This is a genomic window from Paramagnetospirillum marisnigri, from assembly GCF_001650715.1.
GTDB classification, from domain to species: Bacteria; Pseudomonadota; Alphaproteobacteria; order Rhodospirillales; family Magnetospirillaceae; genus Phaeospirillum; species Phaeospirillum marisnigri.
Genome location: NZ_LWQT01000038.1, coordinates 1 through 51,149, shown reverse-complemented (window position 1 = coordinate 51,149; position 51,149 = coordinate 1). Strand labels below are relative to the sequence as shown.

Annotated in this window: 76 protein-coding genes and 1 tRNA gene (1 of these 77 running past the window's edge); 28 read left to right on the top strand and 49 right to left on the bottom strand. The window is 64.0% G+C overall.

What is annotated here, in order from left to right; all coding sequences use genetic code 11:
* The 7 genes from A6A04_RS03350 to A6A04_RS22640 form a co-directional block, all read right to left on the bottom strand.
* Positions 1–503 carry the 5' portion of a RuvC family protein gene (locus tag A6A04_RS03350; protein ID WP_068489901.1) on the bottom strand. The gene continues 37 nt to the left of window position 1, outside the view, so 503 of the gene's 540 nt are visible here — the first part of the coding sequence; it begins with the start codon at positions 501–503; the stop codon falls past the left edge of the window.
* A gap of 9 nt (positions 504–512) precedes the next feature.
* Positions 513–1,307, bottom strand: coding sequence for a hypothetical protein (locus A6A04_RS03345; RefSeq protein ID WP_156612450.1), 795 nt, complete (start codon positions 1,305–1,307; stop codon positions 513–515).
* Positions 1,308–1,429: 122 nt separating this feature from the next.
* Complete coding sequence (locus A6A04_RS03340) at positions 1,430–1,906, bottom strand: helix-turn-helix domain-containing protein (protein WP_068489897.1); 477 nt, start codon at positions 1,904–1,906, stop codon at positions 1,430–1,432.
* On the bottom strand, positions 1,903–2,055 hold the full coding sequence (locus tag A6A04_RS22145; protein WP_156612449.1) for a hypothetical protein: 153 nt from the start codon (positions 2,053–2,055) through the stop codon (positions 1,903–1,905). The genes A6A04_RS03340 and A6A04_RS22145 overlap by 4 nt, the downstream gene beginning before the upstream one ends.
* A gap of 181 nt (positions 2,056–2,236) precedes the next feature.
* Positions 2,237–2,716 carry a phage regulatory CII family protein gene (locus A6A04_RS03330; RefSeq protein ID WP_068489894.1) on the bottom strand — a complete coding sequence of 160 codons (480 nt, stop codon included), beginning with the start codon at positions 2,714–2,716 and terminating at the stop codon, positions 2,237–2,239.
* Positions 2,717–2,791: 75 nt separating this feature from the next.
* Positions 2,792–3,217 (bottom strand): hypothetical protein, encoded by a 426-nt coding sequence (locus A6A04_RS03325; RefSeq protein ID WP_068489892.1) that lies wholly within the window; start codon positions 3,215–3,217, stop codon positions 2,792–2,794.
* Positions 3,217–3,468 (bottom strand): carph-isopro domain-containing protein, encoded by a 252-nt coding sequence (locus tag A6A04_RS22640; protein ID WP_172822725.1) that lies wholly within the window; start codon positions 3,466–3,468, stop codon positions 3,217–3,219. The genes A6A04_RS03325 and A6A04_RS22640 overlap by 1 nt, the downstream gene beginning before the upstream one ends.
* A 370-nt stretch (positions 3,469–3,838) precedes the next feature.
* On the opposite strand from A6A04_RS22640, the gene A6A04_RS22635 reads away from it, so the two are divergent.
* From A6A04_RS22635 to A6A04_RS03300, 5 genes are all read left to right on the top strand, one after another.
* Positions 3,839–4,285, top strand: coding sequence for a S24 family peptidase (locus A6A04_RS22635; protein ID WP_172822724.1), 447 nt, complete (start codon positions 3,839–3,841; stop codon positions 4,283–4,285).
* A 172-nt stretch (positions 4,286–4,457) separates the two neighbouring features.
* Positions 4,458–4,844, top strand: coding sequence for a hypothetical protein (locus tag A6A04_RS03310; protein WP_068489887.1), 387 nt, complete (start codon positions 4,458–4,460; stop codon positions 4,842–4,844).
* On the top strand, positions 4,828–5,229 hold the full coding sequence (locus A6A04_RS03305) for a helix-turn-helix domain-containing protein (protein ID WP_082914658.1): 402 nt from the start codon (positions 4,828–4,830) through the stop codon (positions 5,227–5,229). The genes A6A04_RS03310 and A6A04_RS03305 overlap by 17 nt, the downstream gene beginning before the upstream one ends.
* A gap of 2 nt (positions 5,230–5,231) precedes the next feature.
* Complete coding sequence (locus A6A04_RS22140; RefSeq protein WP_156612448.1) at positions 5,232–5,648, top strand: DUF6941 family protein; 417 nt, start codon at positions 5,232–5,234, stop codon at positions 5,646–5,648.
* Positions 5,649–5,655: 7 nt separating this feature from the next.
* Positions 5,656–5,877: a hypothetical protein gene (locus tag A6A04_RS03300; protein WP_068489883.1), complete on the top strand. Its 222-nt coding sequence runs from the start codon at positions 5,656–5,658 to the stop codon at positions 5,875–5,877.
* Between the two features lie 5 nt (positions 5,878–5,882).
* Here the strand turns inward: A6A04_RS03300 and A6A04_RS03295 are convergent, their stop codons facing one another.
* Both A6A04_RS03295 and A6A04_RS03290 read right to left on the bottom strand, forming a co-directional pair.
* Positions 5,883–6,161, bottom strand: coding sequence for a hypothetical protein (locus A6A04_RS03295; protein WP_068489881.1), 279 nt, complete (start codon positions 6,159–6,161; stop codon positions 5,883–5,885).
* Positions 6,162–6,173: 12 nt separating this feature from the next.
* Positions 6,174–6,476 carry a hypothetical protein gene (locus tag A6A04_RS03290; protein ID WP_156612447.1) on the bottom strand — a complete coding sequence of 101 codons (303 nt, stop codon included), beginning with the start codon at positions 6,474–6,476 and terminating at the stop codon, positions 6,174–6,176.
* Between the two features lie 214 nt (positions 6,477–6,690).
* On the opposite strand from A6A04_RS03290, the gene A6A04_RS22135 reads away from it, so the two are divergent.
* The 13 genes from A6A04_RS22135 (at position 6,691) to A6A04_RS03240 (ending at position 14,558) form a co-directional block, all read left to right on the top strand.
* Entirely contained in the window at positions 6,691–6,855 is a 165-nt protein-coding gene (locus A6A04_RS22135) for a hypothetical protein (RefSeq protein ID WP_156612446.1), read from the top strand.
* A 3-nt stretch (positions 6,856–6,858) separates the two neighbouring features.
* Complete coding sequence (locus A6A04_RS03285) at positions 6,859–7,047, top strand: ribosome modulation factor (protein WP_068489877.1); 189 nt, start codon at positions 6,859–6,861, stop codon at positions 7,045–7,047.
* Positions 7,044–7,181 (top strand): hypothetical protein, encoded by a 138-nt coding sequence (locus tag A6A04_RS22130; protein WP_156612445.1) that lies wholly within the window; start codon positions 7,044–7,046, stop codon positions 7,179–7,181. Before A6A04_RS03285 ends, A6A04_RS22130 begins: the two co-directional genes overlap by 4 nt.
* Positions 7,178–7,390: a hypothetical protein gene (locus A6A04_RS03280; protein ID WP_068489875.1), complete on the top strand. Its 213-nt coding sequence runs from the start codon at positions 7,178–7,180 to the stop codon at positions 7,388–7,390. The genes A6A04_RS22130 and A6A04_RS03280 overlap by 4 nt, the downstream gene beginning before the upstream one ends.
* Positions 7,390–7,563: a hypothetical protein gene (locus A6A04_RS22125; protein ID WP_156612444.1), complete on the top strand. Its 174-nt coding sequence runs from the start codon at positions 7,390–7,392 to the stop codon at positions 7,561–7,563. Before A6A04_RS03280 ends, A6A04_RS22125 begins: the two co-directional genes overlap by 1 nt.
* Entirely contained in the window at positions 7,563–7,901 is a 339-nt protein-coding gene (locus A6A04_RS03275; protein WP_068489873.1) for a hypothetical protein, read from the top strand. The genes A6A04_RS22125 and A6A04_RS03275 overlap by 1 nt, the downstream gene beginning before the upstream one ends.
* 10 nt (positions 7,902–7,911) lie before the next feature.
* On the top strand, positions 7,912–8,688 hold the full coding sequence (locus A6A04_RS03270) for a hypothetical protein (RefSeq protein ID WP_068489871.1): 777 nt from the start codon (positions 7,912–7,914) through the stop codon (positions 8,686–8,688).
* 11 nt (positions 8,689–8,699) lie between these two features.
* Positions 8,700–9,869, top strand: coding sequence for a recombinase RecT (locus tag A6A04_RS03265; RefSeq protein WP_068489869.1), 1,170 nt, complete (start codon positions 8,700–8,702; stop codon positions 9,867–9,869).
* Between the two features lie 2 nt (positions 9,870–9,871).
* Positions 9,872–10,369 carry an ASCH domain-containing protein gene (locus A6A04_RS03260; RefSeq protein ID WP_068489867.1) on the top strand — a complete coding sequence of 166 codons (498 nt, stop codon included), beginning with the start codon at positions 9,872–9,874 and terminating at the stop codon, positions 10,367–10,369.
* Between the two features lie 66 nt (positions 10,370–10,435).
* Positions 10,436–10,978, top strand: a complete 543-nt coding sequence (locus tag A6A04_RS03255; RefSeq protein WP_068489865.1) for a hypothetical protein — start codon at positions 10,436–10,438, stop codon at positions 10,976–10,978.
* A 49-nt stretch (positions 10,979–11,027) separates the two neighbouring features.
* Positions 11,028–11,363: a DUF1653 domain-containing protein gene (locus A6A04_RS03250; RefSeq protein WP_245651064.1), complete on the top strand. Its 336-nt coding sequence runs from the start codon at positions 11,028–11,030 to the stop codon at positions 11,361–11,363.
* 24 nt (positions 11,364–11,387) lie between these two features.
* On the top strand, positions 11,388–13,055 hold the full coding sequence (locus A6A04_RS03245) for a DNA cytosine methyltransferase (protein WP_068489863.1): 1,668 nt from the start codon (positions 11,388–11,390) through the stop codon (positions 13,053–13,055).
* 531 nt (positions 13,056–13,586) lie between these two features.
* Positions 13,587–14,558: a tyrosine-type recombinase/integrase gene (locus A6A04_RS03240; protein WP_068489861.1), complete on the top strand. Its 972-nt coding sequence runs from the start codon at positions 13,587–13,589 to the stop codon at positions 14,556–14,558.
* Here the strand turns inward: A6A04_RS03240 and A6A04_RS03235 are convergent.
* The 7 genes from A6A04_RS03235 to flgF form a co-directional block, all read right to left on the bottom strand.
* A tRNA-Val gene (locus tag A6A04_RS03235) sits at positions 14,546–14,621 on the bottom strand. The genes A6A04_RS03240 and A6A04_RS03235 overlap by 13 nt on opposite strands.
* 44 nt (positions 14,622–14,665) lie before the next feature.
* Entirely contained in the window at positions 14,666–15,958 is a 1,293-nt protein-coding gene (locus A6A04_RS03230) for a replication-associated recombination protein A (protein ID WP_068489859.1), read from the bottom strand.
* A complete protein-coding gene (locus A6A04_RS03225) occupies positions 15,955–17,349 on the bottom strand; it encodes a DegQ family serine endoprotease (RefSeq protein WP_068490073.1) in 1,395 nt (464 codons plus the stop codon). The genes A6A04_RS03230 and A6A04_RS03225 overlap by 4 nt, the downstream gene beginning before the upstream one ends.
* Before the next feature lie 149 nt (positions 17,350–17,498).
* Positions 17,499–18,281: a flagellar basal body L-ring protein FlgH gene (gene flgH / locus A6A04_RS03220; protein WP_068490071.1), complete on the bottom strand. Its 783-nt coding sequence runs from the start codon at positions 18,279–18,281 to the stop codon at positions 17,499–17,501.
* Between the two features lie 22 nt (positions 18,282–18,303).
* Positions 18,304–19,275, bottom strand: coding sequence for a flagellar basal body P-ring formation chaperone FlgA (gene flgA, locus A6A04_RS03215; protein ID WP_068489857.1), 972 nt, complete (start codon positions 19,273–19,275; stop codon positions 18,304–18,306).
* 10 nt (positions 19,276–19,285) lie between these two features.
* Positions 19,286–20,071: a flagellar basal-body rod protein FlgG gene (flgG, locus tag A6A04_RS03210; protein ID WP_068489854.1), complete on the bottom strand. Its 786-nt coding sequence runs from the start codon at positions 20,069–20,071 to the stop codon at positions 19,286–19,288.
* Between the two features lie 28 nt (positions 20,072–20,099).
* Positions 20,100–20,840: a flagellar basal-body rod protein FlgF gene (flgF, locus tag A6A04_RS03205; RefSeq protein WP_068489852.1), complete on the bottom strand. Its 741-nt coding sequence runs from the start codon at positions 20,838–20,840 to the stop codon at positions 20,100–20,102.
* Between the two features lie 310 nt (positions 20,841–21,150).
* Here flgF and A6A04_RS03200 point away from each other — a divergent pair, with 310 nt between their 5' ends.
* The 8 genes from A6A04_RS03200 to A6A04_RS03165 all read left to right on the top strand — a co-directional run bounded on the left by A6A04_RS03200 (position 21,151) and on the right by A6A04_RS03165 (position 29,522).
* Entirely contained in the window at positions 21,151–21,702 is a 552-nt protein-coding gene (locus tag A6A04_RS03200) for a flagellar basal body-associated FliL family protein (protein WP_068489850.1), read from the top strand.
* A 21-nt stretch (positions 21,703–21,723) separates the two neighbouring features.
* Positions 21,724–22,908 (top strand): flagellar motor switch protein FliM, encoded by a 1,185-nt coding sequence (fliM, locus tag A6A04_RS03195; protein WP_068489849.1) that lies wholly within the window; start codon positions 21,724–21,726, stop codon positions 22,906–22,908.
* 4 nt (positions 22,909–22,912) lie between these two features.
* Positions 22,913–23,437, top strand: coding sequence for a DUF6468 domain-containing protein (locus A6A04_RS03190; protein WP_068489847.1), 525 nt, complete (start codon positions 22,913–22,915; stop codon positions 23,435–23,437).
* Positions 23,438–23,446: 9 nt separating this feature from the next.
* A complete protein-coding gene (locus A6A04_RS03185; RefSeq protein ID WP_082914655.1) occupies positions 23,447–24,265 on the top strand; it encodes a MotE family protein in 819 nt (272 codons plus the stop codon).
* 118 nt (positions 24,266–24,383) lie between these two features.
* Positions 24,384–24,770, top strand: a complete 387-nt coding sequence (locus A6A04_RS03180; RefSeq protein WP_068489845.1) for a response regulator — start codon at positions 24,384–24,386, stop codon at positions 24,768–24,770.
* A gap of 19 nt (positions 24,771–24,789) precedes the next feature.
* Entirely contained in the window at positions 24,790–25,434 is a 645-nt protein-coding gene (locus A6A04_RS03175; protein WP_068489844.1) for a protein phosphatase CheZ, read from the top strand.
* Positions 25,435–25,486: 52 nt separating this feature from the next.
* Positions 25,487–28,834: a tetratricopeptide repeat protein gene (locus A6A04_RS03170; protein WP_068489842.1), complete on the top strand. Its 3,348-nt coding sequence runs from the start codon at positions 25,487–25,489 to the stop codon at positions 28,832–28,834.
* Between the two features lie 64 nt (positions 28,835–28,898).
* Positions 28,899–29,522 carry a hypothetical protein gene (locus tag A6A04_RS03165; protein WP_068489840.1) on the top strand — a complete coding sequence of 208 codons (624 nt, stop codon included), beginning with the start codon at positions 28,899–28,901 and terminating at the stop codon, positions 29,520–29,522.
* Here the strand turns inward: A6A04_RS03165 and A6A04_RS03160 are convergent.
* The 5 genes from A6A04_RS03160 to A6A04_RS03140 all read right to left on the bottom strand — a co-directional run bounded on the left by A6A04_RS03160 (position 29,515) and on the right by A6A04_RS03140 (position 35,245).
* Positions 29,515–30,222, bottom strand: coding sequence for an ATP12 family chaperone protein (locus A6A04_RS03160; protein WP_068489838.1), 708 nt, complete (start codon positions 30,220–30,222; stop codon positions 29,515–29,517). The genes A6A04_RS03165 and A6A04_RS03160 overlap by 8 nt on opposite strands.
* Positions 30,223–30,252: 30 nt before the next feature.
* Positions 30,253–32,271, bottom strand: a complete 2,019-nt coding sequence (locus tag A6A04_RS03155) for an AsmA family protein (RefSeq protein ID WP_068489836.1) — start codon at positions 32,269–32,271, stop codon at positions 30,253–30,255.
* Entirely contained in the window at positions 32,268–32,945 is a 678-nt protein-coding gene (locus tag A6A04_RS03150; protein WP_068489834.1) for an HAD family hydrolase, read from the bottom strand. The genes A6A04_RS03155 and A6A04_RS03150 overlap by 4 nt, the downstream gene beginning before the upstream one ends.
* A gap of 77 nt (positions 32,946–33,022) precedes the next feature.
* The gene (locus A6A04_RS03145) at positions 33,023–34,018 is read right to left on the bottom strand and encodes an RluA family pseudouridine synthase (protein WP_068489833.1); all 996 of its coding nucleotides are present in this window, start codon (positions 34,016–34,018) and stop codon (positions 33,023–33,025) included.
* 45 nt (positions 34,019–34,063) lie between these two features.
* Complete coding sequence (locus A6A04_RS03140) at positions 34,064–35,245, bottom strand: hypothetical protein (RefSeq protein WP_156612443.1); 1,182 nt, start codon at positions 35,243–35,245, stop codon at positions 34,064–34,066.
* Positions 35,246–35,481: 236 nt separating this feature from the next.
* Here A6A04_RS03140 and A6A04_RS03130 point away from each other — a divergent pair, with 236 nt between their 5' ends.
* On the top strand, positions 35,482–35,769 hold the full coding sequence (locus A6A04_RS03130) for a hypothetical protein (RefSeq protein ID WP_156612442.1): 288 nt from the start codon (positions 35,482–35,484) through the stop codon (positions 35,767–35,769).
* 66 nt (positions 35,770–35,835) lie between these two features.
* Here the strand turns inward: A6A04_RS03130 and rplQ are convergent, their stop codons facing one another.
* The 27 genes from rplQ to rpsJ form a co-directional block, all read right to left on the bottom strand.
* On the bottom strand, positions 35,836–36,255 hold the full coding sequence (gene rplQ / locus A6A04_RS03125; protein WP_068489825.1) for a 50S ribosomal protein L17: 420 nt from the start codon (positions 36,253–36,255) through the stop codon (positions 35,836–35,838).
* A 171-nt stretch (positions 36,256–36,426) separates the two neighbouring features.
* Entirely contained in the window at positions 36,427–37,443 is a 1,017-nt protein-coding gene (locus A6A04_RS03120; RefSeq protein ID WP_068489823.1) for a DNA-directed RNA polymerase subunit alpha, read from the bottom strand.
* 108 nt (positions 37,444–37,551) lie between these two features.
* Positions 37,552–37,947, bottom strand: a complete 396-nt coding sequence (gene rpsK / locus A6A04_RS03115) for a 30S ribosomal protein S11 (RefSeq protein ID WP_002725469.1) — start codon at positions 37,945–37,947, stop codon at positions 37,552–37,554.
* A gap of 12 nt (positions 37,948–37,959) precedes the next feature.
* Entirely contained in the window at positions 37,960–38,337 is a 378-nt protein-coding gene (rpsM, locus tag A6A04_RS03110) for a 30S ribosomal protein S13 (RefSeq protein WP_068489822.1), read from the bottom strand.
* Positions 38,338–38,506: 169 nt separating this feature from the next.
* Positions 38,507–39,160: an adenylate kinase gene (locus A6A04_RS03105; protein WP_068489820.1), complete on the bottom strand. Its 654-nt coding sequence runs from the start codon at positions 39,158–39,160 to the stop codon at positions 38,507–38,509.
* 27 nt (positions 39,161–39,187) lie between these two features.
* Positions 39,188–40,531 carry a preprotein translocase subunit SecY gene (secY, locus tag A6A04_RS03100; protein ID WP_068489818.1) on the bottom strand — a complete coding sequence of 448 codons (1,344 nt, stop codon included), beginning with the start codon at positions 40,529–40,531 and terminating at the stop codon, positions 39,188–39,190.
* A gap of 168 nt (positions 40,532–40,699) precedes the next feature.
* Positions 40,700–41,185, bottom strand: coding sequence for a 50S ribosomal protein L15 (gene rplO / locus A6A04_RS03095; protein ID WP_068489816.1), 486 nt, complete (start codon positions 41,183–41,185; stop codon positions 40,700–40,702).
* A 61-nt stretch (positions 41,186–41,246) separates the two neighbouring features.
* Positions 41,247–41,450 carry a 50S ribosomal protein L30 gene (gene rpmD, locus A6A04_RS03090; protein ID WP_068489814.1) on the bottom strand — a complete coding sequence of 68 codons (204 nt, stop codon included), beginning with the start codon at positions 41,448–41,450 and terminating at the stop codon, positions 41,247–41,249.
* Positions 41,451–41,464: 14 nt separating this feature from the next.
* Positions 41,465–42,103, bottom strand: coding sequence for a 30S ribosomal protein S5 (gene rpsE / locus A6A04_RS03085; protein WP_082914654.1), 639 nt, complete (start codon positions 42,101–42,103; stop codon positions 41,465–41,467).
* Between the two features lie 12 nt (positions 42,104–42,115).
* Positions 42,116–42,478 carry a 50S ribosomal protein L18 gene (gene rplR / locus A6A04_RS03080; protein ID WP_068489812.1) on the bottom strand — a complete coding sequence of 121 codons (363 nt, stop codon included), beginning with the start codon at positions 42,476–42,478 and terminating at the stop codon, positions 42,116–42,118.
* A gap of 11 nt (positions 42,479–42,489) precedes the next feature.
* Positions 42,490–43,023 (bottom strand): 50S ribosomal protein L6, encoded by a 534-nt coding sequence (rplF, locus tag A6A04_RS03075; RefSeq protein WP_068489810.1) that lies wholly within the window; start codon positions 43,021–43,023, stop codon positions 42,490–42,492.
* A 14-nt stretch (positions 43,024–43,037) separates the two neighbouring features.
* Positions 43,038–43,436 (bottom strand): 30S ribosomal protein S8, encoded by a 399-nt coding sequence (rpsH, locus tag A6A04_RS03070; protein WP_068489809.1) that lies wholly within the window; start codon positions 43,434–43,436, stop codon positions 43,038–43,040.
* A 14-nt stretch (positions 43,437–43,450) separates the two neighbouring features.
* Positions 43,451–43,756 carry a 30S ribosomal protein S14 gene (gene rpsN / locus A6A04_RS03065; RefSeq protein WP_068489807.1) on the bottom strand — a complete coding sequence of 102 codons (306 nt, stop codon included), beginning with the start codon at positions 43,754–43,756 and terminating at the stop codon, positions 43,451–43,453.
* 16 nt (positions 43,757–43,772) lie between these two features.
* Positions 43,773–44,312, bottom strand: coding sequence for a 50S ribosomal protein L5 (rplE, locus tag A6A04_RS03060; RefSeq protein ID WP_068489805.1), 540 nt, complete (start codon positions 44,310–44,312; stop codon positions 43,773–43,775).
* A gap of 18 nt (positions 44,313–44,330) precedes the next feature.
* Entirely contained in the window at positions 44,331–44,651 is a 321-nt protein-coding gene (gene rplX / locus A6A04_RS03055) for a 50S ribosomal protein L24 (RefSeq protein WP_068489804.1), read from the bottom strand.
* Complete coding sequence (gene rplN, locus A6A04_RS03050) at positions 44,652–45,020, bottom strand: 50S ribosomal protein L14 (protein WP_068489803.1); 369 nt, start codon at positions 45,018–45,020, stop codon at positions 44,652–44,654.
* Positions 45,021–45,052: 32 nt separating this feature from the next.
* Positions 45,053–45,292, bottom strand: coding sequence for a 30S ribosomal protein S17 (rpsQ, locus tag A6A04_RS03045; RefSeq protein ID WP_068489802.1), 240 nt, complete (start codon positions 45,290–45,292; stop codon positions 45,053–45,055).
* A 15-nt stretch (positions 45,293–45,307) separates the two neighbouring features.
* Positions 45,308–45,511 (bottom strand): 50S ribosomal protein L29, encoded by a 204-nt coding sequence (rpmC, locus tag A6A04_RS03040; protein WP_068489800.1) that lies wholly within the window; start codon positions 45,509–45,511, stop codon positions 45,308–45,310.
* 3 nt (positions 45,512–45,514) lie between these two features.
* Positions 45,515–45,931 carry a 50S ribosomal protein L16 gene (gene rplP, locus A6A04_RS03035; RefSeq protein ID WP_068489798.1) on the bottom strand — a complete coding sequence of 139 codons (417 nt, stop codon included), beginning with the start codon at positions 45,929–45,931 and terminating at the stop codon, positions 45,515–45,517.
* Positions 45,932–45,947: 16 nt separating this feature from the next.
* Entirely contained in the window at positions 45,948–46,631 is a 684-nt protein-coding gene (rpsC, locus tag A6A04_RS03030; RefSeq protein WP_068489797.1) for a 30S ribosomal protein S3, read from the bottom strand.
* A gap of 4 nt (positions 46,632–46,635) precedes the next feature.
* Positions 46,636–47,022, bottom strand: a complete 387-nt coding sequence (gene rplV / locus A6A04_RS03025; RefSeq protein WP_068489795.1) for a 50S ribosomal protein L22 — start codon at positions 47,020–47,022, stop codon at positions 46,636–46,638.
* Between the two features lie 2 nt (positions 47,023–47,024).
* On the bottom strand, positions 47,025–47,303 hold the full coding sequence (rpsS, locus tag A6A04_RS03020; RefSeq protein ID WP_068489794.1) for a 30S ribosomal protein S19: 279 nt from the start codon (positions 47,301–47,303) through the stop codon (positions 47,025–47,027).
* Between the two features lie 13 nt (positions 47,304–47,316).
* The gene (gene rplB / locus A6A04_RS03015; protein WP_068489792.1) at positions 47,317–48,144 is read right to left on the bottom strand and encodes a 50S ribosomal protein L2; all 828 of its coding nucleotides are present in this window, start codon (positions 48,142–48,144) and stop codon (positions 47,317–47,319) included.
* A 4-nt stretch (positions 48,145–48,148) separates the two neighbouring features.
* On the bottom strand, positions 48,149–48,457 hold the full coding sequence (locus tag A6A04_RS03010; RefSeq protein WP_068489790.1) for a 50S ribosomal protein L23: 309 nt from the start codon (positions 48,455–48,457) through the stop codon (positions 48,149–48,151).
* Entirely contained in the window at positions 48,454–49,071 is a 618-nt protein-coding gene (gene rplD / locus A6A04_RS03005) for a 50S ribosomal protein L4 (protein WP_068489788.1), read from the bottom strand. The genes A6A04_RS03010 and rplD overlap by 4 nt, the downstream gene beginning before the upstream one ends.
* A 13-nt stretch (positions 49,072–49,084) precedes the next feature.
* Positions 49,085–49,774, bottom strand: a complete 690-nt coding sequence (rplC, locus tag A6A04_RS03000; RefSeq protein WP_068489787.1) for a 50S ribosomal protein L3 — start codon at positions 49,772–49,774, stop codon at positions 49,085–49,087.
* A 12-nt stretch (positions 49,775–49,786) separates the two neighbouring features.
* On the bottom strand, positions 49,787–50,095 hold the full coding sequence (rpsJ, locus tag A6A04_RS02995; RefSeq protein WP_002725423.1) for a 30S ribosomal protein S10: 309 nt from the start codon (positions 50,093–50,095) through the stop codon (positions 49,787–49,789).
* Positions 50,096–50,405: 310 nt separating this feature from the next.
* Here rpsJ and A6A04_RS02990 point away from each other — a divergent pair, with 310 nt between their 5' ends.
* Positions 50,406–50,903 (top strand): DUF2059 domain-containing protein, encoded by a 498-nt coding sequence (locus A6A04_RS02990; protein WP_068489784.1) that lies wholly within the window; start codon positions 50,406–50,408, stop codon positions 50,901–50,903.
* 169 nt (positions 50,904–51,072) lie between these two features.
* Here A6A04_RS02990 and A6A04_RS21510 read toward each other — a convergent pair.
* On the bottom strand, positions 51,073–51,149 hold a 77-nt coding region (locus tag A6A04_RS21510; RefSeq protein WP_211104280.1), incomplete at its 5' end, for an EF-Tu C-terminal domain-related protein.

The window sequence follows — 51,149 nt, the reverse complement described above, 5'->3', positions numbered from 1 at the left end:
ACCAAGCCGCAGCCATGTTCCCAAAGGGCAAGCGCATCGCCGTGGTTGTCATCAATCGGCGTCCACCCACGGGCCTTGCAGGCGGCGATCATCTTGTCCTTGGTGGCGCGGCCATGCCCGGTGAATGTCAGCTTGACGCTGCTGGGCTGAGCGGTGCGCACCCATGGGATACGGCGGCGATGGCAGATCAGCTCCGTCACGGCGGCAAGGCCCATGAGCTTGATAGTGGTGGCGTGGTTGGCTTGTTCCGGGAGGATCGGGGCCTCATAGATGACACCGGCCGGATTGAGGTCGGCCAGGTGACGGGCCAGCCAATCGCCGTAGAGGGACAGGAAACGCCCGACACTGCACCCCGGCTCTCCCGAGCGGAATGTTCCGCCGAGGGGCTCGGGCGGCAGCGAAGCCGCCCGCTCCAGTTCAGTCGGAGGCGGCGCGGCCGGAATAGGCGCATAAGCCCATCCGGTCACGGTCGCAAGATCGAGTGCCAACAGCCCCCCCGACATGATCGCCCCCTACTGCGCGGCGGCGAGGGTAATGACGTTGGTTTCGGCCATGGCCTCCACCGCGACGTCTTCATGGTCCTGGTCGTCACCGTAGCCGTTCAGGGAGGTGTCATCGGAGGCGTGACCCTGAGCCCATGCCTTCGCCAGAGGAGACCCATCGGGATAGGGGTTTTCGTCCAGGCCATCGCCGGCAGCCAGCTTCCCGGCTTCGATGGCCTCATGATAGGCATGCCCGCTATTGTCGAAGGACTCGTCATCGGCGGCGGCGGCGGCGGCCCAATCGGCGTCCGGGGCCGTGGGCTCGGGCTCCTGGTCCGAGACGGCATCCCCATCCGAGGTGCTGGCGGTGATCTCGCTGGGGCCATCGACGCCCTCGTCATCGTGCTCGGAATCGCCCTCGTCCTGGGCAGCTTTCTCGAAAGCGTCGGCCTGGTCGGTTTCGACGGCGGCGGTGGCGTTGATCCAATCCAGCTGCTCACCAACGGTCAGGGCGTTGAACACCAGCTTGAGACCGGCCCGGATGCGCTCTCCATCGGTGTCGTCCATTTCGGCGGCGAGGCGGTCGCGCTTGTAGATCCGATAGCCGAGGTCGAGATCAGTGCGGGCGGTGTCGGTCCCCTTCTTGAGGCCGCGCCAGATGGCGGTGCGCTGCTTCTTCAGCGGCTCGACGTGCTCGGCCAGCAGGGCGGCGATCTTGTCCTCGACGCCGTAAAGCTGTTCATAGGCGGAGTTGATGGCGTCCAGCTTCTCGGCCGGCGAGAGTCCCGGTTCATTGCTGCTGGCCTTTTTGCGTCCTCGTGCCATGGTGGCGGCCTCCTGAATGGTGACTTGATTGACGGGGGTCTTCATTTTCTTCGCCGCGAGGCGATCATGCTTCCGCTTAAGCTCTGCGATCCGGTCGGCCTGGGAGGTGATCCTGGCCATGATCAGAAATCGTAGATGGAGGAGACCCCGCTGGACCGTAGCGGGGCAGGGCTTGAGATAACGCGGCGCAGGTGACGCAAGGCTTTGGCGGAGTCCTCAAAGCGATAGCCGCGCTCAACCATCAGGCGGCTGAAATCATCCGGGCTGAGGCGAGAAACCGACACTGTCGGGGCGCCGTCATTCTCCCGAGCCAGGAGAAGCGCATCCCCCCTCCGGTTGTCGAACAGCAGCATGGCGGTGGAATAGGCCCCGACCGTCACCACCCGGTAATGCTCTCCGCCCTTGATGGTGATCCGTCCGGCGGCGTGAAGGGCGCGAAGGTCATTGCTGGCCGTCTCCAGCGAGCATCCGCAGGCCGCGCCCAACTCTTTCAGGCTGGGGCAGACCCGTCCCTCGCGAGCGGCGGCGGTCAAGACGGACGCCATGACATCGCGGCGGGAATCAGCGGCTCTTTGCTGGGCATTGCGGAAAGTTGTCATTGCGCGATTCTCCAGAATATGGCCTTGCCCGCGAGCATGGTCAGGCTGATCAAAACCAGGGCGAAGGCCCCGGCCATCACCATCAGGCGGATATCATCGTCATCTGGGTCGGGCGGAAAGCCGGGATGGTCGTTGCTCCAGTCGGTCATGCGTCCCTCCATTCGGAACGATTGAGCATCATGGCGGTGCCAATGGCGGCCGTGACCTCCGCCAAAGCGGCGTCAACGCGGGGGCCGGGTACGCCGGCGGACATGGCCTCGGCGATCATCTCAGCAGCGTGGCGCCGGGTTCGGGCTGGGCTCTCGTCGAATTGGGCGGCGCGGTCGGGGGTCATTCCGAGGCCTCAACGTCTTTGGCCAGCCGGTCGAGGGTTGACCGCGCGATGCCGATGCTCCGCAGAATGTCGGCGCGCTCGGCGGCGGTGAGCATTGATCGTCCCTGGCTGTCAGGGTGGCGGGCGGCGCGAACCTCGCTGGAGATGTCTCCCAGATTGCTCAGGGCCTGGGCTAGCCGGTCGAACAGATCTATGGGCGTGTGGTTCGGGGCGCTGCCCAGCGCCTCAACCGCCCGGCTCAGCTCGGCGTCATAAGCCTCGCGAATGGGGGCGGGCTGCCCGGCGATGACGCAGGCGGCGTCCATGGCGATGGCCTGGTGCAGGGGGATGCGGTGCGCGTCGTCGTCGGGGTCGGACCATGACCGCGCCAGCCGAGCGCTCTTGCCCGTCGCGGCCTCGACGCCAGCGTCCAGCAACATGCCATGGGCGCGCTGAATGGCATCCTCAATGGACAGCGGGCGGCGGAGTTTGGTCATGTGCATTTTCCCCTGCAATCGGTACACGAAACTTGACGCGCTACCTGTCATGGTTGGGCGCATGGAAAAGCGAGATCACATTCGGATGGGTGAGGAGGTGGAGGGGCTGGGCTCGACGCCCTGCCCCTCCTGCTCTACCGTGGGAGTTGCAACACCGACCACGACAGGATTGATGCCATGAGCACTGATGACTTCCAGGCCGAGTGCCCGAAGTGCGGGCACAAGAACGGAATATCGTTCCGGAATCTCAGCCCCCATGACGAGATGGACTTGGTTTGCCGGGGCTGCGGCAACGAATTCCGAGCGGATACCGATGGAATCTGGGAACGCGTCTATGAACTCAGAAACTATGACGGCCCTATCGCCAGCCCCTTCCGCCGAAAGCAGGATATCTAAGGCCGCGAACAGTTCCTTGAAGCTGTTGATTCGAATCCAGGCGCAGCAGTCCGAAGACCGGAAGCCCTCGTTTACCGAAAACGGCATGTCCGGGCGTCTGATCATCACGCCGCCCTCCCGTCGTCAGCCGGGGGAGTCCAGTCGGTCGAGGGCCGGGCGGCGAGGCGGGCCAAAACGTCCAGGGTCACCCCCTCAATCCCCCGGCGCTTGGCGGCGGCGATCACGTCAAGCCAGCGGCTCGCAGGGATGCTGTTGCGGTTGCGCCAAGCCCTGACATTAAGCCCAGTCTCTCCGATGTCGGCGGCGAGGGCGGTTGCTGTGCCCCAGAGGGCGATGATGTCGGCGAAGGTTTTCATGGGCGGAACGATACGAAACATATCACGCGAGGTCAATATGATTTGTATCAATAAACCCGATACGATATGTCACATGGACACACCCGGAAACAGACTTCGCCACCTACGGGTTAAGGCCGGATACGATAGCGCCTCTGATTTTGCGCGGGCGCATGGCATCGAGGCCGTTACCTACAGAAAGCATGAGTCAGGTGACAATGGCGTCAGGCCAGACGTTGCCGCTCGATATGGGAAAATTCTTGGAGCCCCCGCGTCGTGGATACTTTATGGCGATGGGAATGAGCCTGACCCTATCTCTCGCGGCCTGTCCGATCCCACGCCCACCCATCCCTCTCCGCCGCCCCCTTCCGGCCTTTCCGAGGCCGCCGCCGTGTTTTCCCCCATTCCGCTCCCCCATCCGAGCGAAATGCGGGGGTCGCTCCCGGTCTACGGGGTCGCCGCCTGCCACAACGGCCACAGCGGCTTCGAAATGAACACCGGAGAGGTAGTGGACCGCGTGACCTGCCCTCCGGCCCTCGCTGCGGTCAAGGGCGCCTACGGCCTCTATGCCGTTGATGACTCCATGGAGCCTCGCTACTTCCACGGAGAGCTGCTGTACGTCAATCCGGCGAAACCGGCCCAGGCGGGCAGCTTCGTCGTGATCCAGTTTCGGCCCGAGCACGAGGGCGGCGCCATCCGCGCCATCGTCAAACGCCTAGTCAAGCGCACACCGACCAAGCTAACGGTCGAGCAGTACAACCCGCCTGGGACATTCGACGTTGACGCCGACGAAGTGATGTCGGTTCACCGCATCATGAATGGTGACGAGCTGTTCTGATGGCGATCCGGCGAACAGCCGGTGACCTAGCGGCATCGGAATGTGGGGGTAGAGATTGACAAATAAGTCAACTATAGCCACTCTTCTTGAGCAAGGTCGGATCATCCGGATACCGGTCGTCCTGGAGCCAGGGGAGATTCCTCATAGGCTGCTCTATGGAACGCCGGATTTCATGAAATGGTTTCGCTCCGTAGTTCCGTCCTTGCCGCGTGATCGCGACGTGGATCTGACGCCAAAGCGTGCGCTGGACAACCTGTTCTGCGATTTCGTAACCGGAGTTTCGTTGGAGACGCCAAAAAGCATCCGCGAGATCACCCCGCACAAGGCTGGGATTTGGGAATTCAAGACATTGGATCTCAGGGTCTTCGGATTTTTCGAGAAGATAGACCTATTCATCGCCACGCACGGGGCGACCTATGACGAGACCCATATCCCGCACCCTAAAACAGGGGAAACGCTTTTCACGCATTCTGAGTTTGGGGCGAAAAGCGCCAGCGTGGCGAAGGATCTTGGAACTACAATAATCTGTTCGGGGAAGTACGATGACGTCATCAGATGAATCCAAGGAAGATCGAGATTTCAGGAGGTCTCGCTTTATTGGTCGAGTGCGACGTGAGTTGAAATTGGCGCTGCAGGACGCGGCGAAGAAGGGCGTGACCCAGAAGCAGATTGCGGAAGCTTTGGGGGTCAATCCGTCAGTCATCACGCGTCGCCTGAATGGGTCTGCCAATCTGACGCTGGCCACTATTGGCGATCTTGCCTGGGCTCTTGATAAGTATCCGCGTCTCAGGCTGTTCAGTGCGGCGGAGCTTGAGAGCAATCCAGGGTCAAATTCTGCTGAGATGTATAAGACAAGAGTTTCTGGTGGTTACCTTGGCGCGTCTAAGTCGGAATTGCTCGTTGAGTCCGGAAAGAAGACTAAAATAACTGTAATAGAGGCGTGATCATGTCGCGTTTTGTGCACACAATTTTTTGTGATGACATCCGCCTTGAGGAAGGGAACAAGTTTAGCCTTATGGGGGTGCTTGGGTCTGATTTGCAGCTTCCATCGATTCCGATCATTGTTCCTAAGTTCTGTGCCGTCGTTTATATTTGCACGCCAGCTTCCAAGCCATTCAATAGCGTCAAAGTTAGAGCTATTTATGGCAAGGAAACAGTAGCTGAAATGGAACTCCCAAATCTTCCTGATGTGCAGTTCCTAGAGCCACCAGGAAAAGATAGTCTGATCATGGCTGCCGTTCACATGGTTATGTGCCCTTTTGTCGTTAACTCTTCTGATCATATCCGGATTCGTGTCAGTCTTGATGGTGGGCGCGAGATGAAGGGTGGGGGTTTGAAAATCCACGCTTCCAACGCCAGATAATTTTCTTTTGCTTCCCATCCTCAAATGGCTCGGCACCGGGGCCGGGATCGCGGGCGCCCTGCTCGTTGCCCTCAACATCCCCGCATCGGGCTGGGGCTTCGCCCTATTCCTGGTTTCCAGCTCGTCCTGGGTGGTCGCCGCTATCATCATGCGTGACCGGCCGTTGCTGGCGTTGAACGCCGCCTTCACGGCGATCAATGTGTTGGGGATAGTCAGGTGGCTTGGGTAGCCATATCAGCCCCCATAATTGCCAGCGATATAGACGAACCCTTTCGACCTCATGCATGACCTGAAAATACCGTCTTGGATTGCTGCAATTTCAAATCCGCTGCGACGTAAATCACCCATTGGAGCCGCCTTCTCTGCCTCAAACTGGCACTCGTAAAAGGCCTGATCCACCGCCATATTTGCCCTCGGACTAGGCTTCCATTCCCCCAGCTTCTGCTCAAGGGTCTTGCACCCAGCCAGCGCCGCCACCAGGGCGATAGCTACAGGCAATCGCTTTAGAGTCATTGCGCTCTCCCCTTATGACTTGGCGTTGAAGTTGTGGTCGCATGATCCGCACATTGGGGCCGTTATCGGACAGTTTGCCCCACAGGCCGGACATGGTTTGCTGTTCGCTGCCGTCCGTAGCTCCGACTCCGCGCCTGCCGTCTTGATCTTGCCCGCGATCACTCCCAGGCCGGTCACCACCATTCCCAACATCGCAATTACGAAGTCCAAGCGTTGCACTGCTTGTTGCGGCGCGGATATCGGATCACTTCCAAAGCCGCTGATCAGCGCGATCAACGTGACGATTTCCCCAACCACGATCAAAGCGACATTCATGATGGCCCCCAACATCTCCTTTTGATGGTAGATTGTCTCACGCCGAACTGCGATATGCGCGATACAAAAAATATTGACACGAAGCGATACGTTTCATATTGTCTCCCCATCAGCCACCGCTGATCCCGTCTCAGACGGGCGTTTCCTCCCCGCGACTCGGGGCCGGCGTCCAACCCGGCCCCACCTTTCGGGGGAGAGAGAAGGGGAGAAGACGATGATCGAGAAATACCAACCGCGCTATTTGGCGTATTGCGCCGAACACGGCATGACGCCTGAAGAAATGATGGCGCACGACCTCATCCGCTTTCCCGGCGGGAAAATGGCCGGATTTCTGATCTGGTCCCGCAAGGCGGCCAAGAGCGCGCGGGGGGAGGGCTGAGCCATGTCCATGGTCAGCGACGAGTGGAAGGACGGCATCGAGGCGGCCCGGTGCGGCCATAGCTCCGAAGCCTGCCCACACCCCTTCGGAACCCGCGCCGCGAACGATTGGTCGCGCGGCTGGCGGATGGATGCCAAGCCCTGCGTCACCACCTATCCCGGTCCTGACGCCCAGCAGGAAGCCCAGCCATGATCTTGTCCCCCGCCATGAACAGATGGGTCGAGGAACGTGTTGCCGAGGCCCGCGCCATCCTCGCCTCCCCCCGCAGCACCGACAGCCAGCGCAGTGTCGCGCGGTTCGTCCTCGTGACCTGGAGCGCGCCATGAACAATTCGCACGTTCACCCCGTGATGTCCGCCTTCCTGGGGCCGTTCCTCCGCACCGTCCACGACAACGCCCTGACCGACGCCGTCGATCATGGGCTGGTCGGGAGCGAGGCCGACGAATTCGCCGACCGCGTGACCTCGGTCACCGCCGAGACCATCGAGCATCTTGAACGCCAGCGGGATCAGATGCTTGACGCGGGGGACCGGTGATGGCCCGCCCGCCGCTGCGCTGGATCATTCCCGCCGTGATGGCTGCCGCCGGTCTGACCTATGTCGGCGCCTGCGCCATCGAGGCATGGGCCATCTTCTCGCCGACCCTCAAGGCGCTCTCGCGGTTCCTGCTCGGGGCATCCCTGATCTTCTCGACGGCGGTGGTGTGGTGATGGCTACCCCCCGCATCGACATCCCCGAGGAGGGGTACTACTTCACCCGTCACGTCAGGGGTGGGCCGCGCATCCCGGCGCGCATATGGCGCAGCATCGCCACCGATCCGGTGACCGGCGAGACGCTGGACCGCTCTCCGTTGCTGCAGGCCGAGATCGGCGGCAGCCCGTGCGATCCCAACGTCATCTGGCCCCGCGTCTGCGGCCAGGAAATCACCAAGGCCGAATTCGACTATCTGACCGCCGAGGCGGAATGGTGTGCCGAACACGCGCCCAACGACCCCGCCGCCAACCCCCGCCGGGCGATCAGCCCGCTCACGACCCCGACGCTTTTCTGAGGAGCCGACAATGAACCATATGACCGCCGATATCGGCCATAATCAGCCCCCGTCCGACATCGATATCCTTCGCGGACGCCTGGCCGAGGAAAACGCCGACGTTTTGGATCGACGCGACGCCCTGATCGCCGCCTGCGACCGCATCCCCCCCATCACCACCGACGAGATCGCCGGAAAGGTGGGCGACCACATCAAGCAAATGACCGCCTGCATCAAGGCCGCCGATGGTCGCCGGGTTGCCGCCAAGGAACCGTTCCTCGAGTCCGGGCGCGCCGTTGATGGATTTTTCAAGTCCATCACCGATCCGCTGGATCTGGCCAAGAAGGCCGTTGAGCGGAACCTGACCACCTTCCTCCGGGAGAAGGAGGCGGCCGAGCGTCGGCGGCGTGATGAGGAGGCCCGGATCGCCCGAGAGGCGGCCGAGCGCAAGGCTGCTGAAGCCCGCGCGGCTGCCGAGGCCCTGCGCTCGGAAACCGACCTGACCGACGCCCTGGCGTCAGAGGCCGCCGCCCAGCAGCAGGCCGCAGACGCGGCCAGGGCTGAGAAAGAGGCTTCGGCCAAGGCCGCCGACCTGTCCAGAACCCGTGGCGATTACGGCGCGGTCTCGTCGCTCCGCACGACCTGGGAATTTGATGGCCTGAACCGGGCCGAAATCGACCTGGAGGCCTTGCGCCCCTATCTGCCCCTCGATGGGCTGGAGAAGGCCGTTCGTGCCGCCATCAAGTCCGGTGTCCGCGAGCTGCGTGGCGTCAACATCTTCCAGGCCACCTCGGCCACCGTTCGCTAGGAGCCATCGACATGAGCAGCAACGCCGTTTCCCGCCCGTTCGACAAGGGTAATCTCGTCGCCACCATGCAGCCCGGCGGCGGTGGGGCACTGACCTTCGCTCCGGCCGACTTTTCCGGCCTGATGGAGGTAGCCAATCTGATGGCGGCGTCCGGCGTCGCCATCCCGAAGCACCTCCGCCAGTCGCCTGGAATGTGCCTGTCCGTCGCCATGGTGGCCTACCAGAACGGCTTCAACCCGTTCCTCCTGGCCTCCGACACCTATGTGGTCAACGACGTCCTGGCCTACGGCGCCAAGGCCATCTCGGCCATGGTCAACAACTCCAATAAGATGGAGGGGCGGTTGCACTATGACCTGTCCGGGTCTTGGCCAAATCGGGTCTGCACGGTGACCGGAAAGATCAAGGGCGACCCCAACCCCAAGGTGCTGCCGATCCAGGCGGCCACGATCACCACGCGGAACTCCCCGCTGTGGAAGCAGCAGCCCGATCAGCAGTTGATCTATTTCAGCACCCGCGCTTGGTCCCGCGTCTACATGCCCGAGGTGTTGCTCGGGATGTTGGCCGACGACGAGGCGTCGGAGCCGATGCATCAAGGCCCTGACCGGGCTCGCGACATCACTCCGCCGCGCCCGACCCGTGCCCACTTTGCCCAGGATGCCCAGGTGGTCGATGCCGAGCCCCAGCCCGAGGCGGTCGATCCGTACCAGTTCATCGATACCGATGGCGAGGTCCGCGAGTTCGACAGCCCGCATGACTTCGCCCAGGCGGCCATCTCGGCTTTCGGCATTGTCCAGTCCCGCGAAGGAGCTGATGACTTGTGGGACGGCGTGAGCCCCTATTTCGACCGCATGACGGCCGAGGGGGCTAATGATGCCGCCGAAGCCATCCGGACGGCCGGGGAGGATGCTTTTGCCCGGCTGGCCCCTCCGGTGGTGGATGAACCCGCCCCTGTCGCCCTGACTATCCCGGTCAAGGGCAATGGCCTTCCAGATCATGCCGCCTTCCTCGGAGCGCTTGCCGAGCGGCTGAAGCAGGCCAAGACCGTGGAAGCTTTCAATTGCTGGCAGGAGGCCAATTTCGCCGCTATGGCCGAGTCCGAGGGCGCGGTACCGAAAGCCTATGCGCGGCTGATGGAGATCATTGACGCCAAGAGCGCCGAGTTGCTGAGTGCCGGGGCCTGATCATGCGCGCCATCACTCTCCACCAGCCCTGGGCCTCGCTGATCGCCATCGGCGCGAAGAAGTTCGAGACGAGAAGCTTCCCTCCGCCGTCCAAGCTGATCGGCCAGCGGATCGCCATCCACGCGGCGGTGCGGAAATGCTGTCTTGACGACCTCGAACTTGACGTGGAATCCGCCGAGATGATCTCCGACGCACTGGGGAAATCTGCCTGGAACCACACTCTCCCCCACGGCGCCGTGGTCTGCACGGCGGTGCTGGCCGGTGCTTACAAGGTCGCCAGCCTGGTCGAGGACGAAGCGGGCGGAACCATCGCGCTGTTCGACCTCAATGCCACGCTCAAGGGCTCGCCGTTCTCGTCGAGCCTCGATGTCGATCCATTCGGAGATTATTCGGTCGGCCGCTGGTGCTGGCTGCTCAAGGACGTGCAGCGCCTGCCCGAGCCGGTGCCCGCCAAAGGCAAGCAAGGCTGGTGGGAATGGTCGCAGAACGGCCCTTTGTGACCTCGGTTCGAATGATTAAAAGTTGTGCAATTTGCCCCGATCTGACGGGGCGTCTGTGAGGGAAATATGGGCGTCATCTCTTCCGCCGAACTGCACCGAGTAAGGTCCGGGCACGAATGGGCTCTGATTGCCCTGGATGACCACACCGGCCTCGTGGCGATCCAAAGCAGCTATGGGGCGTTCAATCATATTTGGCCGCCGCAGCATCGAAGCCAGCCCTTAGGTGAATTCATCGCCACCCTGGATTTTGATTACTTCATGACCAAAACCCGTGGCACGGCGGCTAGGGAGTTCGACTTCGACGGCACCGTCGCCAACATCCGGGGCTGGATCAAGAGAGCACGCAGGGAGCGCGGCATCAGCAAGGATGTCGCACGAGATGCCATAAGCGCCCTAGATGCCATCGACCACACGACAAGTTCGGACTACTTCGCCACGCAGATTTGTGATGACGCGGACCTCATGCAGGCGCTGGGAAGCGAATGGTACGAGGCATTCCGAACGCGCTACACGCCAGAATGCGAATGGTTCTGGAAGACCATCTGGGCCGATTTCCGCTGGCAACTCCTGTGCCGCGACGGGCTTGAAAGCCCGTTCATCGGCCTGTGAATGACCTCGGCCAGTCAGCGCCGAAACGTAACCATGAGAGGAGCCGTCTATGAGCGAATGGCCTGAAGTGATCCACCTGGAGCGCGCCGACGGCGAGGTGCTGTGGATGGAAGGGCTCCACGACAGCGAGGAGGCCGAAACAGCGATCTATCGTCGTGATGACGGCTGGCAGCCCACCCACCGTCACTACAAAGGCAACCTGTACCGGCTCATCAGCAAGGCAACCCACTCCGAAACGGGCGAGGTCATGGCCGTCTACGACAACGCCGAGGGCCGGGTATGGGTGCGGCCTTTGGCGATGTTCGAGCAGCGGCTGGGTGACGGGTCGGCGCGGTTCGATCCGCTGCCTATCGCCCCGACTGACGGCACCGATCCGGCTCAGTGACACCTCGATTTGAGAGACCATGCCATGACCTTCATGTTTCCCGATGCCACCCCTTCTAAATCTCGCCAGGGCGAGATCATCGTGGTCGGATTCGCAGGCGGCGGAGGATCGTGCGAGGGCATCCGCGAAGCCCTGGGCTATTCTCCCCAGGAGGCGCTGAACCACGACCCCGAGGCCGTGGCGATGCACATGGTCAACCACCCCGACACCAACCACTGGTGCCAGAACATATGGCAGGCCAATCCCCATGACGTCGCCGCAGGCCGCCCCATAGGCGCGGCTTGGTTTTCGCCCGACTGCAAGCATTTCAGCAAGGCCAAGGGCGGAAAGCCGCGCGAGAAGAACATCCGCGACCTTGCCTGGGTGGTGGTGGGATACGCCAAGCTGCCCCGTCACATCCGGCCACGGGTGATCTTCCTCGAGAACGTCGAGGAATTCAGAACATGGGGGCCGCTGCTGGATGACGGGACGCCATGCCTGGACCGCCGCGGCGAGACCTTCGCCAAGTGGGTGGGGGAGGTGAAGCGACTGGGCTATCGCGTCGAGTGGCGCGAGCTGCGCGCCTGTGACTTCGGGGCGCCGACCATCCGCAAGCGGCTGTTCCTGATCGCCCGATGCGACGGCGAGCGCATCATCTGGCCGGAACCGACCCATGGGCCTGGGCGGCCGTTACCCTATCGCACCGCCGCCGAGATCATCGACTGGTCGCTGCCGTGCCCGTCCATCTTTGACCGGGCGCGGCCACTGGCTGATGCTACTTGCCGGAGGGTGGCCACCGGCACCATGCGCTACGTCGTCAACGCGGCCAAGCCGTTCATCGTGCGTATCGGCCATACCGGACACGGTGATTCCGGCAAGGTTCGGGACATGAATGATCCGCTGTCCACCGTCTGCACCAAGGCCGAGCATCTCCTGGTGTCCCCGGTGCTGACCGGATGCGGTGGCCGTGCCGCCCAGTCTCCGCCGCGCCCGGCCGACAAGCCCATGGGAACTATCACCGCCAAGGCCGATCAGATCCTGGTGGCCGCCAGTCTCGTCCAAACCGGCTACGGAGAGCGGGACGGCCAAGCGCCACGGGCTCTGGATATCGAGAAGCCGCTGGGGACGGTCGTGGCCGGTGGTGGCAAGCATGCCCTCGTCGCGGCCTTCCTCGCCAAACACTATGGCGGCGTGGTCGGACATGGCGTTGAGAAGCCCATCGGCACGGTCACCACCGCCGACCATCATTCCGTCGTCGCGGCCCACTTGACCCACTTTTACAGCTCAGCAACCGATGGAGGGAATGGCAATTTGTCCGACCCGATCAAGACCGTGACCGCCACCGGCCAGCATGCCGGTCTGGTCTCGGCCTTCCTGACCAAATATTACGGTGCCGCCGAACACGGCCAGGAGTGTGGCGAGCCTCTGCACACTGTCACGGCGCTGCCGCGCTTCGGTCTGGTCACCGTCATGGTGGAGGGGGAACCCTTCATCCTGTCCGACATCGGCATGCGCATGCTGACCCCGCGCGAGCTGTTCAGCGCCCAGGGCTTCCCGGAAAGTTACATCATCGACTTGGAGCACAACGGCAAGCCGCTCTCCAAGCGCGCCCAGGTCCGCATGGCCGGAAACAGCGTCTGCCCACCCATGGCCGCCGCCCTGGTCGGCGCCAACGTGCCGGAGATGGCTGTGCAGCGGGAGGCGGCCGAATGACCATCACCATGTGCTTCCGGGATGCGTGCCCTCTCGCCCCCACTTGTCGGCGGACAAAGTTTGTAACGACACCAACCATCCATAGCCGCTGGAGCGTCTTCGGCCCCGCGATAGCGGGGAAATGCGACGATTATGTTGAGGCGAAGTCAGCATTTCCATCCGAGGACAAACTGGACGATGGAGATGGGGAATAACAATGGATGATCTGACAGACTTCCCCCGCAGGAAGGCAATGACTGTCTCGGATTTTGCCGAGACCTACGGGTTTTCAACCAGCTCCGTTTACGACATGATCGCCAGCAAGGAGCTTGGATGCGTGCGGCGGCCGGGATGCTCGATTCGCATCCTCCCCCGCCATGCCGAGGAATGGGAGGCCCGCTACGAATGCCCCGCAAACCAAATTCCGACGCCAATCCCCACCTTGTCAGGGTCTCAGGGCGGCGCGCATGGTATATCCGCTGGACCGAGCCAGGGAGCCGCCGAAGCCAAATTCTCAGCACGGGCACAGAAGACGAGGCGGAAGCTCGGCTTGTGCTTGCCGATTTCAAGATAGCGCGGAACGCCCCCCCACCATCCCCCACCGTTGCGTGGTACCTGACCGAGCGCGCCAAGGACTTCATGGTGGACGGCCCGAATGGCCGCCGGGTGGAACCGCGCATCACCTCGTTTCACAAACCGCTCATAGCCTTCTTCGGAGACTATCGCCCTGATCAGATCTCGGACGGCCTGCTGCGCCAGTATGTCGAGACCCGTCCCCACAGCAGCGCCCGCCGGGAGATGGAGGAGCTTCGCGCCGCCATCCCGGAAAAGCTGCGCATCTGTGACTTTCCCCTTCCCGCCCCTCGCCCGCCGCGCGAATGGTTCCTGACCCGCGATCAGGCCAAGCGACTGATGGAGAGGGCGCACGCCTATCACATCCGCCTGTTTCTGCTCATTGCCATGACAACAGGACAGCGGACAGGGTCCATCCTGGGACTGACCTGGGATCGGGTGCTGTGGGAATCCGGCGTGCTGGATTTCCGCGACCCGACCCGAGGCGAGAACAAAAAGCGCCGTGGCGTCTGCCCGGTCGATAGCAGGGTGATCGACGCATTGCGCGAGGCCCACGGAATCGCGGTGACGCCGTTCGTGGTCGAGCATGGATCAAGCGGAATCGCATCCATCTCCACCGGGTTCAGACGGGCCGCGAAGGCAGCGGATATCCCCGAAGCCTCCCCCCACATCCTGAAGCATAGCGTCATCAGCTGGCTGGCCATGGACGGATGGACGGTCGACGCCATCGCCGATTTCACCAGCACCGACGAAAAGACGGTCAAGCGAATCTATCGCAAGGTCAATCCTGGCTATCTCCGAGAGCTTGCAACCAGCCTGGGCGACGGGCTCATGGGTGACGGAAAATCGGTGGGGTTCAGCGCCCCAAAGCGGGATAAAAGCAAACAGCGTGCGCTTTTATCAAAAACCGCAAAATCAGCTAACGCATTGAAAATGCTTGGTGGGCGGTGACGGGATCGAACCGCCGACCCTCTCGGTGTAAACGAGATGCTCTGCCAGCTGAGCTAACCGCCCTTGGAGCCGGTTCTTAAGGCTAATCGCGCCTTTGGGCAAGGGGGCTATTCACTCCCCTTCCTCGCCCGCAGCTTGTCCCAGTAGTCGAGCCGCTTCCTGACCTCGCGCTCGAAGCCGCGTTCCACCGGATCATAGAAGCGACGCCGGGGCATCTCGTCGGGAAAGTAGTTCTGGCCCGAGAAGCCATCGGGAGCGTCGTGGTCGTACTGGTAGCCCTTGCCATAGCCGATTTCCTTCATCAGCTTGGTGGGTGCGTTAAGGATATGCTTGGGCGGCATCAGCGAGCCGGTCTCGCGGGCCGATTTCATGGCCGCCTTGAACGCCGTGTAGGCGGCGTTGGACTTGGGCGCGGTGCCGAGATAGATCACCAGCTGCGCCAGGGCCAGTTCGCCCTCGGGGCTCCCCAGGCGCTCATAGACATCCCAGGCCGACAGGGCCTGCACCACCGCGTTGGGATCGGCCAGGCCGATATCCTCCACCGCGAAGCGGGTCAGGCGCCGGGCGATGAACAGCGGATCCTCGCCGCCGGTCAGCATGCGGGCCATCCAGTACAGGGCCGCGTCGGTATCGGAGCCGCGCAAGCTCTTGTGCAGCGCGCTGATCAGGTTGTAATGGCCCTCGCGGTCCTTGTCGTAGGAGGGCGCGCGGCGCTGCACCGCCTCGGCCAGTTCCGCCGGTCCCAGCACCGGGCTGGGCGGCAGCAGGGCCAGATCCTCGGCCAGATTGAGCAGATAACGGCCGTCGCCATCGGCCATGGCCTTGACCGCCGCCCGCGCCGCCTCGTCCAGGGGCAGCGGACGGCCCAGCGCCGCCTCGGCCTTGGTCAGCAAAGCCTCCAGCGCCGCCTCGTCCAGGCGGTGCAGCACCAGAACCTGGGTCCGCGACAGCAGCGCCGAATTCAGTTCGAAGGAGGGATTCTCGGTGGTGGCGCCCACCAGCACCACGGTGCCGTTCTCCACGAAAGGCAGGAAGCCGTCCTGCTGTGCCCGGTTGAAGCGGTGGATCTCATCCACGAACAGCAGGGTACCCCGGCCGGCCTCCTTGCGCTTGGTGGCGGCGTCGAACACCTTGCGCAGATCGGCAACACCCGAGAACACGGCGGAGAGCGGTTCGAAATGCAGGTCGGTGCGCTCGGCCAGCAGCCGGGCGATGGTGGTCTTGCCGCAGCCCGGCGGCCCCCACAGGATGATGGAGGCCAGCTTGCCCGCCGCCAGCATGCGCCCCAGCGGCGCGGTAGGAGCCAGCAGATGGCCCTGGCCCACCACCTCGTCCAGGCCGTGGGGCCGCAGCCGCTCGGCCAGCGGCCGATCCTCCTCCTTCTCGAAGAGGGTGGTCACCCCTCGATCACCTGGGTCATGGTCTCGCCATTGCGGTTGATGGTGATGGCCCAGCGCGGCCGCTCGCCCGACACCGCCGCCTTGACGTCGGCGACGCTGGCCACCGGCTTTTCATTGATGCGCAGGATCAGGTCGCCCGGCTGAACCCCCAGGCGGTGGGCCACCGAGCCGCGCCGCACCCCCAGGACCATGACGCCGGACAGGCCGGAATTGATGCCGATCTCCTCGGCCAGGGCGGGATTGATGTTGACCACCGTGGCACCGCCGAAGGGATTGCGGCCGCTCAGCTCGGTCTGGTCGCGCGGCGGAGTTTCCGGCGGCGCGATCAGGCGGACGGAAATCTGCTTCTCGGCGCCGCTGCGCAACACGGTCAGCTGGGTGTCGCCGCCCACCTGAAGGGTGGCGAGACGGAAGCGCAGCCCCTCGGGATCGTCCACCTCGCGGCCCTGCACCGCGACGATGACGTCGCCGATCTGCAGCCCCGCCTTGGCGGCGGGGGAATCGCGATAGACGTTGTTGACCAGAACCCCCAGCGGCCGGGGCAGCTTCAGCGCCTGGGCTAGGTCCGAAGTCACCGCCTGACCGCCCGCCCCCAGCCAGGGCCGCACCACCTTGCCGCCCTTGGAGATGCCGGCCACCACATTCTTGACCAGGGCGGTGGGAATGGCGAAGCCGATACCGTTGGAACCGCCGTCCTTGGAATAGATGGCGGTATTGATGCCGATCAGGCGGCCGTCGATATCCACCAGGGCGCCGCCGGAATTGCCGGGATTGATGGCGGCATCGGTCTGGATGAAGGAGCGGAAGTCGGATACCCCCACATTGGTCCGCGCCAGGGCCGAGACGATGCCCTGGGTCACGGTCTGGCCGACGCCGAAGGGATTGCCGATGGCCAGCACCAGGTCGCCCACCTCGATCTTGTCGGAATCGCCCAGGATCAGGGTGGGAAAGGTCTCGCCCTTGGACTCGATCTTGACCACGGCCAGATCGGTGCGTTCGTCGGAACCGACGATGCGGGCCTCGAATTCGCGGCGGTCGGACAGCACCACCGTGACCTCGTCGGCATCCTTGATGACGTGGTGGTTGGTCACCACCGTGCCGTCGGCCCCCACCAGCACGCCCGAGCCCAGGGAATTCTGCACCCGCTCCCTGGTCATGCCCATGCCGGGCACGTCGCCGAAGAAGCGGCGGAAGAAGGGATCGGCGAACATGGGGGAGGCGGCGGCCCGGACCACCCGCTTGGTGTAGATGTTGACCACGGCGGGCGCCACCTGCCGGGCGACCGGGGCGAAGGTCAGCCGCATCTGCTCGCGCGAGGCGGGGACGGTCTGGGCATCGGCGCCCGTCGCGGCGACTAGCAGGGCGGCGAGGAAAACGGCGGCAGGCTTCATGGCGATCTCGACCGGAAATGGCGGGAAGGCCTTTATATAGCATTGCCCGCGCGGCCCCGCCATGCGGGGGCGGGATTTTGCCGGGCAAGAAATGCCGAGCGACCGGGGACGCGCTTGGCGCCCCCGGCCACTGGTTCGGCTCGATCCGATCAGAAGGGGAAGATGATGTCGAAGATCTGCTGGCCGTAACGCGGCTGGGTGACGTCGCTGACCATGCCACGGCCGCCGTAGAACACGCGGGCCTCGGCGATCTTGGACGAGGACACGCTGTTGGACGAGCTGATGTCTTCCGGCCGAATGATGCCCTGTATGGACAGTTCGCGCATTTCGTAATGGACCCGGAATTCCTGGCGGCCGGAAATCACCAGATTGCCGTTGGGCAGAACCTGGGTGATGACGGCGGCCATGGTCAGGGTGATGGCCTCGGTCCGCGCCGTCTTGCCGGTGTTGGAGACACTCGACGTCGAGCTGATATCGGCCAGGCTGGCCAGGCTCAGGGAGTCGGGCAGGATCTTGTTCAGGCTGTTCTCGAAGCCCAGCATGGTGACCGGGCTGCCGGTGGTGCTGCTGCCCGCCACTTCCTTGCCCGCCCGGGTATTGGTCAGGGTACTGGTCAGGGTGGCGCTGTCGTTGATAGAGACCGAGACGGTCAGGATATCGCCCACATCCTTGGCGCGCTGGTCCTTGAAGAAGGCGCGCGCGCCCGGCCGCCACAGGGAATTGGCGCTGGTGGGCGGGGCCACCGGCTGGGGCATGGGCATGCTGACCGGCTGGTAGCCCGCCTTCTGGGTCGGGTTGGAGATGGCGGAAATCTGCGGCCCGGAGCCCACTTCGGACATGCGGGTCAGCATGTTGCAGGCGGCCAGCTCGGACACGGCGGCGACGATGGCGATGGCCTTGAGCGTCTTGGGGAAAGTGTCGCGACGGAACATGATCAGTACTCCCATCTGCTCGTCAGTTGGCCAGGGCGCGCATGCCGCCGGGGATCACGGAGACCTGTCCGGGTCCCTCGACCTTGGCGTCGACGGTCTGCTTGCTTTGGATATTGGTGACGCGGATCACGTCGCCGGTGCTGCCGTCCTCGACGGCGCGGCCCTGGGCGGTCAGCGTCATGAACTTGGACCGCACCATCATGGTCACGGGGCTGTTTTTGGCCACCACCACCGGCTTCTGGACCTCGACGGTGCGGATGGGGGCGCCGGCGCGCAACTGGTAGCGGGGCTCCTGGCCGATCAACTGGCGGGTGGCGGTGACCACGTCACGGCGGATCACCTCGTCACGCACATCGATCCACTGGATGTCGCCCTCGGTGATGGTGTCGCCACGGCCCATGGCGCGGGCCAGGACCGGGATGCGGGTCGAGGCGAAGACATTGCCCAGGACCTTGACGCGGGTGGCGTTGGGCGACCCGGCGGGAACCTCGACCACCGCCTGGAACCGGTTCATGCGCTGGTCATAGACCACGTCGCGCACGCCGACGGTGGCGGTGACATTGGAAGGAACCGAGAAATGCAGGGCGGTGCGGTTGGTGATTTCCACGGTGGCGTTGATGGGGGCGCCTTCCAGCCGCAGCGCTTCCTTCAGCTCGGTCTCGATGGCGCGGACATCCACATTCTGACCGGCCCGCTCCACCACCGAACGCTCGAAGGCGTTGGCGGGGCGCCAGTCGATGCCGTAGGACTGGGCCACGGCGGCCAGCCAGCGGTTTTCCAGCACCACCCGCTTGCCCGCCTGCGGCGCATTGGCCAGGGGGGTGGCGGCCTTTTCGTCGCCCAGATTGTCCCACAGGTCGCCCAGGCGGATGACATCGCCCTCGATCATGGCCGAGGGCTTCAACTGGGGCGGCAACGAGGCGGCCCAGGCGGCGGAGCCGAGGCTCAACGCGGTGGCAAGGGCAAGGCCGGTCAGGGCGAGGCGGCGGATCATGGCGGTCTCCTTACTTCATCTGATTGATGGTGGAGAGCATCTCGTCGGAGGCCTGGATGACCTTCGAATTCATTTCATAGGCGCGCTGGGCGCCGATCAGATTGGTGACCTCGGCGACCACGTTGACGTTGGAGGTCTCGAGGAAGCCCTGCAGCAGCGAGCCGAAGCCGGGCTTGCCCGGGGGCTGGGTCTGGGGCTGGCCCGAGGCCGGGGTTTCCATGAACAGGTTGTTGCCGCGCGCTTCCAGACCGGCGTCGTTGGCGAAGGTGGCCAGGGTCAGCTGGCCCTTGACCTGGCTTTGCACCTGGCCGTCCTGCTTGACGATCACCTGGCCGGTGGCGTCGACGGTGACGCCCACCGCATCGGGGGGAATGGTGATCTGCGGCTGCACCAGATAGCCTTCATGGGTAACGATATTGCCTTCCGGGGACAGCTGGAACGAACCGTCGCGGGTATAGGCGGTTTCGCCCGAGGGCAGCAGGATGCGGAAATAGCCCTTGCCCTGGATGGCGAGGTCGAGGGTGTTGTCGGTGCTCTGCACGCTGCCCTGCTCGGTGATGCGATAGACCGCCGTGGTCTTGACGCCCAGGCCCAACTGCACGCCGGTCGGCACGATGGTGCCGGTATCCGACGACTGTGAGCCGACGCGGCGCAGGTTCTGGTAGAGCAGATCGGCGAATTCGGGCCGACGCCGGGTGAAGGCGGTGGTGTTCATGTTGGCGATGTTGTTCGAAATGACTTCGACATTGGTCTGCTGGGCCAGCATGCCGGTGGCGGCGATGTTCAACGAGCGCATGGCGGTTTTCCTTCCCCTCGAATTCAGATCAAGACGGCTTGGCGTTCGACAGCGTCTGCATGGCCTTCATCTGACGGTCATGCTCCGCGTCGATCATCTTCTGGACGCCTTGGTATTCACGCAAAATCTGGGTCATGCGGGTCATCTCGACGACCGGCTGGACATTGGACTCCTCCATCATCCCCTGGATGACGGCGGGCCGGGCGACCACTTCCGGCTCGTCGGAGGTCTCGAACAGCGAGTCACCGGCCGAACGCAGGTTCTGGTCGTTGGCGAACTTGACCACCTTCAGCTTGGCGACCCGGCCGTTCTCGGTGGACACGGTGCCGTCCTCGGAAACCTCGATGCGGGTCTCGTTTGGGGCGAAGATGATGGGCTGGTCGCGGTCGTCCATGACGGCGAAACCCTGGGAATTCACCAGCATGCCACTCTGGTCGAGGCGGAAATGACCGTTGCGGCCATAGCGCATCCCGGCCTCGGTCTCGATCTGGAAGTAGCCGTCGCCGTGGATGGCGAAGTCCAGCGGATTGTCGGTCTTGGTCAGCGGGCCTTCGCGGGTATCGCGCAGCACGCCCACATCCTGGACGAAGGAGAGCTTGCCGCCGACGGCGCGCTCGGAGGAACGGGTCGGGACCAGGAATTCACGGAACAGCATCTGCTCGCCCTTGAACCCCATGGTGTTGGTGTTGGCCATGTTGTTGGCGATCACGTCCAGCTGGCGCTGCAGCGCGGCCTGGCGGGAGAGGGCGATGTATGAGGTGTTCTGCATGGGTCCAACTCGCTGGCAAATCGGTTCGCCACCACTCTTGCAGCAAGCGTGCCAACTTCGAGAAACGGCGGATTTCCTCGATTCATCCCCGTCCCTGTCCCGGCCGCCCCCCGTTATGCCGGGCACTTATTGCCGGGCCACCCCCCGGTTGGTATGGTTGTGCCGATCCCGGCTGGACAGGTGGCCATTTTGCGGAAAAACCCTGTTCTTTCGCGCAATCGCAACCTTCTGTTAACCGCCAAGATATAGTTTCTATGGTGCGCACGACCGGCTTTGCCGGACCGGCGACCCGATCATTCGGAAGAGGGCCATGGCCGAAGACCTGGAAGAAGATTTCGAAGAAGGCGAAGGCTCGGAAGACTCATCCGAGTCGCCTAAAAAAGGCTTGCCGATCAAGAAGATCCTGATCATCGTCCTGCCCATCCTATTGCTGGGCGGCGCTGGTGCCGGGCTCTATTTCTCGGGCATCCTGGACGGGCTGCTGGGCAAGAAGAAGGCCGAGGAGGCGCACGCCACCGATGCCCCGGCGCCCCCACCCCCGCCCAAGGCGGTGCAGGCGGCGGCGTTCATGGACCTGCCGGAAATGCTGGTCAACCTGCAAAGCACCGGCCGCAAGCAGGCCTTCCTCAAGCTCAGGGTCGCCCTTGAGCTGGAGGCCATCACCGACCAGCCCCGGGTCGAGCAGATGCTTCCGCGCATCGTCGACAATTTCCAGGTCTATCTGCGCGAGCTGCGCATCGAGGATCTGCAAGGTGCGTCGGGCATGCATCTGCTGCGCGAGGAATTGCTGACCCGTGTCAATGCCGCGGTCAAGCCGGTCAAGGTCAGCGACGTGTTGTTCAAGGAAATGCTGGTCCAATAACGGACAAGCAGGATTGCTGGAATGGCGATGGAAGACGAAGGCGGCCAACCCAGAGGCGCCGAAGACGAAGAAGCCCTCATGAAGGAATGGGCTGCCATGGCCGGTGACGGCGATGGTGGCGGGGGCGGAGGCGGCGGAGGCGGCGAGGAAGACGGTGGTGCCATGGCCGCCGAATGGGAAGCCATGCTCGGCGCCGGAGATTCCGGCGGTGAGACCCAGGCCGCCGTTGCCCGTGATTCCACCAGAGTCCTGAACCAGGACGAAATCGACTCGCTGCTGGGCTTCGACGATGATGCCGGCGGTGCGGGTGACAAGTCCGGCATCCAGGCCATCCTCAATTCCGCGCTGGTGTCCTACGAACGCCTTCCCATGCTGGAAGTGGTGTTCGACCGGCTGGTGCGCATGATGTCCACCTCCATGCGCAATTTCACCTCCGACAACGTGGAAGTGTCGCTGGACAACATCCTCTCCTTGCGTTTCGGCGACTACCTGAACTCCATTCCGCTGCCCGCCATGCTGGCGGTGTTCAAGGCCGAGGAATGGGACAATTTCGGCCTGCTGACCGTCGATTCCTCGCTGATCTACTCCATCGTGGACGTGCTGCTGGGCGGCCGTCGCGGCACGGCGGCCATGCGCATCGAGGGCCGTCCCTACACCACCATCGAACGCAATCTGGTCGAGCGCATGGTCCATGTGGTGCTGTCCGACCTGTCGGCCGCCTTCGACCCGCTGTCGCCCGTCACCTTCCGCTTCGACCGGCTGGAGACCAATCCCCGCTTCGCCACCATCTCGCGCCCGTCCAACGCCGCCATCGTCGCCAAGCTGCGCATCGACATGGAAGACCGCGGCGGCCGCCTTGAACTGCTGCTGCCCTACGCCACCCTGGAACCCGTCCGCGAGCTGCTGCTCCAGATGTTCATGGGTGAAAAGTTCGGCCGCGACTCCATCTGGGAAACCCACTTGGCGGAAGAGCTGTGGATGACCGAGGTGGAGCTGGAAGCGGTGCTGGACGAGCAGGTGATGAATCTGCGCGAAGTCCTGGCCTGGAAGCCCGGCTCCAAGCTGACGCTGAACGCCACCGCCGATTCGCCCATCGACATGCGCTGCGGCGATATCGCCCTGTTCCGGGGCCGCATGGGCCGCAAGGGCCAACACATCGCCATCCAGGTCGACGACACCAGCCGACGCGACAAGACGAAGGGATAGAACCGTGGATTGGAAGGTCGCCCTCGACATCCTGGTTTCCATACTGCTGGTCGCGACCATCGGTTACGCGGTCATGCTCAATTCGCGCCTGTCGTCCTTGCGCAAGAACCGTGACGACCTGGCCAAGACCATCATCAATTTCAACGAGGCCACGGTGCGGGCCGAGTCCTCCATCCCCAAGCTGCGCAAGGCCGCCGAGGAGGCGGGTCAGGCGCTGCAGGAACGGGTGGAGAAGGCCCAAAGCTTGCGCGACGACCTCGCCTTCATGATCGAACGTGCCGACACCATGGCCAACCGGCTGGAAAACTCGGTGCGCTCGGCCAGAACCGAGCCCAGGGCGGGCGCCCCATCCTCCCCGACCTCTTCGGCAGCGGCATCGGCACCGCCGCCGCCCCTGCCGCGCGGTTCCGGCGGGCGCGCCGCCCAGCAGGCCGCCCTGGCCGCCGCCGCCGCGTCAGCCGAAGCCGAAAGCGACGAACGCTCGGAAGCCGAGCGCGAGTTGCTGCGTGCCCTGCAGTCCATGAGATAGGGGCGAGAAATGGCCAGCAAATCCGCCAAGTCCGGCAAATCCGCCAAGGCATCCGCTCCCAGGCCCGCGCCCCAGTCCCAGGCCGCCGCCGCCCTGGCCGCCGCCCAGAAGAAGGCGTCGGGCGGCAAGCCTCCCATCGTGCGCGTGCTCCCGGTGCTGATCTTCGTCGGCGTGCTGATGCTGTCCATCCGCGTCACCGATATCTTCAAGGGCATGGTTGGACCAGGATCGGTGTCGGTGGCCGAGTTGCAGGCCCAGCAGCCGTCCAAGCCCAACACGCCGCCACCCGCCGCCAGCCCGGCCCAGCCCGCCGCCGCCAAGTCCGACCAGCCCGCTCCCGCCGCCACGCCCGCCAATGCCCCGGCCGCCACCAGCGCCGCCCCCGGCGACGGCGGCGGCATGACGCAAACCGAACTGGACGTGCTGCAGAAGCTGCAGGAGCGCCGCGGCACCCTGGACATGCGGGAAAAGGATATCGAGCGGCGAGAGGCTCTGCTGAAGGCGGCCGAGGACCAGATCGACCGCAAGGTCGCCGAGATGAAGACCCTGCAGCACACCATCGAGGGCTTGCTGCGCCAGTATAATGATCAGGAAGACAATAAGATGCGCTCCCTGGTCAAAATCTACGAAAACATGAAGCCGAAAGAGGCCGCCAAAATCTTCGAGCAGCTGGACATGAGCATCCTGCTTGAAGTATTGGAACGGATGAAGGAACAGAAGGTGGCTCCCATCTTGGCTGAAATGGACCCGTCCAAGGCCAAGGGCGTTACTTCCGAGTTGGCGCAAAGACGCCAAATCCCCATGCCAAAAATGGCACCGGGGGGCTAAATGCCGGGGATTGCAGAAAAAATGACTTGCGCAAGTGCCTTCCCCTATCTTAACTAGGAAAATCGTGGGTTGCCGGCATCTACGTCATTGGTGCCAGGTGTCTCGAAGGAGCGGATGAATGGCTGTCGATAAGAATATGAACGTCCTCATCGTGGATGATTACAAGACGATGTTGCGAATCATCCGGAACCTGCTCAAGCAGCTTGGTTTCAACAATGTCGATGAAGCCACCGATGGCGCCATGGCGCTGCAGATGCTCCGCGTGGGGACTTATGGCTTGGTGATTTCCGACTGGAACATGGAACCCATGACCGGCCTGCAGTTGCTCCGTGAAGTCCGCGCCGATCCCAAGCTGAAGCCGGTCCCCTTCATCATGGTCACCGCGGAATCCAAGTCCGAGAACGTGATCGCCGCCAAGGAAGCCGGTGTCTCCAACTACATCGTCAAGCCGTTCAACGCGGAGACGCTGAAGACCAAGATGACCAGCGTGCTGGGCGACTTCTAGCATCGAAGGAGTCCGGACCATGCCCGCGAAAGGCGTTGACCGCGATCTGGAACTGCGATTAGACGCCATTCGCCAGGAGCATGGCGAGACCATTGCCGTCGATAAGATCGGCGAGGTGGTCCGAGCCATGCTCGAAACCATGGCCGGCGATATCAGCGCGGGCGATCTCCGCCTCTACCAGGAGCTGGAGTCGCTCGCGACTTATATCCATGCGGCCAAGGAAGAAATCGCGGCGTTGCGTCCTGGCGAAATCAGGGACGAGTTCATCGCCTCGGCGACCGACGAGTTGGACGCCATCGTCGGCGCCACCGAAGCCGCCACCAACGAGATCATGGACGCCGCCGAGAGCCTTGGCAGCCTGACCCCCCTGATCGACCAGCAGGTGGCCGACCGTCTGGACGAAATCACCACCCGGATTTTCGAGGCCTGCACCTTCCAGGACATCACCGGCCAGCGCATCACCAAGGTGGTCAGGGCGCTGAAGGAAATCGAGACCCGGGTGGAAAGCCTGGTTCGGATGTTCGGCGGCGACATCGATGGCGGCAAGGCCAAGTCGGGCGGGGAACAGCCCTTGACCGACGAGGATCTCCTCAACGGCCCGCAGCTCCCCGGCAACGGCACCAATCAGGCCGATATCGACGCGCTGCTGGCCAGTTTCGACTAACCGGACAGGCCATTCCATGGAGGCGGCAAGCCAAGCCAGCGACGGAAGGCGAGTGGCGGCACCGGCCGTCGCGCGCATCCTGCTGGCCTTATTTCTGCTGCTGGGAAGCCTGGGCGTCGCCTGGGCGCAATCAACGCCGCGGGCCGCCGAGCATGACGGTTTCGGCCGCATGGTGTTCGACTGGGATGGCCCGGTCAAATTCTCCGCCGATCTGGTCAATAACCAACTGGTCGTCCGCTTCGACAAGCCCATCGCCGGCGACCCCAAGGTGGTGCTGAAACCGCTGGCCCGCTATCTCAAGGGCGTGACGCTGAGTCCCGACCGCAAGATGGCCACCTTCCCCCTGGCGGTGCCCGTCCAGATCAAGAGCTTCCAGACCAGCAGCTCGGTGGTGGTGGACTTGGTGGAAACCAAGACTCCCACCAGTTCCACCGCGCCATCCCCCGCCCCCGCCACCGAAACGCCCAAGGACCCGGCCTCGACCGCCGCGGGAGCCAAACCCGCCGCCGCGCCTCCCACTCCCGCCGGTCCCGCCACCGACCTGATGGTGCGGGGCGGCGAGCATACCGGCTTCAACCGGCTGGTGTTCGACTGGCCCAAGCCGGTGACCTATTCGGTGGACGAGGCGGGCGGTCAGGTGTCCATCACCTTCGACCGCCCGGCCAATGTCAACGTTACCTCACTCAAGGCCGCCCTGCCCCCCGATGTCGGCTTCCTGGAATCCAAGGCGGTGGGCAAGGGCACCTCCGTCGTTCTCAGTCTGCCGCCGGGCATGCGGGTCCGCCACTTCACCTCCGGCCCCCGGGTCGCCATGGATCTGGTGCGCCCGGCCGGCGCGCCGCCGCCGCCCCGCACCAACGGCGCCGCCGCGCCGCCGCTGGCCCCCGCCCCCGGCACCGAGGAACAGCCGCCTTCGCTGAAGCCCCTGGCCCAGGCGCCGCCGCCCGCCGCCGCCAATGGCAAGGCCAATGGCAAGACCAATGGCGAGGCCAAGCCTGCAGAATCCCTGGAAGCGGTGGAAGCAGCCCCTCCGCCCAAGGACGGCAAGTCCGTCAGCCTGGGTTTCGCTTTCGACAAGCCCAGCGGAGCCGCCGTGTTCCGCCGCGCGGGCTGGCTATGGGCGGTCTTCGACCTCAAGGTCGAGGTGGATACCAAACTGTTGAAGCGCACCGGCGGCGACGTGGTGCTGCATGTGGAGCAGATCCAGGGCTTCAAGGGCACCGCCGTGCGCATGATCACCCGGCCGGGCTTCAACCCGTCGGTACGCAAGGAAGGGCAGTTGTGGGTCCTGGACATTCTGGAACAGCCCCTGGCTCCCAAGGTCGGCATCGAGATCAAGCCGCAGCTCGATTTCCAGGATCGCGGCCGCGTGCTGCTGGCCATGGCCGATGGGTCTGCCCCCCTGGTGCTGAAGGACCCCGAGGTGGGCGATTCCATCCATGTGGTGGCGACCCCGGCCATCGGCGTCGGCGTGCGCGGCACCCGGGAATATCCGGCACTGGAAATCCTGCCCACCGCCCAGGGCATCGCCGCCGTGCTGCGCACCGACAACGCCCGCCTGGACGTAAACAAGGCCAATGTGGAAGCCACCATGCCCGGCGGCCTTTTTCTGTCGGGAGCTGCCCCCGCCGCCGGGGAGGAGGGCGGCGCGGTGGGCGATGGCAAGATTGCCGCCGATACCATGGCGACCGCGCCGCTGGACATTTCTAAGTGGCTGCGGGGCGGCAACGACAAATTCGTCGAAGAGCATCGCAAGCTGCAAAGCCGCCTGACCTTCATCCGCCCCGACGACAAGAACGCCCAGCGCCTGGAAATCGCGCGCCACTATTTGGCCAACGGGTTCGGCGCCGAGGCCCTAGGCGTGTTGAAGATCATGGCCCAGGTCGATCCCCAGGTGGTGGACACCCCCGCCTATCGGGCGGTGCGGGGCGCCGCCAACTTCCTGATGTATCGCGATGCCGACGCCATCGCCGACTTGTCCATGCCCGCCCTGAAGGACGATCCCCGGGTGCAGCTGTTCCTGGCGGCCGCCTCGGCCCGGTCGCTGCCCGATCCCAACAAGCATGCCCTGGTGCTGCGTCTCGCCCCCGAGGACATCAAGGGCTGGCCGCGCTCCTTGCGCATGGGCATCGGCGAGGTCGCGGCCAAGACCGTGGCGGCGGCAGGCGATTCCAAGGGGGCCGCCAAGATCGTCGATGCCATGATGGGCCAGGGATTGTCGCGCCGCGATGTGGGCAAGCTGTCTTATCTGGCCGGTCTGGCCGCCATGGCGGGCAAGCAGTGGGAACAGGCGATCAATCGCTTCCGTGACGCAGAAGCCAGCGAAAGCCGCCCCGACCGGGCCTATGCCGGTCGCGACCGCGTCGAGTTGATGCTGCGACTGAACAAGATGACCCCGGCCGAGGCGATCTCCGAATTCGAGAAGCTCCGCTTTGCCTGGCGGGGCGAGGATTTCGAGTATCGGCTGATGAAGCGCCTGGGCCAGTTGCAGATCGCCGCCGGGCGCTATGGCGAGGGGCTGCGGAGCATGCACAGCCTGTCCACCAATTACCCCGACAATCCCGATATTCCCAACGTCACCGATGAGATGCACGAGGCTTTCAACAAGCTGTTCCTGGGCGGCGGCGCCGACAAGCTGCAGCCGGTTGTCGCCATCGGCCTATACGACGAGTTCCAGGAACTGACGCCGTCGGGCACCAAGGGCGACGAGATGATCCGCAAACTCGCCGACCGGCTGGCCTCGGTGGATCTGCTCGACCGCGCGGGCGAGTTGCTGCGCCATCAGGTGGAATTCCGCCTGTCCGGACTGGACAAGGCCCGGGTGGGGGCGCGGCTGGCCTTCCTCAACATCTCCGACCGCAAACCGGGACTGGCCCTGGAAGCGCTGGAAGCCAGCGAGGTTCCCGACATTCCCGTCGATCTCGCCGCCCAGCGCCGCTACCTGCGGGTCCAGGCCCTGGACGATCTGGGCCGCTCGGCCGAGGCTTTGGCCCTGATCATCAACGACCAGAGCGATCAGGCCCGCAAGCTGCGGGGCGACATCTACTGGCGGCTGAAGCGGTGGTCCGATGCCGCCGCCACCCTGGAAAGCACCCTGGAAAAGCCCATCGGCAACCGGCCTCTGGACCCGGTTATGGGGCGGCGCATGCTGGACACCGCCATCGCCATGACCCTGGCCCGCGACGAGCGCGGCCTGACCCGGCTGCGGCGCAGCTATGGCCCGCTGATGGCCAATAGCGAATGGAAGGAAGCCTTCGACCTGCTGACCAGCGAGGCCGAGCGCGGCATCATCGACTATCGCCGGGTGGGCGAGAAGATCAAGCAGGTGCAGGACTTCCAGACCTTCATGAGCGAGTGGCAGAAGCGGGTGAAGACCCAGGGCCTGTCCTCCATCAACTGACCCCTGCCCAACCGCCATCAGCGCCGCTATAGTGCCTTGCATCCAATCAACGGGAGGGGCTCTCATGGCGGCGTGGTGGAAACTGGCGATGGCGGCGGCGGTCACGATGGGCCTGGGCGGCTGCCTGGGCGGCCTTCCTCCCACCGACAGCATCCAGTTGGCCCCCGTGCCCGGCGTTGCCCTGCCCCACAAGGCCCGGGTCATGGTCTTCGCCAGCGAAAGCGACCTGTCCCGCAACCTGACCATTGCCCTCACCCGCTTCCAGAACGAGGAAACCAAGGTCCGCGAGGGCCTGGCCCTGGCCAAGGCCACCCGCGCCATGCTGGCCAAGGGATTCGAGACGGTGGAGATCAACGATCCCGCCATACGGCCCCATATCGTGGTCAAGCTGGTGGGCAAGGCCAGTTGGTCGCGTCTCGACGCCAGGCTGAAGCTGGGCTGCGGTATCGACGCCTGGACCGCCGACGGCATTCCGCTCGGCAACTTCACCAATCGGGTGGATGTGGGCGAGACCGACTATCGCACCGAGCTGGAGCCCGGCTTCGCCCAATGCCTGAAGAAACCCATGGAGGACCTGTTGACCTCCTCCACCCTGGCCCGGGTGGCGGGCGCCGGTTTCCGCGACCCGCCCGGTGCCGCCGTGGTGGGCTGGATGCGCACCCTGGGGCCGATCACTCCGGTCAAATAGGGCGCAGCAATTCCAGGAATCGCGCCGCCGCCTTCATGTCCGCGGCCAGGGCGGCGCGGCGGTCGGCCGCCTCGTAATCCTCGCCCCATTGTTCGATCTGGTAGGTTTCGTCCAACTGCGACAGATCAAAGGCCTGGCTGGCGTCAATGCGCCCCTCGGTCAGCGCCAGCCCCAGGATCAGCGACCCCATGGCGGCGGTCGCGGATTGCAGCGCCGTCAGGCGCCAGACATCCATGGCGGCGATGAACCGTTCCAGGGCGGCCAGGGCCTGCGCGGACTGCGCCACCGCCACCACCGTGGTGGTGGTGGATAGCGGCGCGTCCAGGGCCAGCGCGGCCCAGTCCAGCAGCGGCTGCCAGGCCTTGGCCTGGCGCTCGGCCAGATCGGCGGGATGATCGACGCGATAGCACAGCAGGTCGGTCCCGGCGTATTTCAGCAGTTCGGACTGGATGTGGCCACGCTCCGGCCCCACCCGGTCCAGGGCGGTGCTGGCCAATTGGGTCAGCGGCATGGAGGACGGCAGCACCATCTCCTCCTGGGCCATCCATTCAGCGGCCACGGCCTCGGCCAGGGCCGCGGTGGGCAGCGCCAAAAGCCGCCCGCCCGGCGTCTTCACCGCCTTGCCGTCCAGATGGATGGCGAAGCCGTCCTCGGCTGCCACGGATTCGGCTCGCTGGTAGAAGCGCTTGATGGTCTTCACGGAAGGACTCTCTTTCTTGGCAGGGAAGGGTCAGCGGCGCGGCTTGGCCTCGCTGCGGCAGCCGGGGCCATCGCCGGACAGGCGGACCGCGCCACCTTCGGCCGCCACCTTGGGCGCTCCCAAAAAGCCGCGCAGTCGGGTCCAGGCACCGCCCTTGGCCACGAATCCCATATCCAGGGATTCCGACCGCAGATCCAGCCCCCCGCCCCCCACCATGGCGATACGATTGGATTCCAGGCGCAAGCCGCGATCCAGGCTGATCTGCCCCGCCTTGGCGATGGCTTTCAGAGCGACACAGCGCAAACGGGTCCGATCCGCCGCCGGAGCCGTGGGGTCGAGCGCCGCCAGAATATCGGGCAGCGGCCCCCGCGCCGGGGCAATGCTGACATCCGTGGCGGTCAGGCTCAGCCCCCCGTCCAGGCTGGAGGCCAAGGCACGGCGGCTGGCTCCCGAGGCCTTGAGATCAAGACTGATCTCCCCCCGACCGTTCTCCAGCCCCCCCTCCCCGCCCAGGCGGGAAAGATCAAGGCCGGTCCCGCTCAGACGCAGCGCCATGAACGGCAGGCGCCCGGACAGATCGATCCGGCCGTCCCCTTTCAGAGTGCCCTCCCCCAGCTTGGCAGCGAGGGAGTCCACCACCAGCTTGCTCGCCGACAGGCTGACCTCGCCCGCGGCATCGCCCAACACCGCCGAGCCCAGATGCAGCCGGGTCGCGGTCAGGGACAGGGTCATATCCACGGATTTCAACCAATCCAGCGGCAATGCCTCGACGGACAGGATGCGGTCATCCTGAACCGGAATGGCGGGGCGCTGTGGCGCCGATGGCAAGGTCTCGCCATTGTGCCCCTGGGGAAAACTGAGATCGCCAGGGAAGAACGCATTGGCGGCCAGCCGACCGACCAGACGCGGGCGCACCCCCTTCACCAGGGCCAACTCTCCGGCGAAGTCGCTCCTGCCCAGACTGCTCTTGATGCCGGTCAGACGCCAGCCATCGTCGATGTCATTGAGGCGGGCCGCCAACTTCAGCGGGCCGCCATTGGGAATATCCACCGCCATCAACCGACTGAGCCCGGCAAGACTGTCGGCCTCGGCCGATACCGCCAGATCGAGACCGACCAGGGCCAGGGGATGACGCACCGCGCCCTTCAACGTCACCAGCAGATTGTCGCGCTTGCCCAACACCGCCTCGATCTCGGCCAGACCGGCATCGGTCAGGCGGGCCGAAACCTTGTAGGGTCCGATGGGCCCCAAGGGGTGCTCGTTGCCGACCACTCCCAGGCGCTTGGCCAGATCGGCCAGTTCGTCGCCCTGGGCACGAAGTTCGAGATCAATGCCCTTGCCCGCCCAGGGGTCGGCCACCTGCCCCCGCGCCACCACCACCACGCCGCTGACCGTGCCTTTGAGCTGAAGCGGATAGGGCTTGCCGGACATCAGTCCGGCGGCGGCGCCAATGACCCCCGTTACCTGGAAATCAGCGCCATCATGGCGGCCATCCAGTTGCAGGCTGAGCGCCCCCCCCGCCCCGCCTTCCGCCTGGATGCGACCATGGCCGAGCCTGAGGCTGGACTCCGACACGCTTTGGGGATCACGCCACAGCACAACCCCGTCTTCCACCACCAGGTCGGTGATGGCAAAGGCGGTGGCGGGCGCCTTGTCGGCGCCATCGGAGAGGTCCAGCGCGGCCTGGGGCCGGGGCAGCGGTCCCAGCTTCATCACCGGACGCAACAAGGCAAGGCGTTCTACCTGGATGCGGCGCAGCAAGAGCGGCAGCAGCGCCACCCGGGCTTCGACCCGGTCCACATAGAGCAGGGCCGGACCATTGGGCTTGGTCGCCAGGGTCAGGCCCGTGAAGCTGACCTGGGGCGCCAGTCCCAACTTGATTTTGGTCGGCCCCGAGAAGCTGAGTTCCAGGCCCGTGGCCGCCCGAACCCGATCGGCGAGATAGGCCTGGTAGCGCGTACTGTCCAGGGATTTGGACGCGGCGATCAACGCCACCACCACCACCAATCCGGCGACGGTGAGGATCTTCAGCAGGGTTGAAATTTTCATCCTGGCCCTCCGGTGAGGGCATCGAGGACTTCGGTGATATTGTCGAAGCTGTCCAGCACGACCTGCGCCCCGGCCTTGTTCAATTCGTCGAGGGAATGGTACCCCCACGAAACCCCCACGGCCCCAGTGCGGGCGGCAGCGGCCATGGCCATGTCATAGGCCGTATCGCCGATCATGACAATGTCGCCGGCATCGACGCCGCAATCGGCCGCTGCCCGGATCAGCATGGCGGGATTGGGCTTGCTGGGATTGTCGTCGGCGGTCTGGATGGTGATGAAGCGACCATGCAGTTCATGACCATCCAACAGCGACTCCACGCCGCGCCTGGATTTGCCGGTGGCCAGCCCGAGCAGCCAGCCTTCGGCCTCCAGCGCGTCCAGGGCCTCTCGCACACCGGGAAACAGTGGCTCCATGGAATCCGGCAACAGGCGCATTGCCCGAAAGGCCTGCTTATAGGCATCGGCCATGGCGCGGTGGGTGGCGGGCGAAGCCCAGGGCAGCAGGACGCTGCATGCCTCCACCAGCGACAATCCAATAATGCGCCGGACCTGATCGGGGCGCGGAATGCCCAGATTCAGGCTGCTCCACGCCTCGGTCATGGCGGAGACGATATTGTGCTGACTGTCCACAAGGGTGCCGTCCACGTCAAAGACGGCAAGGCGCATCCGCTTCATGGGGCTCCGATTGGCTGTCTTTGGTCAGGATACAGCATAGGCGCCTATCAACCAACCGGGTCGATACCCGGCGGATGTCACTCTTCCTCGAAGGCCTCGAACGGACGCCCGGCATCACCCTCGGAAAAGCCGAAGAAATCGAAGCTGGCCTTGATATGCCCCGGCAATGGCGCAATCACTTCCAACAGCTTTCCGGTACGGGGATGGGGCAGCCGCACGGCGCGGGCATGCAAGTGCAGCTTGCGCGAAACACCGGTCCCTTCGATCAGGGCCGTCTTGCCACCATATTTGCCATCGCCCAGGATCGGGGTGCCCAGCAGGACGCAATGGGCGCGCAACTGGTGGGTCCGGCCTGTGCGCGGCTCCATCTCCAGCCACGAGGCCCGTTTCAGGGCGTTATCCACCACCCGGAAATAGGTGACGGCATGCTTGCCGTCCTCCTCGTCCACCGCGACCTTCTCGGCCCCCTTGCCACCCAGCTTGGACAGTGGCGCATCGATGCGGCCTTGGCGGTGCGACGGCAGCCCCACCACCAGCGACCAATAGCATTTGCGCGCCGCCCGGCTCTTGAAGGCGGCGGCCAGCTTGGCGGTGGCCGCGGCAGTCCGGCCCAGCAGCAGCACGCCCGATGTGTCCTTGTCGAGGCGATGCACCAGCTTCGGCCGTTCCGCCGAACCGAAGCGCAACACGTCCAGCATGGCGTCCAAGTGGTGGTCGTCCATGCCTGTTCCGCCCTGGACCGCGAGGCCCGGCGGCTTGTTCAGGGCGATGACGTCGTCGTCCTTGTACAGGACGGCATCATGCAGCATGCGGGCGGTCTTCTCATCCACCACCACCGGTTTGGGCGCGGCATCGGGAGGCGGCGATGTGGGCAGCGGCGGCACCCGGATGATTTGGCCAGACTCCAGCCGCTGATTGGATTTGGCGCGCTTGCCGTCCACCCGGACATTACCTGCTCGCAGCCATTTTTCCAGCAGGCCATGGCCGATGGCGGGAAAGTGCCGCCGGAACCATCGGTCCAGGCGGAGTTCGGCCTCCTCGGCCAATACGGTAAGATTCTGAACGTCGCTCATGCCCGGCAAGCTACAGACCCGCGGCCCGCCGGTACACCCCTTTCTTCACGCGAACAGCGACAGCACCGAACCAACCCCCAAGGCGTCGAGCTTACGCTCCACCGGGGTGTTGTACTTGATCAGGCTTTGGGCATTGATTTCCTTGACCACCACCGCGCCGGTGGGATCAATATCCAGGAAATAGGGCTTCTTGTCCTTGATCAGTTCGGCGACCTGCTTCAGCAGCTCGGTACTGTCGCCGATATCGGTGTATGGCGGCGTCTTCAGGAATTCCGGCGTGATATTCTCTGCCGTGCTTTCCTTGGCGACGATCTTCCCCTGTTCCATCCTGTAGGTCGCGACCGAGCCATCGCCATTATAGGTATCAGGCACCATGCTGACCTGGTTCATATCCATTTCGAGATAATAGGGAGTCTTGGCGGCGGCGTAATTGGCGGCGGCCAGTTCCCATTCCTCGGACTGGGTTCCTGCCTGGATGGTGGCTGTAATGCTGCCGATGGCATCCATCAGGCGACCGCGCTGGCTGTCGGGCAGGTCCAGCAGCCCCGGGTCGAACATCTGATCGGTAACCTGCAGCTTGCCCTCGGCATCAAGGGAAATCTTGAAGGGCTGGCCGTTGCTCAGATACAGCACGCCCTGCTGTTCCCAGTTGTTGGGCGTCGTGGTCTGGGGTGAAATCACATAATTGGCAACCAGGGACAGGTCAGTGCCAGCACCGGCCAGATTGTCCAACCATTCCTGATTGGTTTCGTTGGCCTTGATCTTCTGGGCCATTTCGTCGACGGCAACCATGGTCTCGAGCAGGGCGCGGACCTGGCCGGAATTGTATTTGCTGAGATCGGCCTCGGTCTGCAGTTGCGCCTGCATCTGCCCCTGCTCGTCGATGAAGACGACGGTGGGCTGGCCCTTGTTCATGGCATAGCCGACGATCTTTTCCCAATCCGAGGTGGGCTCGAGCTTGCCTTCCTGGATATAGCCGATCCGTTCAGCGGCGTTGTAGTACATGGAGTTCCGCGCACTATCCACCTTCTGCTTATTCAGAATGGTCTCAATGCTGGTCTGGCCGTTGCCGCCCCCCAATGCGTTGAAAAGTGCCGTGGCGGAACTGCGTTGCCTCGTCCCGGAAATACTGTCGAACAAGCTGCTCGATGACGAGGAGGACGAGCTGCGCATCAGGCTGGAGGCGCCCATGGCGGCCGAGACGCTGGGATTAATGATGTTGACCATGACGCGAACCTCTTTCTAATGGTTCCCTGACGCAACCGATTCTGTTGCTTCGTCCTTGCGAGGCGCCGAACACACGACGCACATTCTTACACGATGATAGCACCATGCCCCATGCGCTGCATAGACCACGGATGGTGCAGCATAGTCCACCATCGGTTAAGGCCGGGTAAAGTCGGGCCGAGGTCGTCAATCCAGGGGTGAATTCATGCTCGACTTAGGGCATAATGGCAAAATTGATGTCCGCTTCACGGACCGCCATGACCATCGAACCGATCCCGTCTGGATACACCGATCCCGTCGCCTATTCCCGGCGCGTCGGTGGAACTTCGCCTCCGGAAACCGGAGCAATTGCCCGGGCGGTGGGCAAACCCACGCCATATATCGATGAAAGCGGCTTGGTCTTGGCCAAGGCGCTGGGCAAGAGCCTGGAGGCCGGACGGAAGCTGGTGCAACAGACCTATGGCAGCACCGGGGAGCAAGCCAATCAGTCGTCACGCGGCTCCACGCTGGACATCACCGCCTGAACCGGGCGTGACAACGAAAAAGGGCCGCCCTTGGGGCGGCCCTTCTCGTCTGAAATCCAAACCGGCTTATTCGTCGGAGTCAGCGGTCTTCTCGGCGGTGGGGCCGGAATCCAGACCCTTCGCGGCGACGTCGCGATCGACCAGCTCGATGAAAGCCATGGGGGCGCAGTCGCCGTAACGGAAACCGGCCTTCAGCACGCGGCAATAGCCGCCATTGCGGGCCTGGTAGCGCGGGCCGATGACGGCGAACAGCTTGGCCACCACCTTGTCGTCGCGCAGGAAAGCGAAAGCCTGGCGACGGGCGTGCAGGTCGCCGCGCTTGCCCAGGGTGATCAACTTCTCGGCGATGGGACGCAGGTCCTTGGCCTTGGGCAGGGTGGTCTTGATCTGCTCATGCTTCAGCAGCGCATTGGCCAGGCTGACGAACAGGGCCTTACGGGCGGACTTGTCGCGGTTCAGCTTGCGGCCGGACATACCATGACGCATTTCGATACTCTCCTCGTCGCTTGGCCCGCGCGGCGCGGGACCGATGGCGCTGCCGCATCCGCCACCCTGAATGAGGGAGAACGGCGCGGATGGACCGGAATGGTCCGAAACAACTTTCCCAAACCGTCACCCCCGGATCTTATCCGGGGGTGGGTCTTGGCTTGAAACGGCTCAGTAGGGCTCTTCGAGCTTCTTGGCCAGTTCCTCGATGTTCTCCGGCGGCCAGTTGGGGATTTCCATGCCGAGATGGAGCCCCATCTGCGCCAACACTTCCTTGATCTCGTTCAGCGACTTGCGGCCGAAATTGGGAGTGCGGAGCATCTCGGCCTCGGTCTTCTGGACCAGATCGCCGATATAGATGATGTTGTCGTTCTTCAGGCAGTTGGCCGAACGGACCGACAGTTCCAGCTCGTCCACCTTGCGCAGCAGGTTCTTGTTGAAGGGCAGTTCATCCTTCTTCTCTTCCTCGACCACGCTGGTCGGTTCCTCGAAGTTGATGAACAGCTGCAACTGGTCCTGCAGGATGCGCGCCGCCAAGGCCAGGGCATCGTCGGGGGTGACGGCGCCATTGGTCTCGATGGACATGGACAGCTTGTCGTAGTCGGTGACCTGGCCGACGCGGGTGTTCTCGACCTTGTACGCGACCTTGCGGACCGGCGAGAAGATGGCGTCGATGGGGATCAGGCCGATGGGCGAATCCTCGGGGCGGTTCTGCGACGCGGGCACATAGCCCTTGCCGGTTTCCACCGTGAACTCGATGTTCAGCTTGGCGCCCTCGTCCAGGGTGCACAGCACCAGGTCGGGGTCCATGATCTCGATGTCGTGACCGACCTCGATCAGGCCGGCGGTGACTTCGCCGGGACCGATGGCGCGAAGCTGCATGCGCTTCGGGCCCTCGCCATGCATGCGCAGGCCCAGGGTCTTGATGTTCAGGATGATGTCGGTGACATCTTCCCGCACGCCCGGGATGGAGGAGAATTCATGCAGCACACCCTCGATCTGGATGGCGGTGACCGCCGCCCCCTGAAGCGAGGACAGCAGAACCCGACGGAGGGAATTGCCGAGGGTCATGCCGAAGCCGCGCTCCAGCGGTTCGGCGACAGCGGTGGCAATGCGCTGCGGATCGGCCCCGGGCTCGACATTGAGCTTGCTGGGCTTAATCAGTTCCTGCCAGTTCTTCTGAATCACGGGTGTGACCTCATGCTAGGAACGAATGACATTGGAGAAACGGCCGTGCCGCCGAACCTCCCCTTGATCGAGGAGGCCGGCGGCCGACCCGTATCCCACGAAAAGGGATCAGACCCGACGACGCTTGCGCGGCCGACACCCGTTGTGCGGGATCGGCGTGACGTCGCGGATGGACGTGATCTGGAACCCGACGGCCTGCAGCGCGCGCAGCGCCGACTCACGACCGGCGCCGGGCCCCTTCACCTCGACCTCCAGGGTCCGCATGCCGTGCTCGGACGCCTTGCGCCCGGCATCCTCGGCCGCCACCTGGGCGGCATAGGGGGTCGACTTGCGCGAGCCCTTGAAGCCCTGCATGCCCGCCGACGACCAGGAGATGGTATTGCCCTGGGCATCGGTGATGGTGATCATGGTGTTGTTGAACGTGGCATTCACATGCGCCACGCCCGAGGTGATGTTCTTGCGCTCGCGGCGACGAGGACGCGCGGCAGCAGCAGGCTTAGCCATCTGAGGTGTTCCTTACTTGGTAACTTTCTTCTTGCCGGCAATCGGCTTCGCCGGACCCTTGCGGGTACGGGCATTGGTGTGGGTCCGCTGGCCGCGCACCGGCAGGCCGCGACGATGGCGCAGACCGCGATAGCAGCCCAGATCCATCAGACGCTTGATGTTCATGGCGACGGAGCGGCGCAGATCACCCTCGACCTGATAGTCACGGTCGATCATTTCGCGAATCTTCAACACTTCGTCGTCGGTCAACTGATTGACGCGACGCTCGGCGGGAATGCCCAGCTTGCCGGTGATTTCGGCAGCCTTCGCCCGGCCGATGCCGTGGATATAGGTCAGCGCGATCATCACGCGCTTGTTCGTCGGAATATTGACGCCAGCGATACGAGCCAAAGCTGGTTACTCCTTCACCAAAAAAGTCCGCGCCCGGAAGCGCCCGGAGCCGTTAGCAAAAAACACCACTCCAGGCCTCTCCCTTGACCGGGGAAACCGAAGGTGCGGGATTATAGGGTGATTCGGTCGAGAGTCAACCGTTTCACCCTACCTTTCTTACAACACCGTGTCAGCGGACCGAATCGAGGATTTTCTCGAGTTCGCGGGTGACGTCGGCGATGTCCATGGTCCCGTCCACCACCTTGAAGGCGCCCTTGGCCTCGTAGTAAGGCAGCAGGGGAGCGGTCTGGGCGTGATAGGCCTCGAGCCGCTTGTTGACGGTTTCGGCGTTGTCGTCGGGACGACGGACGAATTCGGTGCCGCCGCAGGCGTCGCACTTACCGGCGAGCTTGGGCTGCTGGAACTTTTCGTGATAGCCGGCGCCACACTTGCCGCAGGTATAGCGGCCGGTGATGCGCTCGACGATATAGGCGTCCGGAACCCGGATCTCGATGGCGAAATCCAGCTTCTTGCCCTTGCGGGTCATCATGGCGTCCAGCGCCTCGGCCTGGGCCACGGTGCGGGGGAAGCCGTCGAAGATGGCGCCCTTGGCCACATCGGGCTGGTCCAGGCGCTCGTCGATGATGGCGATGACGATCTCGTCGGAGACCAGCTGTCCGGCATCCATCACGGCCTTGGCCTTCTTGCCCACCTCGGAGCCGGAAGCCACGGCGGCGCGCAACATGTCACCGGTAGACAACTGGACCAGACCATACTTGTCCTGAAGACGCTTGGCCTGGGTTCCCTTGCCGCCGCCAGGCGGCCCCAACAGAACGAGATTCATCGGACTTCCCCTTTTATTGCCTTGTCTTTAACGCCGTCCCCTGAGCCGGGACTTCTTGATGAGCCCCTCGTATTGATGCGCCAGGAGATGCGACTGGATCTGCGACACCGTATCCATGGTGACGGTCACCACGATCAGCAGGCTGGTACCGCCGAAATAGAACGGCACCGACCACTTGGAAATCAGGATTTCCGGCAGCACCGACAGAACCGACAGATAGGCGGCACCGACCACGGTCAGGCGGGTCAGGACATAGTCCAGATAATCCGCGGTATTCTTGCCGGGACGGATGCCGGGAATGAAGCCGCCATACTTCTTCAGGTTCTCGGCGGTATCCACCGGATTGAACACCACAGCCGTATAGAAGAAGGCGAAGAACACGATCAGTGCCAGATACAGTGCGATGTAGAGCGGCTGGCCACGGCCCATGATGGCGGCAAAGCCCGCCAGCCATTCCGGCCCACCGGCCGAGGCGAACTGGGCGATGGTCACCGGCATCAGCAGGATCGAGCTGGCGAAGATCGGCGGGATCACACCCGAGGTGTTGACCTTCAGGGGCAGATGCGACGATTCGCCGCCGAACATCTTGTTGCCGACCTGGCGCTTGGGGTACTGGACGATGATACGGCGCTGGGCGCGTTCCAGATACACGATGCAGCCGATCACCACCACCGACATGATGATGATGCCGAGGATGATGAAATAGGGCAGCGCGCCGGTACGACCCAGTTCCAGCGTATTCTTGATGGCCGAGGGCAGTTCGGCGACGATACCCGCCATGATGATCAAGGATGTGCCCTGGCCAATGCCGCGCGCCGTGATCTGCTCGCCCAACCACATCAGGAACAGGGTACCACCGGTCAGGGTCACCACGGCGGTGAAGCGGAACAGCATGTGGTTTTCCATCATCACGGCGCCGCCGCGTGAACTGGTCATGCTTTCCAGCCCCACGGCGATGCCGTAGGCCTGCAGGATGGCGATACACACCGTCAGATAGCGGGTGTACTGATTGATCTTCTTGCGCCCGGACTCGCCTTCCTTCTTCACCGCTTCCAGCGAGGGAATGACCGAGGTCATCAGCTGGAGGATAATGGAGGCCGAGATATAGGGCATGATGTTGAGCGCGAAGATGGTCATGCGACCCAGCGCGCCGCCAGCCAGCATGTCGAACATGCCGAGCATGCCGCCACCGCTTTGCTTGAACAGGTCGCCCAGCACCTGGGGATCGACGCCAGGCAGCGGAATCCAGGTGCCCAGGCGATAGATCACCAGCGCCCCAAGGGTGAACCAAAGTCGCTTCTTGAGTTCAGTCGCCTTGGCGAGGACGCCAAAGTTCATGTTCGAGGCGAGCTGCTCGGCAGCGGAGGCCATGCCTTACTCCGGGTTTCAGTGGCGGCTTGCGGAGGACTACCACCCCATGGGGCGAAGCGCAACCACGCCACAGGTCCTGACCTGATCAAATGACCCGGATCAAGTGTCCGGGTCATTTTCTCTTCATGCTTCGACGCCTGCGGTCCCCCGAAGGGAGCCGGAAGGGTCTCAGCCCTCGGCGGCCGGGGCGGCCTTGGGCTGGATCACCGTCACCGAGCCACCGGCCTTCTCGACCGCGGCCACGGCGGCGGCGGACGCACCCGCCACCTCGATGGTGATCTTGGCCGACAGCTCGCCACGGGCCAGCAGACGCACGCCGTCATAGATCTTGCCGATCAGGCCAGCGGCCTGCAGCAGTTCGGCGTTGATCGGCTTGGAGGCGTCGATGCGCTTCTCGTCGATGGCCTTCTGGAGACGACCGAGATTGATCTCGGAGAACTCCTTGGGGAAGGGCACGTGGAAGCCGCGCTTGGGCAGACGGCGGTAGATGGGCATCTGGCCGCCTTCGAAGCCGTTGATGGCCACGCCGGTGCGCGAGCTCTGGCCCTTGACGCCGGAACCGGAGGTCTTGCCCTTGCCGGAGCCGATGCCGCGGCCGACGCGCTTGGCCTTGTAGCGGGCGCCGTCGTTGTCGCGAAGTTCGTTGAGCTTCATGTCTTTTCGTCCTCAAAATCCGGACGGCCGGAAGCACGGGGCTCCCGGCCGGGCGGAAATCCTAGCCTTCCACCTTCACCAGATGGGCGACCTTGGCGATCATGCCACGCACGGCCGGAGTATCCTCCAGGGTACGGGAACGATGCAGCTTGTTCAGCCCCAGCCCCACCAGGGTGGCGCGCTGGTCGGCCGGACGGCCGATGGGGCTGCCGATCTGGGTCACCGTGACGGTGGACTTTTCGGCGGTGGTCTTCTTGGCGGCCATTGCTGGAACCCTCCTCAAGCGCCGGCGGCAGCCGCGGCGGCGGCTCCGTCACGACGGCCGATGATCTCGCCGACCTTCTTGCCCCGCTTGGCGGCAACCGAGCGCGGAGACGCCAGGTTGACCAGAGCGGCGAAGGTCGCCTTGATCATGTTGTGCGGGTTGGAGGTGCCGAGGCACTTGGCCACGACGTCCTGCACGCCCATGGTTTCGAAGACGGCGCGCATGGGGCCGCCCGCGATGATGCCGGTACCGGCGGGAGCCGCCCGCAGAACCACGCGACCGGCGCCGAAGCGGCCGAAAGCGTCGTGATGCAGGGTGCGACCCTCGCGAAGGGCGATCTTCACCATGTTGCGCTTGGCCTGTTCGGTGGCCTTGCGGATGGCTTCCGGAACTTCACGGGCCTTGCCCGATCCGTAGCCGACGCGGCCCTTGGCGTCACCGACCACGACCAGGGCGGCGAAGGCGAACCGACGGCCACCCTTCACCACCTTGGCGACGCGGTTGATGTGGACCAGCTTGTCGACGAACTCGGATTCCTCGCGCTCGCGGGGAGTCTGCTCGGCGTTGCGACCACGGCCGCGATCACTGCGCTCTCCGCGCTCGCCGCCGCGGCCCCGTTCGGGCCGGTCACTAGTGGAAGGAGTACGTGCCATTGCTCATCATCCTCAGAAAGACAGGCCGCCTTCGCGGGCCGCGTCGGCCAGGGCCTTGACCCGGCCGTGATAGATGTAACCGCCACGGTCGAACACCACCTCGGTGATGCCGGCCGCTTTGGCCCGCTCGGCGATCAGCTTGCCGACGGCGGCCGCAGCCGCCTTGTCGGCGCCGGTCTTCAAAGTGCCCTTCAGCTCCTTGTCGAGCGTCGAGGCGGCGGCCAGGGTGACGCCATTGCTGTCGTCGATAACCTGGACGTAGATGTTCTTGCCCGAGCGGAAGACCGACAGGCGCACGCGACCGTGAGCCTTGGCCTTGATGCTCTGGCGGGCGCGCCGCTTGCGGCGCTCGAATAGTGCTTTCGGCGTCATCATGGCGGTGCCCCTTACTTCTTCTTACCTTCCTTGCGGAGGATGGTCTCGGTTTCATATTTGATACCCTTGCCCTTGTAGGGCTCGGGACCACGGAAGGCGCGGATCTCGGCGGCGATCTGCCCCACCTGGCGCTTGTCGCGGCCGAAGATGGAAATGGCGGTGGGCTTTTCGCACTTCATGGTGATGTCGTCCGGGATCGGATATTCGATATCGTGCGAATAGCCGAGCTGGAGCTTCAGCACCTTGCCTTCGACGGCGGCACGATAGCCGACGCCGTTGATCTCGAGATTGACGGTGAAGCCGTCGGAGACACCCTTGACCATGTTGTTCAGCAGGGCACGGGTGGTGCCCCACATCATGCGGGCGTCCTTGGTTTCGCTCTTGGGCTTCACCCACAGCAGGTTGCCGTCGAGGGTGACCTCGACATTGTCCCGGGCGGTGAGCGTCGATTCGCCCAGCTTGCCCTTGACGGTGATATCGGACCCGGAAATCTGAACGGAGACCCCCGAAGGCACCGAGACCGGATATTTGCCGACTCGCGACATGTGAGAGTCCTCCCTTAGAACACTTCGCAGAGGACTTCGCCGCCGACGTTCTGGGCGCGAGCCTCAGTGTCGGACATCACGCCCCGCGGGGTGGAGAGGATGGTGATCCCCAACCCGTTGGCGACGCGGCGAAGGTCGGCGATCTTGGAGTAGACGCGACGGCCCGGAGTGGACACGCGCGAAATCTCCCGGATCACCGGCTGGCCCTCATGATACTTGAGCTCGATGGAGAGCTCGGCGACGCCCGGACGCACATCGACGCGTTCGTAGCCGCGAATATAGCCTTCGCGCTTGAGCACTTCGAGGACGTTGGCGCGCAGCGACGAAGCAGGCGACTTGACGGTCGACTTGTTCGCACGCTGGCCGTTGCGGATGCGGGTGAGCATATCGCCGACGGGATCGGTCATGGACATTGACTGAGCCCTCCTTACCAGCTGGACTTGGTCATGCCGGGAATCTGACCCTGCGAGGCGAGCTCGCGGAGCTTGTTCCGGCACAGTTTGAACTTGCGGTAGTTACCGCGCGAACGGCCCGTGACTTCGCAACGCAGACGGATGCGGGTCTTGGACGAATTGCGCGGAACCTGCGCCAGCTTCAAGGACGCCTCGAAGCGTTCCTCGGGGCTCGCCTCGCGATCGGTGGCGATCGCCTTCAGCTTGGCGCGGCGGCTGGCGAATTCCTTCGACATGCGCTCGCGCTTCTTGTTGCGCTCGACGGAGCTGATCTTAGCCATTGCCTACTAACTCCACTCAAGCCACGAACGGCATGTCGAAACCCTTGAGAAGCGCCTTGGCTTCCGCATTGGTCTCGGCAGTCGTGACGAAGATGATGTCCATGCCCCGCTGGGTCTCGACCTTGTCGTAGTCGATTTCCGGGAAAATCAGCTGCTCCTTCAGGCCCAGGGCATAGTTGCCGCGGCCATCGAAGCTCTTGCCCGGAACACCGCGGAAGTCGCGGACGCGGGGGAGGGCGATGTTGATCAGACGGTCGAGGAACTCGTACATCCGGTCGGCCCGCAGGGTGACCTTGCAGCCCACGACCTGGCCTTCGCGCAGCTTGAACTGGGCGATGGAGGTCTTGGCCTTGGTCACCACCGGCTTCTGGCCGGCGATCAGGGTCAACTCGGCCAGGGCCGACTCGATCTTCTTGGCATCCTGGGCGGCTTCACCGACGCCCATGTTGATGACGATCTTTTCCAGCTTCGGAACCTGCATGGGGTTCTTGTAGTTGAACTCCTGCTGCAGGGCCGGCTTCACGACCGTCTCGTAGTGCTTACGCAAGCGTGCCATCGTGCTTATCCTTTCCCGTTACCGGTCGATGACTTCGCCGGAGCGGCGCGCGATGCGCACCTTGCGGCCGTCTTCGAGGATCTTGTGACCGATGCGGGTCGGCTTACCGTCCTTGGGGTCTTCGTGGGCGACGTTGGAGACGTGGATCGACGCCTCCTTCTCCACGATGCCGCCTTGGCTGGTGGCGGAGGCGCGGGTGTGACGCTTGACCAGGTTCACGCCCTGGACGATCACACGCTGCTCCTTCGGGCTGGCGGAGATGACTTCGCCCTTCTTGCCCTTGTCCTTACCGGCGAGCACGACGACCCGATCACCCTTCTTCACGTTCATGGTGGCCATTTAGAGGACCTCCGGCGCCAAAGAGATGATCTTCATGAACTTCTTACCGCGAAGTTCACGGGTAACCGGCCCGAAGATACGGGTGCCGATGGGTTCGCCCTGCTTGTTGATCAGCACGGCGGCATTGGTGTCGAAGCGGATCGCCGAACCGTCGGGACGACGGATTTCCTTGGCGGTGCGAACGATGACGGCGCGATGCACGTCACCCTTCTTCACGCGGCCGCGCGGGATCGCTTCCTTGATGGAGACGACGATAACGTCGCCAACCGTGGCGATGGTACGGTGCGAACCGCCCAGCACCTTGATGCACTGCACCCGGCGGGCTCCCGAATTATCGGCGACGTCCAGGTTGGTTTGCATCTGGATCATGATGTGCCTTCCTTATTCCAGAGTGGCCGTCGTCAAGCCTGGGGCTCGACGATGACTTCCCAGGTCTTGGTCTTCGAGAGCGGGCGGCATTCGCGGATGCGGATGGTGTCGCCGGTCTTGAACACGTTGTTCTCGTCGTGGGCGTGGTACTTCTTGGACCGACGGATGAACTTCTTGTAGATCGGGTGCATCACGCGCCGCTCGACGCGGACCACCACGGTCTTGTCCATCTTGTCGCTCGTGACCACACCCTGAAGAATGCGCTTCGGCATGTCTCTCGCCTCTCCTTAGGACGCGCTCTTGGCGCGTTCGCCAAGCAGGGTCTTGATGGTCGCGATCTCGCGGCGCACGGCACGCACGCGGGCGGTGTTCTCCAACTGGCCGGAGGCCCGCTGGAAGCGAAGGTTGAACTGCTCCTTCTTGAGCTCCACGACCCGCTCCTTGAGCTGGTCCGGAGTCTTCTGGCGCAGATCGGCAGCCTTGGTCGCCATGGCTCAGATCTCCCCGATGCGGGTGATGAACTTGGTCTTGATCGGCAGCTTGGCGGCGGCCAGAGCAAAACCGTGGCGCGCGATCTCTTCCGGGACGCCGTCCACTTCGAACAGGATGCGGCCGGGAGCCACGCGGGCCACCCAGAATTCCGGCGTGCCCTTGCCCGAGCCCATGCGGACTTCGGCGGGCTTGCTGGAGACCGGCAGGTCCGGGAAAATCCGGATCCAGACGCGGCCCTGACGCTTCATGTGACGGGTCAGGGCACGACGGGCGGCCTCGATCTGGCGGGCGGTAATCCGCTCGGGCTCCAGGGCCTTCAGGCCGTAGGCGCCGAAATTCAAGGCCGAACCACCCTTGGTCACACCCTTGATCCGGCCCTTGTGGGCCTTGCGGTATTTAGTACGCTTGGGCGAAAGCATCTCTCAAACCCTTCTATCAGCGGCCCGCAGGGGTGGTCTCACCCGCCGCGCGCTTGTCCTGGGCCATGGGGTCATGGGCGAGAATCTCGCCCTTGAACACCCAAACCTTGACGCCGCAAGTGCCATAGGTGGTCTTGGCGGTGCCCACACCGTAATCCACGTCGGCGCGCAGCGTGTGCAGCGGCACGCGGCCTTCGCGGTACCACTCCATGCGGGCGATTTCGGCGCCGCCGAGACGGCCGGAGCAGTTGATCCGGATGCCCTGGGCGCCCAGACGCATGGCCGACTGCACCGCGCGCTTCATGGCGCGGCGGAACGCGACGCGGCGCTCCAGCTGCTGGGCGATGGACTCGGCCACCAACTGAGCATCCAGTTCCGGCTTGCGGATCTCGACGATGTTCAGGTGAACCTCGCCGCCGGTCATCTTGGACAGCTCCTTGCGGAGCACCTCGATGTCGGCGCCCTTCTTACCGATCACCACGCCCGGACGGGCGGTGTGAATGGTGATGCGGGCCTTCTTGGCCGGACGCTCGATGACCACGCGCGACACACCGGCCTGGGCCAGCTTCTCGCGCAGGTACTTGCGCAGCTTCAGATCCTCGTGGAGCAGCTTGGCGTAGTTCTCGTCGGCGAACCACCGGGAGTCCCAGGTGCGGTTGATGCCGACGCGAAGGCCGATCGGATTGACTTTCTGACCCATCTGCTTACTCCTCCGCCGCTTCGGCGCGTTCGCGCACGATGACGGTCAGATTGCTGAACGGCTTCTCGATGCGGGTGGACCGGCCACGGGCACGAGACGCGAAGCGCTTCATGACCATGGCCTTGCCCACATGGGCCTCGGCCACATACAGGCGATCGACGTCGAGCTGGTGGTTGTTCTCGGCGTTGGCGATAGCGGACTGCAGCACCTTCCTCACCTCGACGGCGATGCGCCGCTTGGAGAAGAACAGGGCGTTCAGCGCCACTTCGGCCTTGAGGCCGCGAATGCTCTCGGCCACCAGGTTCAGCTTGCGAGGGCTGGTGCGGATGGTGGAGGCGAAAGCCTTCGCCTCGGTATCCGCCAGAACCCGCTCTGCGGTTTTCTTGCCCATGGCTACTTCCTCTTCGCCTTCTTGTCGACCGCGTGGCCGTAGAACGTGCGGGTCGGCGAGAATTCACCGAACTTGTGCCCGACCATGTTCTCGGTCACCAGGACCGGGATGAACTTCTGGCCGTTGTAGACGCCGAAGGTGAGTCCGACGAACTGCGGCAGAATGGTCGAACGACGCGACCAGATCTTGATGACCTCGTTGCGGCCGCTGGCGCGGGCCTTGTCGGCCTTTCCCAGCAGATAGCCGTCGAGGAAGGGGCCTTTCCATACGGAACGAGCCATGATCTCGCTCCTCCTACTGGCTCTGACGGCGGCGCATGATCAGCCGGTCCGTCTTCTTGTTGCTACGAGTCTTCTTGCCCTTGGTCGGCTTGCCCCACGGAGTGACCGGGTGGCGGCCGCCCGAGGTGCGGCCTTCGCCGCCGCCGTGCGGATGGTCGATGGGGTTCATGGCGACGCCGCGAACGGACGGGCGACGGCCCAGCCACACGGAGCGACCCGCCTTGCCCAGCGACACGTTCTGCTGGTCGGGGTTGGACACGGCACCGATGGTGGCCATGCACTCGCCGCGCACCATGCGCAGTTCGCCGGAGGACAGGCGGAGCTGGGCATAGCCCTGATCCTTGCCCACCAGCTGGACGTAGGTGCCGGCCGACCGGGCCAGCTGGGCGCCCTTGCCCACCTTCAGCTCCACATTGTGCACCACGGTGCCAACGGGGATGTTCTTCAGGGGCATGGCGTTGCCCGGCTTGATGTCGACCTTCTCGCCGGCCACCACCTGATCGCCGACCGACAGACGCTGCGGCGCGATGATGTAGCGCTTCTCGCCGTCGGCATAGGTGATCAGCGCGATGAAGGCGGTGCGGTTGGGATCGTATTCCAGCCGCTCGACCGTGGCCACCACGTCAAACTTGTTGCGCTTGAAGTCGATGATGCGATAGCGGCGCTTATGCCCGCCACCACGCCAGCGCATGGTGATACGACCGGTGTTGTTGCGGCCGCCCTTGGAGCGCAGACCTTCGGTCAGCGCCTTCTCGGGCTTGCCCTTCCACAGCTCCGAACGGTCCACCTGGACCAGCTGGCGCTGGCCCGGGGTGGTGGGATTGTAAGTCTTCAGTGCCATGGCGTCAGACTCCCGTGGTCACGTCGATGGAGTGGCCCTCGGCCAGGGTAACGACCGCCTTCTTGACGTCGGAGCGGACGCCGATGCGGCCACGGAAGCGCTTGACCTTGCCCTTGGCGATCAGGGTATTCACGGCGGTGACCTTCACCCCGAAAATCCCTTCCACCGCGGCCTTGATCTCCGGCTTGGTCGCGTCCAGCGGAACCTTGAAGGTCACCTGGCGGTACTCGGAGCCCATGGTCGCCTTTTCGGTGATCACGGGGGCGCGGACGACGTCGTACATCCGCTCCTTGCTGATGACGAGCTTGCTCATTTCAGGCGAGCCTCCAGGGCGGCGACCGCGTCCTTGGTGATGACCAAGGTATCGCGACGCAGGATGTCGTAGACGTTGGCGCCCACCTGCGGCAGCACATCCACATGCGGGATGTTGCGCGACGCCAGGGCGAAATTCGCCTCGATGGTGCCGTCGATGAACAGGACCGAGGACAGGCCCAGCTTGCTCAACTTGGCGACCAGGTCCTTGGTCTTCGGGCTGGCGGCGGAAGCCTGATCGAGGACGATCAGCTTGCCGTCGGCGGCCTTGGACGACAGGGCGGTCTTCAGCGCCAGCTTGCGGACCTTCTTGGGCAGGTCGTGGGCATGGGAGCGCACCACCGGGCCGAAGATGGTGGCGCCGCCACGGAACTGCGCGCTGCGCAGCGAACCCTGACGGGCGCGACCGCCACCCTTCTGGTTGAAGGGCTTCTTGGTGGTGCCGGAGATCTCGCTGATCCCCTTGGTCTTGTGGGTGCCGGACTGGCGCTTGGCCAGCTGCCAGTTCACCGCGCGGAACAAGATGTCCGTGCGCACCGGCAGACCGAACACGGCATCGGCCAGTTCGATCTCGCCGACGGTCTGGTTGTCCAGGCTGATTACGTTCGTCTTCATCGCCTTTTATCCTTTACTCGCCAGCGGCCGCAGCCTTGATGCCGGCCGGGAACGGCACGCCATCGGGCAGCTTGCGCTTCACCGCGTCGCGGACGAGAACCCAGGAGCCCTCGTGACCGGGAACCGAACCCTTGACCAGGATCAGGCCGCGATCTTCATCCGTGGAGACCACGGTGAGGTTCTGGGTGGTCACCTGCTCGTCACCGAGATGACCGGCCATCTTCTTGCCCTTGAACACCCGACCGGGGTCCTGGCGCTGGCCGGTGGAGCCGTGGGAACGGTGCGACACCGAAACGCCGTGCGTGGCTTCGAGGCCACGGAAGTTCCAGCGCTTCATTCCACCGGCGAAACCCTTGCCGATGGTGGTGCCGGTCACGTCCACGTACTGGCCGGGAACGAAATGAGCGGCGGAGAGTTCGGCGCCGACCTCGAGAACGTTCTCGGGGGACACACGGAACTCGACAAGCTTCTTCTTGGGCTCGACCTTGGCCTTGGCGAAGTTGGCGCGAGCAGGCTTGCTCACATTCTTCACCTTGGCGGTACCGGCACCAAGCTGGACGGCCACATAACCGTCTTTTTCCACAGAGCGGGTCGAGACCACCTGACAGGTGTCGACCTTCAGCACGGTGACGGGCACATGGGTGCCGTCCGCGGTGAAGATCCTCGTCATGCCGACCTTCTGGGCGATGAGACCAGAGCGCATCGTTAGGGTTCCTTAGAGCTTAATCTCGACGTCGACACCGGCGGCCAGGTCGAGCTTCATCAGCGCGTCCACGGTCTGCGGGGTCGGATCGACGATGTCCAGCAGACGCTTATGCGTGCGAATTTCGAACTGCTCGCGCGACTTCTTGTCGATATGCGGGCTACGGTTGACGGTGAACTTCTCGATCCGCGAGGGAAGCGGGATCGGTCCGCGCACCTGCGCACCAGTCCTCTTGGCGGTGTTGACGATCTCGCGGGTGGACTGGTCCAGCACGCGATGGTCGAACGCCTTGAGGCGGATGCGGATGTTCTGGCTTTCCATGTTCAAGTCATCCGTCAAATCGGATCGGCGCCCCCGTCGGGGCGCCGATCGGTGAAAACAGTCAATTCAAAGAGCCTCCCGCAGTCAGCCGCCCCGCCGTGACGGAACCGCTCTTACGGAAATGAGGCCGAAGCCGAAGGCCGGTCTTATACAGGGGAGTCTGGGCCTTGGCAAGACCTTGAATCGATTCGCGACACAAGAGTCGCACCCCCGCATTTTCGGGCTGCAAATACCCATCCAATTGGCGACATTGCCCCCGCAATATTTGCACCCTAAAGTAGATCACGCCGCCTCAACTGGAGCAATCCCCATGCCGCGTCCCCTGAATCTCGCCGTGATATCCGCCCTCATTCTTTGCTCGGTGGTCGTTTCTCCAGTCCAGGCAGAGGACCGCACGAGCAAAGCCCGTGAGGTGTTCCAGCTGACTGGCGCCGCGCGCATGGCGACCCAGATGTTCGATACCATATGGCCCCAGTTGCTGGGCTGTCTGGCGGGTCGCAACCCCCATATTCCACGTGAGGTCATTGCCTCGGTCAGTTCGGCCACCAAGGTCGAATTCGACGCCAATCTTCCCACCTACCTGACTCAGATGGAGATCGTTTATGCCTCCATGCTGACCGACGAGGAATTGGACGCCATGATCGCCTTTTACGGCAGCGATATCGGGCGCCGGGTCATGGACAAGATGCCCGCGCTGATGGCCCAATCCACCGCCCTGGGTCAGGTCTGGGCCATCCAGGTCACGCCCAAGATCGTCAACCGGGTCCTGGAAGCCCTGCGGGCCAAGGGCTACGAGCCCAAGATCTGAACCTGCCCTAAACAAACAGCCCCCGAAGGTTTCCCTCCGGGGGCTGCTTTCCTTTTCCCGTCATGCCCGGACTTGATCCGGGCATCCATGGACCCTCGGGTCGTGAAGTTTACCACCGGGCTGGCCGAAGGCCAGACCCGGTGGCCCGAGGGTGACGAGGAATTGGGTACTACTCGACGATCTTGGCAACCACGCCGGCGCCGACGGTCCGGCCACCCTCACGGATGGCGAAACGCAGGCCTTCGT

Excerpts from the sequence above, each read along its gene's own strand:
- A6A04_RS03250 (WP_245651064.1), top strand. The coding sequence starts at position 11,028 with ATGAGCGAATGGCCTGAAGTGATCCACCTGGAGCGCGCCGACGGCGAG.
- rplD (WP_068489788.1), bottom strand. The coding sequence starts at position 49,071 with ATGAAGACGAACGTAATCAGCCTGGACAACCAGACCGTCGGCGAGATC.
- rpsJ (WP_002725423.1), bottom strand. The coding sequence starts at position 50,095 with ATGGAAAGCCAGAACATCCGCATCCGCCTCAAGGCGTTCGACCATCGC.
- rpsS (WP_068489794.1), bottom strand. The coding sequence starts at position 47,303 with ATGGCTCGTTCCGTATGGAAAGGCCCCTTCCTCGACGGCTATCTGCTG.
- A6A04_RS02990 (WP_068489784.1), top strand. The coding sequence starts at position 50,406 with ATGCCGCGTCCCCTGAATCTCGCCGTGATATCCGCCCTCATTCTTTGC.
- rplB (WP_068489792.1), bottom strand. The coding sequence starts at position 48,144 with ATGGCACTGAAGACTTACAATCCCACCACCCCGGGCCAGCGCCAGCTG.
- rpmC (WP_068489800.1), bottom strand. The coding sequence starts at position 45,511 with ATGGCGACCAAGGCTGCCGATCTGCGCCAGAAGACTCCGGACCAGCTC.
- rplV (WP_068489795.1), bottom strand. The coding sequence starts at position 47,022 with ATGGGCAAGAAAACCGCAGAGCGGGTTCTGGCGGATACCGAGGCGAAG.
- rpsE (WP_082914654.1), bottom strand. The coding sequence starts at position 42,103 with ATGGCACGTACTCCTTCCACTAGTGACCGGCCCGAACGGGGCCGCGGC.
- A6A04_RS03280 (WP_068489875.1), top strand. The coding sequence starts at position 7,178 with ATGAACAATTCGCACGTTCACCCCGTGATGTCCGCCTTCCTGGGGCCG.
- rplN (WP_068489803.1), bottom strand. The coding sequence starts at position 45,020 with ATGATCCAGATGCAAACCAACCTGGACGTCGCCGATAATTCGGGAGCC.
- rpsH (WP_068489809.1), bottom strand. The coding sequence starts at position 43,436 with ATGTCCATGACCGATCCCGTCGGCGATATGCTCACCCGCATCCGCAAC.
- flgA (WP_068489857.1), bottom strand. The coding sequence starts at position 19,275 with ATGATCCGCCGCCTCGCCCTGACCGGCCTTGCCCTTGCCACCGCGTTG.
- A6A04_RS03255 (WP_068489865.1), top strand. The coding sequence starts at position 10,436 with ATGGGCGTCATCTCTTCCGCCGAACTGCACCGAGTAAGGTCCGGGCAC.
- A6A04_RS03200 (WP_068489850.1), top strand. The coding sequence starts at position 21,151 with ATGGCCGAAGACCTGGAAGAAGATTTCGAAGAAGGCGAAGGCTCGGAA.
- rpsK (WP_002725469.1), bottom strand. The coding sequence starts at position 37,947 with ATGGCTAAGCCTGCTGCTGCCGCGCGTCCTCGTCGCCGCGAGCGCAAG.
- A6A04_RS03295 (WP_068489881.1), bottom strand. The coding sequence starts at position 6,161 with ATGACTCTAAAGCGATTGCCTGTAGCTATCGCCCTGGTGGCGGCGCTG.
- A6A04_RS03140 (WP_156612443.1), bottom strand. The coding sequence starts at position 35,245 with ATGGTCAACATCATTAATCCCAGCGTCTCGGCCGCCATGGGCGCCTCC.
- flgG (WP_068489854.1), bottom strand. The coding sequence starts at position 20,071 with ATGCGCTCGTTGAACATCGCCGCCACCGGCATGCTGGCCCAGCAGACC.
- rplR (WP_068489812.1), bottom strand. The coding sequence starts at position 42,478 with ATGATGACGCCGAAAGCACTATTCGAGCGCCGCAAGCGGCGCGCCCGC.
- flgH (WP_068490071.1), bottom strand. The coding sequence starts at position 18,281 with ATGTTCCGTCGCGACACTTTCCCCAAGACGCTCAAGGCCATCGCCATC.
- A6A04_RS03010 (WP_068489790.1), bottom strand. The coding sequence starts at position 48,457 with ATGAGCAAGCTCGTCATCAGCAAGGAGCGGATGTACGACGTCGTCCGC.
- A6A04_RS03130 (WP_156612442.1), top strand. The coding sequence starts at position 35,482 with ATGTCCGCTTCACGGACCGCCATGACCATCGAACCGATCCCGTCTGGA.
- A6A04_RS03185 (WP_082914655.1), top strand. The coding sequence starts at position 23,447 with ATGGCCAGCAAATCCGCCAAGTCCGGCAAATCCGCCAAGGCATCCGCT.
- A6A04_RS03180 (WP_068489845.1), top strand. The coding sequence starts at position 24,384 with ATGGCTGTCGATAAGAATATGAACGTCCTCATCGTGGATGATTACAAG.
- rpsQ (WP_068489802.1), bottom strand. The coding sequence starts at position 45,292 with ATGCCGAAGCGCATTCTTCAGGGTGTGGTCACGAGCGACAAGATGGAC.
- A6A04_RS03165 (WP_068489840.1), top strand. The coding sequence starts at position 28,899 with ATGGCGGCGTGGTGGAAACTGGCGATGGCGGCGGCGGTCACGATGGGC.
- A6A04_RS03150 (WP_068489834.1), bottom strand. The coding sequence starts at position 32,945 with ATGAAGCGGATGCGCCTTGCCGTCTTTGACGTGGACGGCACCCTTGTG.
- A6A04_RS03270 (WP_068489871.1), top strand. The coding sequence starts at position 7,912 with ATGAACCATATGACCGCCGATATCGGCCATAATCAGCCCCCGTCCGAC.
- A6A04_RS03155 (WP_068489836.1), bottom strand. The coding sequence starts at position 32,271 with ATGAAAATTTCAACCCTGCTGAAGATCCTCACCGTCGCCGGATTGGTG.
- rplF (WP_068489810.1), bottom strand. The coding sequence starts at position 43,023 with ATGTCGCGAGTCGGCAAATATCCGGTCTCGGTGCCTTCGGGGGTCTCC.
- A6A04_RS03260 (WP_068489867.1), top strand. The coding sequence starts at position 9,872 with ATGCGCGCCATCACTCTCCACCAGCCCTGGGCCTCGCTGATCGCCATC.
- A6A04_RS03245 (WP_068489863.1), top strand. The coding sequence starts at position 11,388 with ATGACCTTCATGTTTCCCGATGCCACCCCTTCTAAATCTCGCCAGGGC.
- rpmD (WP_068489814.1), bottom strand. The coding sequence starts at position 41,450 with ATGGCCGCCAAGAAGACCACCGCCGAAAAGTCCACCGTCACGGTGACC.
- fliM (WP_068489849.1), top strand. The coding sequence starts at position 21,724 with ATGGCGATGGAAGACGAAGGCGGCCAACCCAGAGGCGCCGAAGACGAA.
- A6A04_RS22125 (WP_156612444.1), top strand. The coding sequence starts at position 7,390 with ATGGCCCGCCCGCCGCTGCGCTGGATCATTCCCGCCGTGATGGCTGCC.
- A6A04_RS03105 (WP_068489820.1), bottom strand. The coding sequence starts at position 39,160 with ATGAATCTCGTTCTGTTGGGGCCGCCTGGCGGCGGCAAGGGAACCCAG.
- rplP (WP_068489798.1), bottom strand. The coding sequence starts at position 45,931 with ATGCTTTCGCCCAAGCGTACTAAATACCGCAAGGCCCACAAGGGCCGG.
- A6A04_RS03145 (WP_068489833.1), bottom strand. The coding sequence starts at position 34,018 with ATGAGCGACGTTCAGAATCTTACCGTATTGGCCGAGGAGGCCGAACTC.
- A6A04_RS03225 (WP_068490073.1), bottom strand. The coding sequence starts at position 17,349 with ATGAAGCCTGCCGCCGTTTTCCTCGCCGCCCTGCTAGTCGCCGCGACG.
- rplC (WP_068489787.1), bottom strand. The coding sequence starts at position 49,774 with ATGCGCTCTGGTCTCATCGCCCAGAAGGTCGGCATGACGAGGATCTTC.
- A6A04_RS03265 (WP_068489869.1), top strand. The coding sequence starts at position 8,700 with ATGAGCAGCAACGCCGTTTCCCGCCCGTTCGACAAGGGTAATCTCGTC.
- rplE (WP_068489805.1), bottom strand. The coding sequence starts at position 44,312 with ATGGCACGCTTGCGTAAGCACTACGAGACGGTCGTGAAGCCGGCCCTG.
- A6A04_RS03275 (WP_068489873.1), top strand. The coding sequence starts at position 7,563 with ATGGCTACCCCCCGCATCGACATCCCCGAGGAGGGGTACTACTTCACC.
- rpsN (WP_068489807.1), bottom strand. The coding sequence starts at position 43,756 with ATGGCTAAGATCAGCTCCGTCGAGCGCAACAAGAAGCGCGAGCGCATG.
- rpsC (WP_068489797.1), bottom strand. The coding sequence starts at position 46,631 with ATGGGTCAGAAAGTCAATCCGATCGGCCTTCGCGTCGGCATCAACCGC.
- A6A04_RS03305 (WP_082914658.1), top strand. The coding sequence starts at position 4,828 with ATGACGTCATCAGATGAATCCAAGGAAGATCGAGATTTCAGGAGGTCT.
- rplX (WP_068489804.1), bottom strand. The coding sequence starts at position 44,651 with ATGGCCACCATGAACGTGAAGAAGGGTGATCGGGTCGTCGTGCTCGCC.
- A6A04_RS03285 (WP_068489877.1), top strand. The coding sequence starts at position 6,859 with ATGTCCATGGTCAGCGACGAGTGGAAGGACGGCATCGAGGCGGCCCGG.
- A6A04_RS22140 (WP_156612448.1), top strand. The coding sequence starts at position 5,232 with ATGTCGCGTTTTGTGCACACAATTTTTTGTGATGACATCCGCCTTGAG.
- secY (WP_068489818.1), bottom strand. The coding sequence starts at position 40,531 with ATGGCCTCCGCTGCCGAGCAGCTCGCCTCGAACATGAACTTTGGCGTC.
- A6A04_RS22145 (WP_156612449.1), bottom strand. The coding sequence starts at position 2,055 with ATGACCGACTGGAGCAACGACCATCCCGGCTTTCCGCCCGACCCAGAT.
- A6A04_RS03345 (WP_156612450.1), bottom strand. The coding sequence starts at position 1,307 with ATGGCACGAGGACGCAAAAAGGCCAGCAGCAATGAACCGGGACTCTCG.
- A6A04_RS22130 (WP_156612445.1), top strand. The coding sequence starts at position 7,044 with ATGATCTTGTCCCCCGCCATGAACAGATGGGTCGAGGAACGTGTTGCC.
- A6A04_RS03325 (WP_068489892.1), bottom strand. The coding sequence starts at position 3,217 with ATGATCAGACGCCCGGACATGCCGTTTTCGGTAAACGAGGGCTTCCGG.
- A6A04_RS22135 (WP_156612446.1), top strand. The coding sequence starts at position 6,691 with ATGATCGAGAAATACCAACCGCGCTATTTGGCGTATTGCGCCGAACAC.
- A6A04_RS03340 (WP_068489897.1), bottom strand. The coding sequence starts at position 1,906 with ATGACAACTTTCCGCAATGCCCAGCAAAGAGCCGCTGATTCCCGCCGC.
- rplQ (WP_068489825.1), bottom strand. The coding sequence starts at position 36,255 with ATGCGTCATGGTATGTCCGGCCGCAAGCTGAACCGCGACAAGTCCGCC.
- A6A04_RS03175 (WP_068489844.1), top strand. The coding sequence starts at position 24,790 with ATGCCCGCGAAAGGCGTTGACCGCGATCTGGAACTGCGATTAGACGCC.
- A6A04_RS03330 (WP_068489894.1), bottom strand. The coding sequence starts at position 2,716 with ATGACCAAACTCCGCCGCCCGCTGTCCATTGAGGATGCCATTCAGCGC.
- A6A04_RS22640 (WP_172822725.1), bottom strand. The coding sequence starts at position 3,468 with ATGAAAACCTTCGCCGACATCATCGCCCTCTGGGGCACAGCAACCGCC.
- A6A04_RS03290 (WP_156612447.1), bottom strand. The coding sequence starts at position 6,476 with ATGAATGTCGCTTTGATCGTGGTTGGGGAAATCGTCACGTTGATCGCG.
- rplO (WP_068489816.1), bottom strand. The coding sequence starts at position 41,185 with ATGAAGCTCAACGAACTTCGCGACAACGACGGCGCCCGCTACAAGGCC.
- A6A04_RS03310 (WP_068489887.1), top strand. The coding sequence starts at position 4,458 with ATGAAATGGTTTCGCTCCGTAGTTCCGTCCTTGCCGCGTGATCGCGAC.
- flgF (WP_068489852.1), bottom strand. The coding sequence starts at position 20,840 with ATGCAGAACACCTCATACATCGCCCTCTCCCGCCAGGCCGCGCTGCAG.